The organism is Sporosarcina limicola (genome assembly GCF_014873855.1).
Classification (GTDB): Bacteria; Bacillota; Bacilli; order Bacillales_A; family Planococcaceae; genus Sporosarcina; species Sporosarcina limicola.
The window spans coordinates 1-46887 of record NZ_JADBEL010000026.1 but is presented as its reverse complement, the minus strand read 5'-3'; the positions used below and the strand labels follow the sequence as shown (position 1 = coordinate 46887).

At 38.1% G+C, this 46887-nt stretch carries 43 protein-coding genes and 1 pseudogene; 8 read left to right on the top strand and 36 right to left on the bottom strand.

Features of this window, described 5'->3' with window-relative positions; all coding sequences use genetic code 11:
• The 5 genes from H4683_RS17315 to H4683_RS17295 all read right to left on the bottom strand — a co-directional run.
• Window positions 1-483, bottom strand: a 483-nt coding sequence (locus tag H4683_RS17315) for a hypothetical protein (protein WP_192600085.1), incomplete at its 3' end; no start/stop codon positions are given.
• A 355-nt stretch (window positions 484-838) separates the two neighbouring features.
• On the bottom strand, window positions 839-1066 hold the full coding sequence (locus H4683_RS17310) for a hypothetical protein (RefSeq protein WP_192600088.1): 228 nt from the start codon (window positions 1064-1066) through the stop codon (window positions 839-841).
• Complete coding sequence (locus tag H4683_RS22480) at window positions 1041-1196, bottom strand: S-layer homology domain-containing protein (protein WP_192600084.1); 156 nt, start codon at window positions 1194-1196, stop codon at window positions 1041-1043. Before H4683_RS22480 ends, H4683_RS17310 begins: the two co-directional genes overlap by 26 nt.
• A gap of 238 nt (window positions 1197-1434) precedes the next feature.
• Window positions 1435-1590, bottom strand: coding sequence for an NAD(P)-dependent oxidoreductase (locus H4683_RS22475; RefSeq protein WP_192600083.1), 156 nt, complete (start codon window positions 1588-1590; stop codon window positions 1435-1437).
• Entirely contained in the window at window positions 1572-1787 is a 216-nt protein-coding gene (locus H4683_RS17295; RefSeq protein ID WP_192600082.1) for a hypothetical protein, read from the bottom strand. Before H4683_RS17295 ends, H4683_RS22475 begins: the two co-directional genes overlap by 19 nt.
• 398 nt (window positions 1788-2185) lie before the next feature.
• On the opposite strand from H4683_RS17295, the gene H4683_RS17290 reads away from it, so the two are divergent.
• Window positions 2186-3565: an alkaline phosphatase gene (locus H4683_RS17290; RefSeq protein WP_192600081.1), complete on the top strand. Its 1380-nt coding sequence runs from the start codon at window positions 2186-2188 to the stop codon at window positions 3563-3565.
• A 276-nt stretch (window positions 3566-3841) separates the two neighbouring features.
• Here the strand turns inward: H4683_RS17290 and H4683_RS17285 are convergent, their stop codons facing one another.
• The 5 genes from H4683_RS17285 to H4683_RS17265 all read right to left on the bottom strand — a co-directional run bounded on the left by H4683_RS17285 (window position 3842) and on the right by H4683_RS17265 (window position 10653).
• On the bottom strand, window positions 3842-4093 hold the full coding sequence (locus tag H4683_RS17285) for a hypothetical protein (protein ID WP_192600080.1): 252 nt from the start codon (window positions 4091-4093) through the stop codon (window positions 3842-3844).
• 594 nt (window positions 4094-4687) lie between these two features.
• Window positions 4688-7711, bottom strand: a complete 3024-nt coding sequence (locus H4683_RS17280; protein WP_192600079.1) for an S-layer homology domain-containing protein — start codon at window positions 7709-7711, stop codon at window positions 4688-4690.
• A gap of 1126 nt (window positions 7712-8837) precedes the next feature.
• Window positions 8838-9611, bottom strand: a complete 774-nt coding sequence (locus tag H4683_RS17275; protein ID WP_192600078.1) for a hypothetical protein — start codon at window positions 9609-9611, stop codon at window positions 8838-8840.
• Between the two features lie 6 nt (window positions 9612-9617).
• Window positions 9618-10031 (bottom strand): protein-export chaperone SecB, encoded by a 414-nt coding sequence (locus H4683_RS17270; protein ID WP_192600077.1) that lies wholly within the window; start codon window positions 10029-10031, stop codon window positions 9618-9620.
• 13 nt (window positions 10032-10044) lie between these two features.
• Window positions 10045-10653 carry a hypothetical protein gene (locus H4683_RS17265; protein ID WP_192600076.1) on the bottom strand — a complete coding sequence of 203 codons (609 nt, stop codon included), beginning with the start codon at window positions 10651-10653 and terminating at the stop codon, window positions 10045-10047.
• 1833 nt (window positions 10654-12486) lie between these two features.
• Between H4683_RS17265 and H4683_RS22630 the strand changes: the two genes are divergently transcribed.
• Entirely contained in the window at window positions 12487-12600 is a 114-nt protein-coding gene (locus H4683_RS22630) for a putative holin-like toxin (protein WP_476715145.1), read from the top strand.
• Window positions 12601-12861: 261 nt separating this feature from the next.
• On the opposite strand, the pseudogene H4683_RS17260 reads toward H4683_RS22630, so the two are convergent.
• From H4683_RS17260 to H4683_RS17185, 17 genes and pseudogenes are all read right to left on the bottom strand, one after another.
• A pseudogene (locus tag H4683_RS17260) lies at window positions 12862-13140 on the bottom strand (RNA-guided endonuclease TnpB family protein); the annotation flags it as partial.
• Window positions 13141-13398: 258 nt separating this feature from the next.
• A complete protein-coding gene (locus H4683_RS17255) occupies window positions 13399-13581 on the bottom strand; it encodes a hypothetical protein (protein ID WP_192600087.1) in 183 nt (60 codons plus the stop codon).
• Window positions 13582-13937: 356 nt separating this feature from the next.
• Window positions 13938-14057, bottom strand: a complete 120-nt coding sequence (locus H4683_RS22625) for a putative holin-like toxin (protein ID WP_476715144.1) — start codon at window positions 14055-14057, stop codon at window positions 13938-13940.
• A 356-nt stretch (window positions 14058-14413) separates the two neighbouring features.
• Entirely contained in the window at window positions 14414-15523 is a 1110-nt protein-coding gene (locus H4683_RS17250; RefSeq protein WP_275403095.1) for an aminotransferase class I/II-fold pyridoxal phosphate-dependent enzyme, read from the bottom strand.
• Window positions 15524-15556: 33 nt separating this feature from the next.
• Complete coding sequence (locus tag H4683_RS17245; RefSeq protein ID WP_192600074.1) at window positions 15557-16195, bottom strand: NeuD/PglB/VioB family sugar acetyltransferase; 639 nt, start codon at window positions 16193-16195, stop codon at window positions 15557-15559.
• Window positions 16192-16809 carry a sugar transferase gene (locus tag H4683_RS17240; protein ID WP_192600073.1) on the bottom strand — a complete coding sequence of 206 codons (618 nt, stop codon included), beginning with the start codon at window positions 16807-16809 and terminating at the stop codon, window positions 16192-16194. Before H4683_RS17240 ends, H4683_RS17245 begins: the two co-directional genes overlap by 4 nt.
• Window positions 16810-16927: 118 nt before the next feature.
• On the bottom strand, window positions 16928-18388 hold the full coding sequence (locus H4683_RS17235; protein ID WP_192600072.1) for a lipid II flippase MurJ: 1461 nt from the start codon (window positions 18386-18388) through the stop codon (window positions 16928-16930).
• A gap of 420 nt (window positions 18389-18808) precedes the next feature.
• Window positions 18809-20074, bottom strand: a complete 1266-nt coding sequence (locus H4683_RS17230) for a hypothetical protein (RefSeq protein ID WP_192600071.1) — start codon at window positions 20072-20074, stop codon at window positions 18809-18811.
• 219 nt (window positions 20075-20293) lie between these two features.
• Entirely contained in the window at window positions 20294-21430 is a 1137-nt protein-coding gene (gene wecB, locus H4683_RS17225) for a non-hydrolyzing UDP-N-acetylglucosamine 2-epimerase (RefSeq protein WP_192600070.1), read from the bottom strand.
• The gene (locus H4683_RS17220) at window positions 21427-22545 is read right to left on the bottom strand and encodes a polysaccharide biosynthesis C-terminal domain-containing protein (RefSeq protein ID WP_192600069.1); all 1119 of its coding nucleotides are present in this window, start codon (window positions 22543-22545) and stop codon (window positions 21427-21429) included. The genes wecB and H4683_RS17220 overlap by 4 nt, the downstream gene beginning before the upstream one ends.
• Window positions 22542-23564: a polysaccharide biosynthesis protein gene (locus H4683_RS17215; RefSeq protein WP_192600068.1), complete on the bottom strand. Its 1023-nt coding sequence runs from the start codon at window positions 23562-23564 to the stop codon at window positions 22542-22544. The genes H4683_RS17220 and H4683_RS17215 overlap by 4 nt, the downstream gene beginning before the upstream one ends.
• Window positions 23565-23575: 11 nt before the next feature.
• Complete coding sequence (locus H4683_RS17210; RefSeq protein ID WP_192600067.1) at window positions 23576-24781, bottom strand: glycosyltransferase family 4 protein; 1206 nt, start codon at window positions 24779-24781, stop codon at window positions 23576-23578.
• A gap of 188 nt (window positions 24782-24969) precedes the next feature.
• Window positions 24970-26799 carry a polysaccharide biosynthesis protein gene (locus H4683_RS17205; RefSeq protein WP_192600066.1) on the bottom strand — a complete coding sequence of 610 codons (1830 nt, stop codon included), beginning with the start codon at window positions 26797-26799 and terminating at the stop codon, window positions 24970-24972.
• Between the two features lie 24 nt (window positions 26800-26823).
• Complete coding sequence (locus H4683_RS17200; RefSeq protein ID WP_192600065.1) at window positions 26824-27744, bottom strand: Wzz/FepE/Etk N-terminal domain-containing protein; 921 nt, start codon at window positions 27742-27744, stop codon at window positions 26824-26826.
• Entirely contained in the window at window positions 27728-29302 is a 1575-nt protein-coding gene (locus H4683_RS17195; protein WP_192600064.1) for an O-antigen ligase family protein, read from the bottom strand. The genes H4683_RS17200 and H4683_RS17195 overlap by 17 nt, the downstream gene beginning before the upstream one ends.
• A gap of 18 nt (window positions 29303-29320) precedes the next feature.
• The gene (locus H4683_RS17190) at window positions 29321-29815 is read right to left on the bottom strand and encodes a tetratricopeptide repeat protein (protein ID WP_192600063.1); all 495 of its coding nucleotides are present in this window, start codon (window positions 29813-29815) and stop codon (window positions 29321-29323) included.
• A 145-nt stretch (window positions 29816-29960) separates the two neighbouring features.
• On the bottom strand, window positions 29961-30830 hold the full coding sequence (locus tag H4683_RS17185; RefSeq protein ID WP_192600062.1) for a LysR substrate-binding domain-containing protein: 870 nt from the start codon (window positions 30828-30830) through the stop codon (window positions 29961-29963).
• Window positions 30831-31001: 171 nt separating this feature from the next.
• Between H4683_RS17185 and H4683_RS17180 the strand changes: the two genes are divergently transcribed.
• Together H4683_RS17180 and H4683_RS17175 are read left to right on the top strand one after the other, a co-directional pair.
• Window positions 31002-31601: a nitroreductase family protein gene (locus H4683_RS17180; protein WP_192600061.1), complete on the top strand. Its 600-nt coding sequence runs from the start codon at window positions 31002-31004 to the stop codon at window positions 31599-31601.
• Between the two features lie 444 nt (window positions 31602-32045).
• Window positions 32046-33209 (top strand): acyl-CoA dehydrogenase family protein, encoded by a 1164-nt coding sequence (locus tag H4683_RS17175; RefSeq protein ID WP_192600060.1) that lies wholly within the window; start codon window positions 32046-32048, stop codon window positions 33207-33209.
• Between the two features lie 230 nt (window positions 33210-33439).
• Here the strand turns inward: H4683_RS17175 and H4683_RS17170 are convergent, their stop codons facing one another.
• The 6 genes from H4683_RS17170 to H4683_RS17145 all read right to left on the bottom strand — a co-directional run bounded on the left by H4683_RS17170 (window position 33440) and on the right by H4683_RS17145 (window position 40002).
• Entirely contained in the window at window positions 33440-34117 is a 678-nt protein-coding gene (locus H4683_RS17170) for an aquaporin (RefSeq protein ID WP_192600059.1), read from the bottom strand.
• A 357-nt stretch (window positions 34118-34474) separates the two neighbouring features.
• Window positions 34475-36406 carry a GldG family protein gene (locus H4683_RS22620; protein ID WP_239027736.1) on the bottom strand — a complete coding sequence of 644 codons (1932 nt, stop codon included), beginning with the start codon at window positions 36404-36406 and terminating at the stop codon, window positions 34475-34477.
• A 70-nt stretch (window positions 36407-36476) separates the two neighbouring features.
• A complete protein-coding gene (phnE, locus tag H4683_RS17160) occupies window positions 36477-37283 on the bottom strand; it encodes a phosphonate ABC transporter, permease protein PhnE (RefSeq protein ID WP_192600058.1) in 807 nt (268 codons plus the stop codon).
• A 10-nt stretch (window positions 37284-37293) separates the two neighbouring features.
• Window positions 37294-38109: a phosphonate ABC transporter, permease protein PhnE gene (phnE, locus tag H4683_RS17155; protein WP_192600057.1), complete on the bottom strand. Its 816-nt coding sequence runs from the start codon at window positions 38107-38109 to the stop codon at window positions 37294-37296.
• The gene (gene phnC, locus H4683_RS17150) at window positions 38087-38869 is read right to left on the bottom strand and encodes a phosphonate ABC transporter ATP-binding protein (protein WP_192600056.1); all 783 of its coding nucleotides are present in this window, start codon (window positions 38867-38869) and stop codon (window positions 38087-38089) included. Before phnC ends, phnE (H4683_RS17155) begins: the two co-directional genes overlap by 23 nt.
• Window positions 38870-38934: 65 nt before the next feature.
• A complete protein-coding gene (locus H4683_RS17145) occupies window positions 38935-40002 on the bottom strand; it encodes a phosphate/phosphite/phosphonate ABC transporter substrate-binding protein (protein WP_192600055.1) in 1068 nt (355 codons plus the stop codon).
• Between the two features lie 183 nt (window positions 40003-40185).
• On the opposite strand from H4683_RS17145, the gene H4683_RS17140 reads away from it, so the two are divergent.
• Window positions 40186-41748, top strand: a complete 1563-nt coding sequence (locus H4683_RS17140) for a bifunctional metallophosphatase/5'-nucleotidase (RefSeq protein ID WP_192600054.1) — start codon at window positions 40186-40188, stop codon at window positions 41746-41748.
• A 350-nt stretch (window positions 41749-42098) separates the two neighbouring features.
• Here H4683_RS17140 and H4683_RS17135 read toward each other — a convergent pair whose 3' ends face one another.
• Both H4683_RS17135 and H4683_RS17130 read right to left on the bottom strand, forming a co-directional pair.
• Window positions 42099-42596 (bottom strand): methylated-DNA--[protein]-cysteine S-methyltransferase, encoded by a 498-nt coding sequence (locus H4683_RS17135; protein WP_192600053.1) that lies wholly within the window; start codon window positions 42594-42596, stop codon window positions 42099-42101.
• 159 nt (window positions 42597-42755) lie between these two features.
• Window positions 42756-43007 (bottom strand): hypothetical protein, encoded by a 252-nt coding sequence (locus H4683_RS17130; RefSeq protein ID WP_192600052.1) that lies wholly within the window; start codon window positions 43005-43007, stop codon window positions 42756-42758.
• Window positions 43008-43256: 249 nt separating this feature from the next.
• On the opposite strand from H4683_RS17130, the gene H4683_RS17125 reads away from it, so the two are divergent.
• A complete protein-coding gene (locus H4683_RS17125; protein WP_192600051.1) occupies window positions 43257-43412 on the top strand; it encodes a hypothetical protein in 156 nt (51 codons plus the stop codon).
• Between the two features lie 206 nt (window positions 43413-43618).
• On the opposite strand, the gene H4683_RS17120 is transcribed toward H4683_RS17125, so the two are convergent.
• Window positions 43619-45352, bottom strand: coding sequence for an AAA family ATPase (locus tag H4683_RS17120; RefSeq protein ID WP_225942176.1), 1734 nt, complete (start codon window positions 45350-45352; stop codon window positions 43619-43621).
• A 189-nt stretch (window positions 45353-45541) separates the two neighbouring features.
• Between H4683_RS17120 and H4683_RS17115 the strand changes: the two genes are divergently transcribed.
• Together H4683_RS17115 and H4683_RS17110 are read left to right on the top strand one after the other, a co-directional pair.
• Window positions 45542-46378, top strand: coding sequence for a hypothetical protein (locus H4683_RS17115; protein ID WP_192600049.1), 837 nt, complete (start codon window positions 45542-45544; stop codon window positions 46376-46378).
• Between the two features lie 339 nt (window positions 46379-46717).
• Window positions 46718-46870 (top strand): hypothetical protein, encoded by a 153-nt coding sequence (locus tag H4683_RS17110; RefSeq protein ID WP_192600048.1) that lies wholly within the window; start codon window positions 46718-46720, stop codon window positions 46868-46870.
• Window positions 46871-46887 lie beyond the last annotated feature (17 nt).

The window sequence follows — 46887 nt, the reverse complement described above, 5'->3', positions numbered from 1 at the left end:
TGAATCTGCCTTGAAGTTTTTAGCATTTATAAAAATATTTTTAGTTTTCCCTATTGAGATACTATCTTCGGATAACGAAGTGATTTCAGGTGCAGGTGCTAGCCCAGGTTCTGTGTGGGTAAATCCTTTTGTCAATACCGCCATTTGTCCATCAGCGTTCAGAAGTTTGACATCCACACTACCTATAACTTTTGTAGCTTCTTTTGCTGCCGTAAGTCTGTTATCGGCACCCATACTGCCTGACTTATCAACGATTAAGAAAACGTCATTCGATTTTACAAAGGTTGAATCTTTCAGCGCCCCCTTCACAGTAAGCGTTACGTCCGTCGTCTCACCTTTCACAAGGCTGTTTTTACTTACAGTCTTTTTAATATTCATCAAATCGTTACTTATAGCAGTTGCAGCTTCTGTTGAATTTGGAATAGCTATGCCAATAATAAGGATAGCTATTAAAAATATTTGTAAACTTTTAAAAAATTTCATATAAATCAGTCCTTCCTACTCTATTATAGTTCTAGTACTATCATTATATCGACGAGAGGCAAGAATTGTTTAGGAGTTTACTTACAGCTTTTCAAATTCAGTTCCTTTGGTTCGTTTAGTACATTACTTCTCATAATAATTCCTAGATCTTGTGTACGTATTCTGTAATATAGAGTGATAGCTGATTTAACATATCTTCATTGAACGGTTCTTTATAATCTCTAATTATTTTTGTAGAAATATACAGCGTAACGTAAACTCCAGCAGGCAATTCACTAAATTCATATGCCCCTTAATTATCAGCCTTCTCATATTAAATTCCCTATTTTTAAAGGTTAAATTTACCAACTACAATTTATGCTATTTCTATCGATCTAGTTTTCTTTGCATCTAGAGGGAACAAAATAACGTCTGCTCCAACATCTAGTTTAGTTCCAATAAATTCATTATATTGCCACTTGAGATTTCCACTTAGAGAGGCTATGTCACTTTTCGGATCAGAATTTGGTTTTGAACTTGCTATTTGATATCCCATTGTATCAACAATAAATAAAGAATTATATGTACAGGTTAAATGTTCCATCTGGATATCTATTTATTATTCCTGCTTTAATCGCTGAATTAATATATCCAGATGATGATCTGATCTCGAGGACATCTTTAAATTTCGTTTTTGTACGCTTCGCGTCAAGCCCTACCGTTTTTGCTACCATTACCGCAACTTCTTCTCTGTTAACCTATTCATGAATCCCGAACTTTTCTTACAGTTGGATAATGCCCTTCTCCAAAAAAATTACTTCCTTACAATATGCATAGTTTACAGGCACATCTTTAAAACTTTCTTTGGAAGCCTTTGCCTATGGAACTAGTGAAAACGTTAAAACTAAAGTGAAGAGATTTCATAGGAGTTTCCTCATAACATTCCTTATTCTAATTCTCCTATTTTAATAGTTAGGGTTTGTTGTGATTAACATAAAATACATGCATATCTAACCCTTTCGCTCGACGCGCGACCGCTTCACCAATCCTCCCCATGCTAGTAAAGCCCGTCAGTGTCCAATGTGCGTCCAGTTTGATTTCCGCCTGAGTTATTGCGAGCTGCCGCAAAGAGAAGCGTAAAACGCAAGGTCTGCCGTCGTCTCTGTCAGAACACCTCGTGTATTCGTCACAATTATTCCACGTTCTTTCGCAACTTCAATATCAATATTGTTATACCTCACCGCCAGATTAAAAACGTCCTTCAACTTAGGTGCTACTTCCAATACTTTTCGATCCACTGAATCTGTCAAAACCGTCCAAAGCACATCTGTATTAGCCCCTTTCCTTCAATCAAATTTCGAGCTGAACCGATTCACTTTCCGACTCCCACATCCGTACATTGAACTTCTCTTGGAGTGGTTTAACGCTTGTTTATCTAACTTCCGTCTAATGAAGACCCTCAATTTCATCTGGATTTCTCCATTCGTATGATTATCAGTAATGTAGCATAAAAAAACCAAACAAATACACATAGCATTTACAGTAGAAAAGTAACAATTTCACTTCTTCAAGATGCTGGATAATTCTTAGTTGTGTGAGTGACTACGCGTGCTAGCCCAATTCTTCACACACTATTAATATAAATTTACATGTCCTTCATATGAGATTAACAATTCCACATTATAATTACCTTTGATGGAAGAAAAAAATAGGAGGTTTTACATTGGTGAAAAAGAGGTTTTTTAAGAAGGTTATCCCAGTCGCAGTTCTTTCCACTGTTCTGGTCGGAAGTTTAGTCAGTACAATCGCTAATCCAACCGTTCAAGCGAGTGAAACAGAAGAAAACAACAAAGCTGAAATCAAAAATGTGATTTTCCTCATTGGTGATGGAATGGGAGTTTCCTATACTTCGGCTTATCGTTATTTGAAAGACGATCTCACTACACCCTTTGTTGAACAAACAGCGTTTGACAAGTACCTTGTTGGTCAGCAAATGACTTATCCGGACGATCCAGAGCAAACGATAACAGATTCGGCTTCTGCAGCAACTGCAATGTCTGCAGGTGTAAAAACATATAACGCTGCAATCGCTGTAGATAAAAACAAATCTAACGTTAAAACTGTTTTAGAGGCTGCAAAAGAAACAGGGAAATCGACTGGGCTAGTTGCTACCTCAGAAATTACCCATGCAACGCCTGCTGCATTTGGTGCTCACAATGAAAGTCGGAAGAATATGGATGCCATTGCCGATGATTATTATAACGAATTGATCAATGGTAAACATAAAATTGACGTCCTTCTTGGCGGTGGAAAATCAAACTTTGAGCGTAAAGATGTGAATCTTACAGAATCCTTTAAACAAGATGGATTTAGCTATGTAACTACTACAGATGAACTACTAAAGGATAATAACGCTCAAATTCTTGGACTGTTTGCTACTGGCGGTCTTCCTAAAATGATTGATCGTTCAGAAGATATTCCATCACTTGAAGAAATGACTACTTCAGCAATCGATCGCTTAAGTAAAAACGAAAATGGTTTCTTCCTTATGATTGAAGGTAGCCAAATTGACTGGGCTGGCCACGACAATGACATTGTTGGTGCAATGAGCGAAATGGAGGACTTTGAAAAAGCTTTTAAAGTAGCGATTGAGTTTGCGAAAAAAGATAAGCATACACTAGTCGTGGCAACTGCTGACCATTCAACCGGCGGATTATCTATAGGCGCAGATGGTAATTATAACTGGTTCGGTGATGCAATCAAAGCTGCAAAACGTACACCTGCCTTTATGGCAAATGAAATTACAAATGGTGCAGATGTAGAGAAAACTTTAAAAAGCTATATCGATCAAGATTTATTACCACTGACAGAAGTTGAAATCGAATCTGTTAGAGCTGCTGGTGAAAAAGCTAGTGATATCAATAATAAAATCAAACTAATTTTTGACAAGCGTTCTTATACAGGCTGGACAACCAGCGGACATACTGGTGAAGACGTGCCCGTATATGCTTTTGGTCCAACTAAGGATCGTTTTGCAGGGTTATTAGATAATTCGGATCATGCGAAAATTATATTTGAAATTTTAGGTACAAGCAAAAAATAAAGAATAGATCTCGCAAAAAAAAATTAGAACCCGTCGCTCCAAAAAAAGCAACGGGTTCTTTTCTCGTGTGTCGGATGCCAAATTCTCATCCAGTTACTTCAAATCCTACACAAATTGTGGCTGTAAATAATACCGAATGAACTGTTGAGATCAACCTAAGCGTTTTTCCAGTTCTACCTTTAGTTTTTGTACTTGCGCTTTTATCATTACTACAAGCACTTCCTTTTATATATACTCCATTCAACTTCCATTACTGCATAATCTACAATGGCATTTTCACTGTGCCCTTCTTTTTCTCCATCGCTTGAACTCTTTGCCCTCGAATGTGCACGTGTAGACATAAATCTTCTCATGGAGATCCGCAACCTCTTTCACATAACTCATACAGACATACGTCACCCCGTCACCCCTTTTTATTCCCTTGTATTTCGGGTCAGCAATCACGATAATGCCATTGTCTTTCTCATTTAATCGATCCAAAAGTTGTTGCGTGTAGCGGTTATCCCCTATTACAACATGTAAATTCATAATTGCGCTCCCCCATAGTGTCATTTTTACCATACTATTTATTCTGTTTATTATAACAAAATAGTAGTATAATTGCACTATAAAAATAACCGCCCCCATTCCCTTCCTCTCTGCTTGACAGATGGGAAATGGATGGACGCTCCTCTTTTCTCACCAATATAATTCACTTAGCAAAACTGCAATAACTTTCTCCTGTTCCTCTGCCGTCATATTAGACCCCGATGAAAGGAAAATCCCTCTATAAATATACACTTGTAGGTAGTTCTTTTCTCAATCACACGCTTGTATTGCTAAAAAGTGTCTATGACTCAATGCATCACTGGAAACAAGAGGTTGGTACAAAAAAAGTCCCCTGACCAATTTTCAGTCAAGGGGCTTTTTCTGTCAATACCACAAGGCAGTCACTCACACAACGAAATTGAATGAACGATATAGAAAAAGCCCCCGGTTTAGGAGGATCTTCCATTCTATAAATTTTATAAAATCCAAGTGTTAGTGAACCAAATACTTTTTAAAAAAAGAGACGCCTTCCGTCTGATCAAACAGAAAGCGTCCCAATAAATATCACACTCTAAAAAATCCTGCATCCATTCTTTATCTCACTATGATTTCTCGATTAAATAAAGCATAGTTCCCTTGCAAACCTTGAACAGGTGAATGATTGTCTTGAACAAGTTTGACTCTTAAACTTGTTACATAATTGGCATTCAAATTGACTAGAACTGAATTCGTTGCATCATACCTATAAGTTGAAGAATCTACAACTTCAAGGAGTAAGTCTCCTGTATCATACCTTGAGTTACCATTCGTGTCCAAGTAAATGACATCTCTAGTTCTTCCATCAATCCAAACATCGTTACCGACAGAGGCGTTGATACTTGTGACAAATGTATTTGAATTTGTATTTGAATTTGTATTAGAACGGTAAATGGCAGCAATTGAACTTGTCTTTAGAAGGTGACCATTAAGTGTAATTTCGAAATCGCTTGCATCTAAAGAGTGAATTGCCTCACTGAAACCAAGTATGAGTGAAGTGTTGTCATAATCAATTTTAGCATAATTGAATTCTGGTTGGTTGTAGTTTTGGTAGTTGCTAACAAATGTAACCTCACCCGCTCCGGCAGATGCAATGGTGTTACCTGCGTTATCTCGAAGGTTATTGACAGTAAATGTCGCTGTTTTGGTAGTTGGTACACTAGCAGATGGTACATGTACGGTTACGGCAACAGATGTAGCTTTATCTGCGGATCCAGTGATAACTGTTGTTACATAAGACCCTAGAGGTAATGCTTTTCCATCCCAAGTATAGTTATTGATGTCTTGAACGGCAGCTAGGTTAACCCCACTATCAGCATCAGTCACTGTATAAATAGCCGTTTGTTCAACTCTTCCATTCGCTACAGGATAGTTTGTAACAGCACTAACTACAGGGCGTGTAGTATCCGATGATATTACATTTTGAACAATAAACGTTTGTGTTGCAATCGCATTTGGATTAGGCGTGCCTGCTTTATCAACGACGGTGTTAGCTGGTAGGCGCAATTGATAAGTGCCATTTGGCAAAGCGTGAGCGATTGTTAGTGTATTGTTAGCAATCACTGCATTCTGCGCACTGTAATAATTAAGGTAAACTGAAGTTGCAACACCTGTCGTTTGATCAATGACTGTAATTGCATTGTTTCCAGCCGTTGCAATATCTTCAGTGAAATTCGCTACAATTTTACCGTCTTTAAATTCAACAGTTGTTAATGCTGGAGCAATAGTATCCTTGTATAAAGTAACGCTAGATGAATATAGAGCTGCACTGTTTCCAACAGTATCTTTCACGTCAGCATCAACAAATAGAATGGCATTATAAGTATCATTGAAAAATAATCCTGCTCCTGTTAGGACAACGGTTTTCTCATTAGTACCGGCCGAAGCTGTAAGATGCGTCACAGTTCCATTCGCTTGTACTATACGAGCCTTTCCTGTGAATGACGCGATGTTCATATTTTTATCGTACGTCATTTCTACTCTGTTTTCTCCTATAACCTTTACATTTAACACAGTTGGAGCAACTGTATCAGCAGTAATTGTAAGTGTAGTTTCTACAGGATTTGGAGATGTGAAGTTGTTATTATAATCTTTTACATTCGTTAATTTAATTGTTGCGGTAGTGCCCGCTATAACTTGTGTGTTAGCAGTGACATCCAAACGATTAGGATTCGTAGAATTGTTAGAAACAGTCGCTGCCACATCATTTACATACGCGATAACTCCAGCAGCATTAACAGGCTCATCGAAAAGTAGGGCAAACGAATTAGTATATGTTTTCGCAGCAGCTGATCCTGAAACGAATTTTGGTGCAACTTTATCATTCGCCTTTACAATAGCTGTATACTCCTCGAACTTTTCACCTGTTACTGATTTAATTTCAGCCGTTGATTTGAAAGCATACTCGCCATCAAAGACCCCATTTGCAGTAATCGTTAACGTTTTACCATCTTCAGATAATGAGCCTTTAAGTTGACCTGGGTTTACAGTCGCACTAGTGACCATCGTAAATGTCATATTTTGAACTTCATTCGAAGCGTTTAGTACTGTTGTTTTAACAATAGGTGTTGCAAATTTAACTTCAACTTGTTTCGCATTAATCGCTTTCACTTCAGTAACAAAACGATCGCCCGCTGCAAAGTCAAATGTTACAGCAATCGTTTTATCTACTTTCGCTTCACCTTTTGTAAGTGTAATTATATAATTGCCAGCAGTAGTGCCTGTAGCGGCTTTTACGACAACACCTTTTTCAGTGACAAGTGAAGTGACATACGTTTGTACCGCAACAAGTTTGTTTTCATTAGTTGCATCGTTTCCGCGTGAAACAGTTACTGCACCAGCTTTTAGTTGGTTGGCTGCTGCTTCTACCGCTACCTTATCTTCATCAACTGGTTTTGGTTTTGGTTCTAGTTCTGGTTTTGGTTCTGGTTTCGGCACTTTTGTTATTGCTTCACTTCTAAAGACGAATGAAGCCATTTGTCCGCGCGTCACGAGCGCGTTAGGCGAGAATTTTGTAGGTGTCGTACCAGTTGTAATTTTTTTAGAATAAAGTGTCCGGACATATTCAACATGCCATTGCTTAGCATTGATATCGCTAAACGGAAGTTTTACAGATCCCTTTTCTACGAATTCAAAGCCGAGTACAATTATTTTCGCCATTTGTGCCCTTGACAGACTACCATCAGGCTTGAATGTATTATCTTCATAACCCGAAATGATTCCTGCTTCAACAAGGGCTGCAATATACCCGTAGTTTGGGCTCGTTTTGCTAACATCTTTAAATCCTGGATTCTTGACGTTTACCGTATCCAAGCCTAACGAAAGAGCTAAGAGTTTTGCAGCATCCTGGCGAGTAATGTTTTTATTTGGTTTGAATGATCCATCAGAATACCCACTAATCATGCCTCTTGCGGAAAAGTCCGTGACAGCTTCATAAAAATGCTGACCTGGGATATCCTTGACATCAGAAAATGTAGACTTCGCCGCCATCGTATTTACAGGTGCAGCGGCAACAAAAACCCCTGTCGCGACTGTTGTTGCCAACATAGCTTTGAATATTTTTTCATAGTTTGATTTTTTCATCTTCAATCCTCCATATAGTTTAGTAGAATCCCCAGTATACCCTCCAATGTTACACATTGTTAGTACTATAGTAGATGCTATCAATCAAAATCTACATTTCTTTCACCGATCACGAGACTTGAAAAATACAAATTATTACTACTAACAGTATAATTTAACTAGAATTTTAGTGCAACTATACCGCTAGTTCATATCGTAGTTCTGAGCGTGCCTGGTCCAATAGATTAGCATCATCGGAAACAAATAGCAGGAACTATTCCCCCTCTTTATATCATTTGGTATTATCCCCTACAATTAAGCTATCCTATGATTAATACCTCATAACGAGGTGATTGATAATGACAACAACACTACTAATGACAGTTTTACTACTTGTTTTAACATGGTTTTTGGAGATTTTAAAGGTTCTACTTATTTACTGGTTCAAAACGTTAATTGAATGATGGCATAAAAAGTAAATTTGGATGACTAGCGGGCGGTGCCGATTGGCAAATCGGTGCAGCTACTTAAATAAGAATGCAGAAAATGATTATCCATAATGAACCTAGATAATCGCTTTCTTTTCACCATATTCCGGGAGACTCTCTTAGGGCTGCGGGAAACATAATACTACGCTCAATGCCAGGAGAATTGCTTTAACAACCCAGTTACCAAGTACGCATTCCACTTTTCCAACATATTGTTTCAGCATAGGCATTCCCCCTTTAAGGACGCGACTCTTTGAAAAGTCACAAGATAATACAGCAGAAAGGAAATCAATTCTTGATACTATCACCAATAACAGTTCTCCCGCACTCCTAAAGAAGTCTCAATTTTAATACTTCGTTATATGCTTTACTTGCATATGGACGTATGCTATTTGGCTCGGAATTGTAATTCAAATTGCTTGCCCCTAAGATAAGCCCTGCCTCTGCAATGGGAATTAGGGCTTGATGATTGTAATCCGGGTTATACGATAGGGTTGAAGAAGTGATTGATAATTGAGATAGGGGAGGGCGACTAACCTCCATTTGTCCCTCTCACACCACCCTACGTATGGTGGATTTGGAGAGGTTTTTTCAATAAAAGCATACTTTTTGAACACGCTCAGTTAGACAGTTTAAATATTCTTAATCTCAGGGTGGGACTATCTTATCAATCGAAATATTTCTTTATTATTAAGTATTGTAACACAACTATACCCCTCTAAATTCACATGTTCTTGAACATCAGCTATGTGAGAATTAAGACAAGCAAGATAGATATTTGGTTCAATTCCTGCATTTTTCTTTAAACTTTCAAAAATACTTTTAGCATAATCCCACTTCTTTAACTTCCCAGGTTTTAAATCGCTCATTGGTACTCCGACCTGAACTGAACCATCTATAGTTGCTTTACATTCAATGTAATCAGGAATTGAAGATGTAATTCCATTACTGTCATGATAAGTGAAATCAAAGTCAGAGTTATTTATACCAAGTATATTATTTTCTGTTTCGTATGAGATAATCGCTTCTAAACACCTTACAGTATCAGCCGAGATTGCAAAATTTTTCGGGCCATATTTATAAATAATAGCCTCAAGTACTTTCCCTCTAATATCACCAATAGATTGACTACTCATAGAGTATAGACTGTTTAACAATTGAATAAGTTCTTTAGTTTTTTCAGTGTTATCCTTGATTTCTGGATACCGAATGACAATATCCTCCAGGTCTCTATTCCGTACATATTGACTTGACGAATCATTATCTGGATTTTTATAGCGTTCTAATATATTAGCAATAACGAGAAAGTATTGATTGCTTTTTTCTATAATTTCTAAAAGACCCACAATAAAATCATTAATTTCATAGTTATCCCATGTTATACCTTTTTTCGGCTTATACAATATGTACTGAGTATGTGTCGTTGTCGTCATTAATACTCACTTAACCCTTAATACTGGTAAAAGCAAAGGTGGTAATCCCATTCTCATTGTTAAATTACTTACTAATTCTCTAGCAAAAGGCCAAACGTTAACGGGGACATTATTCTGTGTAAATAAATCAAAATATTGATTTTCAAAGTTATACTGTTTATCTAATTTATAAACCACTTCTAAAGTAAAGTGAATCGAAAATATATCTTGACTACTTCCAGTCCCATTTACAACAAACTCCGTCAATACTTTAAATAAATCCCCTTCTCTTCTATAGTCAGAAATACTATGTTCTGTTGATATTTGAATGTTCTCTTGGAGTAATTCGGAAGGATTATTAACTGCAAGATTTCTAAGGATAATTTCATCTATATCTATATCATTTATTAGGTCTTGATATTTTTTCGAATTTAACTCCATAATACTCCCCTCCCTATGCACAAATTGGTTCTTTAATATCTAATTTGCATCCTTCCTTTTCTAATTCAACATGACTATAATCAATTCCAGTTGCTTTTGTTTGAGGTTTAGTACTTTTAATATTAAATAAATTATTTAATTCAAGTGTAAATTGCAAATCATCTAATAGTCCATGTATTCCAGTCACTATTCTTTCAACTTGGTAAAGTTGATTTTCCATTTCCGTTTTGTAACTTCTATTTATTACACTCATATATGATTCAACAATCTCAGTGAATCTTTCATAAGTTGACTCCGAAAAAAGTGTTCCATAGATTATTTCCTCAGTTTTTGTTTTGAATCTATTCTCAATATATAATTCACAATTATGCACCTTGAATTTAATCTCTTCATATTCACCTGTTCCGTCATCAGGTATAGTGATATGCAAATCAACAGCAAATTTAAAAGCTTCTTCAGCCTTAATAAAAAGATTTTTAAGTTCTACTTTAACATTTAGGGAAGTAAGAAGATACTTACTATATTCATTTTCAAATGTCTTTTCTGGTTCACTGACCCATTCATATCTTTTTTTAATTCTCGTATTGAAGCGATAACTCATCAAAATCACTCCTTTTAACATATATTTATCAACTCCTACTTTATCATAGTTTAGTCCTTAAAGTAATTATTTCGATTATCAACACTAAACTTATATTAACAGTCGCACCAACTATCACGGGAACATTTGGAATCTTATTCATAATCAACACACCTGAAGTGTTTTTAAATATTATCGGGAAAAACGGACTACTTTATACATTATTCTCACATTCCGCACCCTTAGACAACCCTTAGACAACCCTTAAAGGTATTTTAGCCCGGCCTATCGAATAGTAATTTATCCACTTATTCGAACGGAAGGAATGAACCACATGACCATAAAAATTGATTATATTTATTAAGAATGCTACTTAAATCCACTGGGCACAATTATCAAACAACCTCGAATTCCGTAGACGCTCAATGTCTAACACCCCCGGGCGATACTGTACATTTGATACTTTTAGGTATATTGGCAACACCAATTTGGAGGGTTGCTCACCTATAAACAGAAAAAGGTGCTTAGTTATTTAGGATTGGATGAATCTGCTTACCTGTAAAACGAGGAAATAATAGAGCAGTGGGTTCTGGCGAAAAACTAGGCGACCGATAGCTGTTTGTCTTGGATACGGATCCTAAAAAAAAATAAAGGGGTGAAATTCAACTTTGGGAGAGGGCGAAATGTGAGTTATTGACATACTGGATCCTAAAGCATTGTAGATACGACTGTGGATGTGATAACAGACTAATAGCGAAAACCTAGAACTATTTCCTCTATATCAAAGTGTGATAGGTTACGTGGTTTTAACAATATTTCAAGTGTCTAAAGGTTTATATTATTGGTATAATATGCGCCTACACTCGGAGAAATTACTTCTTTTCTAATAACCCACTTGTTCGTTTTAATGAGGAGAGCGAGGTTATTCAAACTTAACCAAATTATTTCTAGATTGCTAATGCTACTTTCAAAGGTCCGATTGTTGATGGCGTTACCTGTCCAAAGCTTGACGGATATACTTACCATAAGAGCCTATAGAAAGAAAAAATCCCCCTGACCAAGCAAATCGGTCAAGGGGCTTTTTCTGTATCAACTGTTTTTTCAATCATCAAGCCCCACTTCATCAATTGATGGACCTGAAAATCGACTATACATTCAAACAGTTATTCGGAAGTGAAAAGAAAAGTTCAAATTGACAGATGTCATGGAATTTCATTTTATCGAAATGGCGAAGCTCATACGGGATTGGAATGTCTGAGTTGCGTGAGTGACCGGCACGTGTTTGTAAGAAAGTAGCCATCGCTTTTCCATAATGAAAATGCTAAACTAAGAACAGCAGTTGCATAAAGCGGATGGCGGTTGACACTCCCTTGAGAAAGGGGGTGTTATATATTATGATAACTTATGAGGCTATGATGAGTATACTATTACAATTTGGTTTATTCCTTGCTACAGCGTTAACAACTGTTGTGGCAATTATAGTTGCGATTGTTATCATGAATAAAAAAGAGTAACCACCCATTACCTTTACCGAGGTCGTAAATTGGGGGGTACTCTTTTTCAACACCTTCAATACAATCGGTCAACCGCACTTCATGCGGTATGTTACTTGCTACTAGCTACTAGCTGGACGTTTCGTAGACGTTCAGCTTTTCTTATTATATGTTGATTATACCATATTCATACGAAAAGAATACTAAAAGTTCGATTCGTTATGATTGTTTAACTTTAGGCGAGTGGATAGCCCGACTGACTCAAAACTCTCCTAGAAAGTAGCCTTCGCTTTTCCGCAATGACAATGCTAAACTAAGAACAGCAGTTGCATAAAGCGTGTGGGCGGTTAACACTCCCTTTTAAGAAAGGGGGTGTTTATACATGATGGTAACTTATGAGGCAATGAATATGCTATTCCAAGCTTTTATAGCATTCGCAACAATGGCAACAGCTATTATTGCATTGATTGTTCTCCTTACCAACAAAAAGAAGTAACCGCCCATTCCTACCACAGGAACCAAATGGGGGTTACTCTTTTTTTAAACACTCTTTTGATACACTTGGTTAGCCGCACTTCAAGCGGAATGTTAATTGCTACTAGCTGGACGTTTCGTAGACGTTCAGCTTTTCTTATTATATGTTGATTATACCATATTCATACGAAAAGAATACCAAAAAATTTGGCTTGTTATGATTTGGTTTTAATCTTGCCGACTTTAAAAAGTATCGGTAATTGGCATGCGATGTTACCTTAATCGTTAGTTGTTCTAATCGAATGACAGAGATTGTATTGGCGGTTGCAAAATCCACAATTTCACGGCTTACTTTATGGTCTTGATTTTGCATCCATCTTTGTTCTTTATCATCAAGTTGGCGAATGGCATTTACTTTATTTTGTTTCCCTAACTTTTTTCGGATACTACGAAATTTACGTTTCATATAATTGTTTAGTCTCCAGTTCCCAAAGAAGCGAGCCTTGTCATCGTCTATGATGACCGCCGCAGGTACTTTTAAACCTAAATCCACATATACAACATCTTTTTCGGACGCATCGGGACAACGCCCAGATTCCAGCGTCCGATAAAGGTTTTTCCCCTGAAGGACGAGCCAAAAGATGAATTGAATGAGAATAAGCGCTGAGATACCTCTCTCCTACCGAATATTGGATTGGTGTAAAAAATCGAGATTTTGGGTGGTCATGTTGAATTGAATCTGGTAAAATGGAAGACATAGAAAACATCCTTTCTTTGGCTGGTGTCGAACCTTTATTTCACCAAAGAAATCGGATGTTTTCTATATTTCCCGTTCAACAACAGGTCGTAAACCTTGTTTTAATGCGTTTTCAATAGGGTTAATCAACTCCGAAAGTTGAGTGATAACCATTGCTACTATAATTGCCACAACAGCTGTTAATGCTGTAGCAAGGAATATACCGAATTGTAACAGTATATTCGTCATAGCTTCATAAGTTATCATTCTATAACACCCCCTTTCTCAAGGGAGTGTCAACCGCCCATCCGCTTTATGCAACTGCTGTTCTTAGTTTAGCGTTTTCATTATGGAAACGCGATGGCTACTTTCTAGACAACATTTTGGGACAGTCACGCCAAGCACCTACCTAATGTCAAACAATCATAACGAACCGACCTTTTTGGTATTCTTTTCGTATGAATATGGTATAATCAACATATAATAAGAAAAGCTGAACGTCTGAGAAACGTCCAGCTAGTAGCAAGTAACATACCGCTTGAAGTGCGATTGACCAGTTGTAACAAAAGAGTGTTCAAAAAAGAGTACCCCCCATTTGTATCCTGGTGAAAGGTAATGGGCGGTTACTCTTTTTTAGTCATGATAACAATCGCTACTATAATTGCCACAACAGCTGTTAATGCTGTAGCAAGGAATATACCGAATTGTAACAGTATATTCGTCATAGCTTCATAAGTTATCATTCTATAACACCCCCTTTCTCAAGGGAGTGTCAACCGCCCATCCGCTTTATGCAACTGCTGTTCTTAGTTTAGCATTTTCATTATGGAAAAGCGATGACTACTTTCTAATACCGCGTGCCAGTCTCTCACACAGTTTAATCCGTTGGTATATCTAGCTTCTTCCTCATTAACGGGATTAATAGTCCCATCAGAATTCAGCGAAACGGGAGTTTTCTAATCAAAAGCTGCCAATTTAAAGCTTTTTGTTCCATTTTATAACATATCTATTTCAAATATAAGAATAGTATGATTTCATCACAAAAAAACCACCCACTTCATGCCTGCATAACAGACTGAAAATGGGTGGACCTTCTTTTTCATCGATTCAATTCACTTAGCAAAACAGCAATAACTCTCTCCTGCTCCTCCACCGTCATATTCGAACCCGACGGCAAACAAATGCCCTGTTCAAACAACCGCTCACTAACAACTGACTCTTCATCATGCCCATAAAACCTACACCCTTCAAACAGCGGCTGCAGATGCAACGGCTTCCATACAGGTCTTGCCTCCATGTTCTCCGCTTCAAGGACATCCATCAGCTCATAAGGCGTTATCTTGACAATATTCGGATCCAATGTCAAAGTTGTAAGCCAACGGTTTGAAAACGTGCCCTCAAGCTCCGGCATGAAGTGAACGCCTTCGATCCCACCTAACGCCTCAACATATCTATCAAACACATCACGTTTTGCCTTCACTCGCTCATCCAACACCTCAAGTTGTGCACGTCCGACACCTGCAAGAATGTTACTCATGCGGTAGTTATAGCCGACCGTACTATGTTGATAATGGGGTGCTGCGTCCCGTGCTTGGGTTGCCAAGAACCGCGACCGTGCCAGTGCATCAACATCGTTCGAAACAAGCATACCGCCACCAGAAGTTGTAATAATTTTATTTCCGTTAAATGAATAAATACCATAGTGGCCCAACGAGCCGCTCTTCTTTCCTTTATAAAGAGAGCCAAGCGATTCTGCTGCATCCTCGATAACTGGAACGCCGTACCCATCGCAAATCGTCATCAGTTCATCCATCTTTGCACTTTGGCCATACAAATTCACTACGATAACAGCTTTCGGAAGTTTCCCGGTGGCCTTTGCTTCTTCCATAGCACGTGTCAAAGCAACCGGAGACATATTCCAGGTCTCTTCTTCCGAATCAATGAACACCGGATCCGCACCCAGATATAGAATCGGATTCGCACTTGCGACGAACGTTAGACTCGAACAAAAGACGGAGTCCCCTCGTTCAACCCCAAGGAGTTCCAGCGCTAAATGTATTGCAGCTGTACCAGATGAAGTAGCCGCCGCCCCCTGAGTCTCTGTATAAGTAGCTAGCTCTTCTTCAAACGCATTCACATTGGGTCCCAGTGGAGCAATCCAGTTTGTTTCGAATGCTTCATTTATGTATTTCTGTTCGTTCCCACTCATGTGAGGGGACGAGAGGAATATTCTTTTAGTCAATTATAACCCTTCTCTCTTAACTACTCTTGCTGGCATACCAACAACTGTCACATTATCTTCAATATCCGAGACAACGACAGCACCCGCACCGACAATCGACCAGGTACCGACTTTCTTTAAAGGTATTATTGAAGCCGATGCACCAATATGTGTCCCTTCACCGGTACTAACACCACCAGTCAAGACTGCATTAGGTGAAATATGACTGTAATCTCCGACGACACAATCATGCTCCACAACACTTCCACTATTCACAATAACGTGATTTCCAATCTTTGCATCCGCATTTACAACAGCACCAGGCATAACAACAGTACCATTACCAATTTCCGCACTCGGACTAACAATGGCATCACAATGGATTGCACTTACATACATCTCCGAAGGAAGCTTCAAGTTCGAAACAATTTTCTTTCGGACGATATTCGATCCTATTCCAATCACAATACGGATCTTAGAGTCACTTCCAATCAATTCAAACAGATGATTGACAGGGCCCTTCAAAAGTTCACCTTCTACGAAAACCTCTTGATACTTATCATCCAGTCTAGCATACACCATCATGTCATCGTTTGAATTCACAACATCAGCAATAACCTTAGCATGGCCACTATCCCCGATGATTACAATTTTCCTCACAGCACATCACCCTCACTTGAAGAAGCTGTATTCCCCTCAAACTTCGTCATTGTCGCCTGTCCATCCTGACTTATGCCTTCCGACTTGAACACCTTCAACACCGTCATGCATAAAATCTTGATATCCAACCAAAACGACCGATTCTCCACATACCATACATCCAACTCAAACCTTTCTTCCCACGAAATCGCATTCCGGCCATTCACCTGCGCCCAACCTGTAATGCCCGGACGCACATCATGCCGTCTTACTTGTCGCTCACTATACAATGGTAAGTACTCCATTAACAACGGTCTCGGCCCGACAAAACTCATTTCGCCCTTTAACACATTCCACAGCTGTGGCAGTTCGTCCAAACTCAATTTCCGGACCGCCTTACCAAACGAAGTCAACCGCATATCGTCGGACAACAACTCGCCAAACGTATCCCTCTCATCCGTCATGGATCGGAACTTATAGACATAGAAAGACATACCTCCAAGTCCAGGACGTTGTTGTTTGAATAAAACCGGTGAACCGATTTTCAAACGAATTAGTAAAGCTGTCACACCAACAACTAGAGATAAAAGAACAATGGCTAGTAAACTCACAATAAAATCGAATAATCTTTTCATAACGATGACCGCTTTTCTAAACTATATTTGATAACCAGGAGCTTTCACTTCATACTTCTTTATGAGTTATGGGATTTTCAACAAATTCTATTAAGACGCTCTTGATTTTACTCTTTCATTATTTAGGATTTTGACTAATCATTTTAATAGAAAACAGATAAGTTAATAACACTACTAGCAGCACAAGTATACCGTCTGCAAATAAAGATATTATATTTTCATCAAAATCTGTTAGATAAATCATGCATACCCTTAACCAGTAATAAACTACTATCCCACTTCCTAAAATAATTATAGAGGTAAGGAAAAACCTATTTACTAACAACTTAGAACCTACCATTATAGTCATTAGAAAAAAGCTTATGGTAATAGACATATCAAACAAAAGTTCGCTTTTCATTACAATTGATACTGTCTGTGTTATAACTAATGTCAGCACTCCGAGAAATATTGCTAACCATATTTCTTTGTTTTTCTTTTCAACTAATCTAACCCTTACTATAATAGATATCAGACCTACAAGAGGTATAACCAAATAAATAGATTTAAGTAGTAATGAAGTCTGATTCACGCTACGGTAAGTAAACTCCCCCCTGAAAAATAAAGTTTCAACAATGTTATGGGCATTTAAATAAGTGAATATAGAAATTAAACCTAGGGAAATCAGTAAAAAATGTGTCAATCGATTAGTAAGTTTATATAATTCCTTTATTTTTTTCCCTTTTTCCATCTTTGAGAACTCAGGAAAAACCACAGTTAAAAGTGTCAATAATACAATCGACAATGGGAAATTCATTATTTTATATGCATAATTTATAGAGCTAACTTTTCCATCAACTCCTAAGAAATATGCCATTAGTTTGGTGATTGAGAAAATAATTTCAACTATCCCTAAGGAAATAACCGCGACAAAAAGATTTTTCGAATAATTATTTTCAACTTTCTTAACCCTTACAAATTTGATTTTTTGTTTTGAAAAATATATTGATATAAATAATACTTCAAATATTAATGCAAGACATAATGATACTAACAACAAAATACTACTACTAATAACCCCAAAACCAAATATAATTATTGTAATAGAAAGAATGAATTGAATCGCCGAACCATAATAGCCTATATAAAACTCTTTGGTAGATTGAAAGATATACGTAAAAGCAACTTGAATAAAATATAAAACCGAAATAGAAGTCAATAATATATATTTAAATATTATTTGATTTCCGTTACCAACTATAGCCATTATAAAAACATTCATTAAAAGTATTGTAGTTAAAATAAAACTAATAAACTTTATATCTGAATTTGATATAGGAAAGTGAAAAGTTTTTTTTCCTTTTATTTGTTGAAAATTATCATCATTAAAATTAATCATTTTCGTAATTATTAGAATTCCGAGTCCCGGCATTAAAACATTAAGAATAAAATTAGGTATCGTCATTAATAATAAATATTCATCCAAGACTTTACTTGTTCCATAATACTTTGCTATTAAAATTTCTTTAAAGAATCCCATTACTTTTGTTATTATAGAGAGTAGTCCAAGAATTATTGTAGTAATAATAATTTTTTTCATTCAATTAGTTCCAATCCAGTAAATAGTTTTATATATTGTATAATTAATCCTTGAAAAAGTTGTTCCCCCTAAAAACGATCTTAAAAATCACATCATATAGTGATCCAATTAACCATATACGTACCATAAGTAGCCATTGGAATTCTTTTGGGGCGAATTATTGTATAAGTTAAAAAGGGATATCTACCTCTTATTCATGTATATTTGAAACTAATAAATCAAATATACCTGTTGGATAACTATAAAAGATTTAAAATTCTGCTTATACACTATCATAAGTTGAGTTTAAGTTCTCACTTTCTAGAATACTCTACACACGTGTTTTACTTATTCGATTCAAGTGTACAGTTACAATTGGACAGGAATTCTTCGTTCAACTTATATAGATGAAAAAGACCAATACATTTTTTCACCACCCTTTCAAATACCTCTATCATTTTTATCCATCGCTAAGCTTGGTTTTCCTTTTTTATTTAGATGGTAAATTACAAAAACTGAATTCAAATAAAACCAATAAAAGATTGACGGATTAGTATTACTCATCGGTACATTCACATTAAAATCTATTATCCATTGAACTATTAATATAAGGATATAGTAAAGCAAGTTTGGATTTCTATTTCTGATTGCTTTACTTTTTATAGTTTTTAATAATAAATAAAATACATTTAATAAAACTGCCAGCAGCGATAATAATAGTAATATACCACCCATGTCCAATAATTCTATATACTGATTGTGTGCTGTAACACCATCTTGATCAAAATAAAGGTTTCCGAATATAAGTTTTAAGGTATTGAAGTCTGTAAAAACAGACAACCAAATATCCGTTCTCCCACTAAAGTTTTTAACCCCTTCAATATTAGAAAATCTACCTAGGACTAGCTCGGGGTCAAAATAATAAACTAGTGCTATAAGGAATAAAAATAAAAATACAGTAATTCCTATTTTTTGTATTAGTTTAAACTTAAAAACAATCGCAATTACTATCATAACTGCAAAAGATAAAATTGCTCCTCGAACTTGCCAACTCAATAAATACAATAAATACACACCTATATATATATAAAATAAATACTTATACCTTTTCATTATATATGGCAGACTCATGAAGAGAATCGTGTTGATGATAAATGGATAATAAACATGGGTTTGGTAAATATCTATTATGCCCAAAGAAGGTTGTAATCCTCGTCCAAAACTCGCTAAGCCCACTTGGCTAAAGGAATACAAGTAATTCAAGATTATTATGATAAAATACAAAATTCCTAATTTACCGAAAAACTTTTCAACATTTAAACGCTTATACTCAAATAGATACCAAGAAATAAATAAGCCTACAAATCCTGTTAGCATTTGGATATATCTAATGTATACTGATATATCAGAATGAACTATTACCCCTGCTGAAGAGATAAAAAGTCCTACCATGGCTAATATAAGTAGATTGAACTTGATTTCGGAAGAAATTATTCTTAAAGAACCATTTAAAATAAATGACTTCAATAAAAGAAAAAAAATAAATATGCCTATAAAAAAGTATATCGGGAATACAAAACCACTATCTCCTAAATGCAAATAGTCGGCAGTAACAAAACTTTGATACAAACCTCTAGGCGTGAAAAAAAGGGGTAAAAAGAACAATGTATACCAATACTTTTCTTTATCTTTCTCAATATAATTCATCGATTACCTTCCTAATATCATAATATAATTAACCTAATCTAAGCAGAGTATATTAAATACCTTTAAGTTTTACTTGACCATAATATCTATTATCGCAGTTCTGTTTAAGAATAGATATGGTCACGATACAATAATCTTAAAATATAAAACTTACAATTTTATAAGTAAAATTTCATTAATAAAGAGTAGCTTATATATTTCAGACACTTTAATTTAGACCTACTCTTTTTTATCTTTGTTCCATATAACATTATTCACAATTTCTGTGTAACTCTGCACAATTTTAACAACCTTAATCGAAACATTTTCATCCTTATAATCAGTAGCAATATACTTCTTCTCTTCATTCTCCCACATAGCCCGGCTCAAATCGACCGCCTGTACAATCTCTTTCTCCGTAATGCCGCCAATCACAACAGTACCTTTATCAAGCACTTCTGGCCTTTCCGTAGATGTCCTAATCAGCACCCCCGGAAAATCAAGGATAGCCGACTCTTCCGATAATGTTCCGCTATCAGACAATACAACAAACGAATTTAACTGAAGATGGTTATAATCAACAAAACCGAAAGGCTTCAGCTGTCTAACCAGCGAATGGAATTTGAATCCTCTTTTTTCAATTATATTCCAACTTCGTGGATGTGTAGAATAAATGACAGGTATTTGGTATTGTTTAGCAATGTTGTTAATAGCTTTCATGAGTGAAAGGAAATTCTCTTCATTATCTATGTTCTCCTCACGATGTGCAGAAACAAGAATATATTTTCCTTTTTCTAGTTCTAATTCTTCAAGAATCTTACTATTGTTTATTTTAACCATATTCTTATTCAATACTTCTGTCATAGGAGAGCCCGTCACAAAGATATGCTCTTTACGAATTCCTTCTGATAAGAGGTATCTGCGGCTGTGTTCAGTGTAAGGTAAATTAATATCTGAAATATGATCTACGATTTTACGATTGATTTCTTCTGGAACGTTTTGATCGAAGCAACGATTTCCTGCTTCCATGTGGAAAATAGGTATTTTAAGACGTTTTGCAGGTATAGCTGCTAGACAACTATTTGTATCTCCCAATATCAGTAATGCATCCGGCTTCTCTTTTACCAGTACTTCATATGCTTTTGAGACAATGTTCCCCATCGTTTCCCCAAGATTACCACCCGCTGCATTTAAATAATGATTTGGCTCACGCAATCCAAGTTCTTCAAAAAAGATTTGGTTCAGTGTGTAATCATAATTCTGTCCAGTATGAACTAATACTTGTTCAAAATAGCGATCGCATGCTTTTATTGTTTCTGATAACCTAATTATTTCAGGTCTTGTCCCTACAATTGTCATTATTTTCAACTTACTCATTTTGTTAATACCTCCAAAAATATTGTGTCTGGTTTGTCGGGATTAAAGCATTCATTTACCCACATCACTGTTACTAAATCAGTTTCACCAACATTTACAATACTATGGGTGTAACCCGTAGGTATATCCACGACTGTAAGGTTGTTCCCATTCACTTTATATTCAATAATATCCTCAGTATCAATTTTCCTAAACCTGATAAGACCTTCTCCACTAACTACTAAAAATTTTTCATTTTTAGTGTGGTGCCAGTGGTTCCCTTTTGTAATTCCTGGTTTAGATACATTAACTGATACTTGTCCTCTTTCAGGTGTTCGAATAAACTCCGTGAAAGATCCCCTGTTGTCCACATTCATCTTTAAATCATACGAAAACTGATCTTCTGGTAAAAAACTTAAATAAGTACTATATAATTTTTTAGTTAAAGCATCTTCCATATTCGGGATACTCAAAGTGCTTCTGCTATCTTTAAAGCCTTTGATTAATTCTGCCAATTTACCTAGCTTAATTGAATATAACGTTTGAACAGTACAGTAATTATCTGATTTAGTTGGAGATCCCTTTAGTGCATTCACGAATTCTTCTAAAACATCGTCTATATAACATAAAGTAAGTTCTGCCTCTGGATTAGTAACCTGAATATCTAAATCTCTTGCAATACTATGACAATACGTTGCAACAACCGTATTATAGTTAGGTTTACTCCACTTTCCAAATAAATTTGGCAGTCTATATACGTATACCTTTACACCTGTTTCCTTTGAATAATCTAATATTAGGTCTTCTCCAGCTTTTTTGCTTTTTCCGTATAGATTGTCTCTTTCAGCCTGGATAGAAGAAGTAATAAGTATAGGTGATTCATTATTATGTTTTTTTAATAGGTTCAATAATTCAGATGTAAAACCATAGTTTCCGTCCATGAACTCTTCTTTATTTCTTGGCCTATTCACTCCAGCTAAGTGATATACAAAGTCGCATTTCTTTGTGTACTCTTCTAAATCTTTTAAAGTTTGGCTTCTTGTATACAAAAGTAAATCTTCATACCCTTGATTTTTTAGCTCTGCAACTAAGTTTTTACCAAGGAATCCTCCTGCACCTGTTACCAGAATCTTCACTGATGATTCCATCCTTTCAATTCATGCTGGATGTAAGGAAGTTCTAAAAGCTTTGCTTTGATTTGTTCTATTGTTAGTCGCTCTGTGTTATGCGAGTTATATTCGTCGTCATTCGAAAGCTTTTTATCGCCTTCTTCAAAATACTTCCCGTAATTAAGGTCTCGATTATCTGCTGGTACTCTGTAAAAGCCTTCTAGGTCATCTGCAACGATGTGTTCCTCTCTAGTAAGGAGAGTCTCGAATAACTTCTCCCCATGCCGTGTGCCTATAAGTTTCACTTCATTATCAGCATTGAAAACTTCTTTTACTGCTTGTGCTAAATCTGCGATTGTAGAAGCAGGGGATTTTTGAACCATAATATCTCCAGCTTCAGCATTTTTAAATGCAAAGACTACAAGCTCGACAGCTTCTTCAAGACTCATTAAGAATCGTGTCATATTCGGATTTGTAATTGTGAGCGGCTTTCCTGCTTTAATTTGCTCCACGAAAAGTGGAATCACTGACCCACGAGAAGCCATAACGTTTCCGTATCTTGTCCCACAAACAAGTGTTTTGTCTGGAGAGACTGTTTTTGCTTTAGCAACGAATACTTTTTCCATCATCGCTTTAGAAATCCCCATTGCATTGATTGGATAAGCTGCTTTATCTGTTGAAAGACAAATGACTTTTTTTACACTATATTCAATAGAGGCATTTAATACGTTTTCAGTACCAATGACATTTGTCTTGACTGCTTCCATCGGAAAGAATTCACATGATGGAACCTGTTTAAGCGCAGCTGCATGAAATACATAATCCACATCATTCATAGCATACTTCACACTGGCCAGATCACGTACGTCACCGATGTAAAACTTTAGCTTATCATTATTATAAACTTTACGCATATCGTCTTGTTTCTTCTCATCGCGTGAAAAGATACGGACTTCTTTAATGTCTGTATGTAAGAATCTCTCCATAACTGCATTTCCAAATGATCCGGTTCCTCCGGTTATAAGCAATGTTTTATTTTTAAACATATAATCTCATCCTATCTATCAAAATGCTTCATTATTATCTCATATGATATGGAGACATGAAAATTACTTTCTAAATATTTACGTCCATTATCCCCCAGATTAAGTAGATTACTTCTTTCCTTTTTTATAATTTCAACTGTTTTTTTAAATAATTGTTCATCTCCAGCTGGAGTGTAATATCCACAATTCGCTTCTTTTATAATTTCCTTCAAATCTGTATTTACATCCGTTACCGCTAACACTGGTTTTGAGTTATTCATATAAGCTGTTAATCTTGAAGGGATGTTTGGTATAGTGAATCGTTTATCCAGATAAATCATCCCAATATCTGCCGCCCTTACTAATTCATCATATTGATCTTTTGGCATATAACTTTCTAGTCGAATATTAGTTGGTTTATTTGAACCTATATACTGTTGGATTCTATTGTATTCAGTTCCAGAACCGACAATTAAAAAATAAACATCGTCTTGATTTTTATATAGATTCAGTGATTTAATGAGGAAATCAATCCCTTGGGGTTTACCCAAATTTCCACCATAAATGAAGAGAAGGGCCTCGTGAGGTATATTTAAGGATTCTCTTATATCCCCTTTACTTGTATCAGTTATTATCACTGTAGGAACTATCGTATTTGGATTCACTTCAACTTTTCGCTCATCGATTTCAGGATGATGTTTGAGTAAATACTGTTTATTCGCTTCTGACATACAACCAATAAAATCGCTAATATCATAAAGGGACTTTTCTTTTTTCTCAAAATACTTATGGATTATACTATTTTCTTTTACTAGACCGATATCAACAGCATTCTGGGGAAATATATCTTTCAATAATAAATAGGTTGTAACATTTTGTGTGTCTTTAAAATACTTAATCACTTTCTCAAAAGTAATAGGTGGTGTGGAATATAATACAAGATCAAACTTTTTGTTGACAAAGTGTTTTTTAATTGCTTTAAGAAACTTATATTCCAATTGAAGTGTACTAATACCTTTTTCAATCCTATTTGTTTTTGTCACATTTCCAGTCCGAACTCTTAAAACAGGTATTGAGCAGTGTGAAATTAGTTCTGTCGGTTTGTTATTCCTTTTTTCTCTTTGACATACTACTGTCACATCATGCCCGTTCTTCTTGAACTCTGACATTAAATCAGTATATAAATTTGTTTGAGCTTCATTTTCTGGATATGCTAATGTGACTAATAGAATGTTCATAATAAAAAAGTCTCACCTCGTTTCGCGTATAATACGATAATATCCTCTTTTTCTACACACTCTTCCGGCTCCATCATCTGAAAAATAATCATCAACTCTTTGCCAACAATCTCCCACAGATTACTAATTACACTCTCAAGCATAGCTTTTTCAATGTAAAAACTTCTTATTATAAACTTAAAAAAATATCAAACAGGCGTCATCCCACTTTTCCCTTCAGGCACTTTCCGATTAGCAAATCCAATCAAGGTTGTTTTCACTTCATCGATTGGCATTGTAGTCAATTGCCCCAACGTGTAGTCCATTTCCATTTTCGAAATAGGCGTCGCTTTTCCAATATGTATTTTTGGGAAGACATGGCTACTTTGAATTTCATTTTCATTAAGCAGTTCCTCAAATAATTTCTCTCCTGGACGGATGCCACTAAATTCGATTCGAATTTCATCTTCCGTGTAACCGGATAATTTGATGAGGTTTTTGGCAAGATCAACAATCTTCACAGGCTCTCCCATGTCGAGGACAAACACTTCACCGCCAGCTGCCAATGTCCCGGCTTGGATAACCAGTCGTGAGGCTTCTGGAATGGTCATGAAATACCTTGTCATTTCTGGATCAGTCACCGTAATAGGTCCACCATTGGCGATTTGTTGTTTGAATAGGGGGACCACGCTACCTCGCGAACCAAGGACGTTGCCAAATCGGACTGCCGCGAATTTAGTTTTACTTTCTTTTGCTAGATTCTGGACAATCATTTCAGCAAAACGTTTGGTCGCACCCATGACGTTGGGTGGGTTGACAGCTTTATCGGTTGATATCATCACGAAATGTGGAACACCAAATGTATCTGCGGCTTCTGCAATGTTTTTAGTGCCATAGATGTTATTCTTTACGGCTTCCATTGGGTTCGCTTCCATAAGCGGGACATGCTTATGGGCTGCAGCATGGTAGATAACGTCAGGTTTCGTTGCACTTACAATGTCAAAGATACGTTCGCGATCTTTGACATCTGCGATGATGGGAATAATTTCAATATCCTTTAAGTTTCTTTGTTTCAGTTCCATATCTATCGTGTATATCGAACTTTCCCCATGTCCTAACAAGAGCAATCGTTTTGGCCTGAATTCGCTTACTTGTCGGCAAATTTCAGAGCCTATTGAACCACCGGCACCCGTGACAAGGATTGTTTTTCCAGTAAGTTTGTCTGCAATGGCTTTTAAATCCAGCACGACTGTTTCACGGCCAAGAAGGTCTTCAATGTTCACTTCACGCATATCATTGACGGATATTTCCCCCGTCATGACGTCTTCGATACTCGGCATGATTTTCACTCTCGCCCCGGTTTTCGCACACCTTTCATAAATATTGCGAATTCCTATTCTTCCTAGCGAAGGAATTGCGATGATGATATCGTCAATTCCTTTGGATTCGACAAGTCGTTGAATGTCCTTTGTCTTTCCTTGTACAGTGAGATTCATGATTTTCAAATGTTGTTTCCGAGGATCGTCATCGATAAAAGCAACAGGAAGTAATTCAGGGCTGGTCGCACGCTGTAGATTACGAGCAAGCATCGTACCTGCTTGCCCAGCACCTATGATGAGTACCCGTCTCATGTTCGCCGGATTTACGAAAGATTCACGGTCTTTAATCAGACGTAACAGGAAGCGAGATCCGCCGATCATAATGATGTGCAGCATCCAGGTAATCGCCATAATACGGAAATAGATATCCTGTTTGACGACATATTGGAGGGCACTTGCAGAAGCAACCGATATCGTCACTGCGATACCTATCGTCAGCAATTCTCTTACGGATGCAACACTCCAAACACGGTCGTACAAATGGAAGAAATAAGCGACAATATGATGACTGATAAGTAGCGTTATAGCACTCAGGATAATCATCTTATCCGAATAGCCATTGATTGTTGGGTGCAATAGATAATAACTCATAAAGATCGCGGAAAGTACGATTGCCGAGTCAAGTATGAAAAATGTAATGTAGCGCAATCTGTAGCTCATATCCCGGACCTTCCTTCACTAATTTTACTTTGTAGATGCTGAATTTTTCCAGTACTGACGGAAAAATATGAATCCGAGACCCGCCATAAGACCGATGATCATTGCAATAGCAACATTCAACACTTTATTTGGTGCAACTGGTTTTTCGGGAATTGTTGGTTCGATAATTGTCCGGATGAATGGATCTGGACGAAAACTGTCAAGACCTGTTTTGACCGATTGATACTTATCCAGTACGCGTTGATATTCTGCTGACTTCGACGTAATTTGTGCTTTCATCTGCATTAGTTCGTTATGGAGTGCCCCGTTCACTTTTGCAAGTGCTGTGAGTTGATCGTCACTTACGGTCAAAATGATTTGCGAGTTGACCAACGTTTGCATAATTAGAATTTCAGGTAATTTGTTAAACACGACTACATTATTATATTGCTCAATTAGCGTTTCGATTTCAGCTGATAGCTGACTAGATTCTGATGTATAGGTTTTTTCAAGTTCATTCAACGTACTTTTAACAGATGTATTCATGCGTTCTTTCGTTTTGTCAATGAAGAGCGTGAGGTGTTCATTGGCCACTTTAGCACTTGTGCTCTTGTATGAGAGATCAACAAGGTCTGTGCCTACTTGGATAGACGTTGAAAGATTCTTAGGGTTGAACTTCTTAGCAACACCCACTTCTTGTAATGCTTCGTTCATATGCACTTCATTTTTGAAGCGTTGGGAGAATACAATCGGTGTAAACTCCGCCGCAACATAACTCGACATAATCCCCGTATCTTGCACTTCACTCGCGACTTGCACAGTCGCTTTCGATTCATATTGCTCAGGCAAGACGAACCAACTGAGGATTGCAGCTGCAAACATGAACAATGCTGTCAATCCAGCGATGATCCACTTCCCTTTCCATACCGTTTCAATTAGCTCACGTAATTCAATTGTTTCTTCCATCAGTAATCTCCTCACCTTCTTTATTTCTCACCATAAATGCCATCAGCATCCCTGCAAGAACCCACATCGGTGCTGCAGTTCCTGGAAGCGTGTCGTTAAATAGTGCTTGGATAAGGAAAGCTAGCCACCCTACGGCAAATACTACAGCGATAGCCTGTTTTCTCGTAAAGATTGCTCCGAACGCTACTAACGCTGTAATGATTGCTAATCCCATAAAACCGATAAAACCAATGATACCCGTCCCATAGAAGATACCAACGTACATACTATGGGGTTTATCCACAATTGTATCTTCCGACCACATGCCTGCACGTGACTCGATATTATTATGTGGGAAATAATACATCAGCGTATCCAGTCCGAACCCGAATAACGGGCGATCCATTGTCAGGTCAATGGTTTTCAACCAGATGTATGCTCGTCCAGAACCTGCCGCAATTTTGCGTTCAGGTAGTACCGGTAACTCGAACTTATTCTCTGCGGCATACGCTTTGTTTTCAAGTGATATCTTGAAGTCCGTTGGCATCAGTGCCGCAGGTTGTTCATGTATATATGGATTTTTCTTGATGAAGAACCCGATTGATTCATTCCACACACGCGGGTCTTTGTCCGCAAGTATATGCAGCACTGGTACACTTAGTATGAAAAATACAACAAGTGCTAGTATCGCCTTTTTCCGGTCAAGTGATTTGAATGCTAAAAAGATAAGGAATGGTGTGATTAGGATAATTGTCAAGAAACCACTCGTTGAGATGGACATAAGCATAATTGCTAGCGATACGAGGGCCACAATTATGTTACTATAGCCTCTAATTTTATGTGTATCGATAATCGCCCATGCAAGGTACATAGCCGTCATGATTGCGAACATCCCACTCATGAAATTCCACTGGTTGAGCGTCCCGAGTAGGAACGATCCTTCTCCGAGTGAAGCTCCTTGAGGTAGGAATACTGACATCATCTTTTGGACTATGGGATACGTCATCGCGTCCCGTCCATAGAAATTCATGATAATAAGGATGAAGTTGATGAGTATGAAGGGATAAAGTGAATACATCACATAATGTAATGCTCTTTTCGGGTAGTCAATATTCATGGCTACGAAGAATAAAGCAAGATAACATATGTATGAAATTGCACCATCTGATCTGTCATATTGACCCCAAAGTGCAATTGAAATGCTTGGAGATAGGATTGTAGAGAGTACGATAGCAAAAGTAAAAATACCGACAAACAAATTCAGTTTTGTCTTTCGGATTTTCCCTTCCATAAATAATACTTTAGCGAGGAATAGGACAACCACAATGACTGTAATGATCAAAAGTGCAATTGCTTTATAATGGGTGAAAATATCTCCTTTGGCTCCCGAAGAAATAAGATCGAGGTTCGTAATGTGCGGACTAACAACCTCTTTTACATATCCTCCGACGAGAAGTGGCACGAATGCAACCGCTAGTAACAAGAGTCCGAATAGCCATCTGTCTGCCTTTTCTCGTGACAGCCGATCTTCAGCTTCATCTCTATGAATCGTTGTTTTTGCATTGTAATATGAAGTCATTTATTTGAACCTTCCTTTTTAAGATTGAGTAGCAAGTTGTTGTTGGAGTTGAGCAACTCTTTCTTGATATTCCGGATAATCTTCCGGGATTGGTAATGTAGCACATCTATCCAATACCAGCACTGCCTCATCTTTTTGTTCTGCCATAACAAAAAACTCTGCATATTGAAGCATGAACATGGCGTCCTCAACTCTATGCGGATTACGATCCAGTGTTCTTTGCATATGCTTCAAGCTTTTTTCAATTTCGCCTGAATTCGCCGCTGCGAGCGCAATAAGGTAGTTCACTTGTTCTGAGGAGCCTTGACGGGTTTCTAATGCGCTGGATGCTTCAAGTGCACCTGCGTAATTCCCTTCTTGTAATTGTTGGACGGCATGGCTGTACTCAGTATCATCTAATTGAAAAGCTGTATTCTGTTTCTTCCCCATGATGGATGCAGTAATCAGTCCAATCATAACAAACAAAGATAGTCCAATCACGATATACTTTCTTGATGAATCACTTAAATTCATATTCTACTTCAGCCCTTCTACTATATCATTATATAAATCTACATTCTTATGTAGTATACACCATATATCAGCAAAAGTCATAGTCGTATTGGTTGCGATTTACAGTATCAAGCAACAAAAGCAGAAGTCTTCTTTCGAATGAGTACTAAAACATCTCCACCATTCGTTTCATGAAGGCTTTCGCCGCTTTGCTTAGGTATCTATCATTGCGGTAGACGATATCCAGTTCACGTGTTGGCGCGTTTTCAATTGGAATGGAACGGATGCCGAGCGAATGAAAGTTTTCAATGAGCTGGCTCGGTTGGATGGTGGCCCCAATATCTTCTCGGACGAGCTGAAACAGTGAGGTAGCTGAGCCGGTTTCCATCACACTATCGATTGTGATACCTTGCTTTACACACCATTTATCAATTAAGTCGCGACCGCATTTCCCTTGTGGGTACATGACGAGTGGAATTTCTGCCAACTCGGCCGCTGTGATACATTTCTTTTGAGCGTAGTCATGCTGTTCATGCACAAATAAGCTATATGTTTCCGTGTAGAATGGAATACGTTCCAAACGGCTATCCGCCTCCACTTTTAAACCCACGCCAATATCTACATCATTGTCCAACACCCTCGTCAAACTTTCAATGGTCGGGAATACCTGCACTTTCGTATTGGGGAATTCCTTCCGAAAATCGATTAAAATCTCCGTTAAGCGATAATCGAGATCGGAGGGCAATACCGCGATGCGTAAACGTCCAGTGTGCAAATCGTTCAAATCAGCAATTGCTTTCTTGGCATTATCCAGTTGCTGAACGACTTGCAATGCATAGCATTCAAGTAGCTCGCCCGCCTCTGTTTTCGCAGTCTTTTTACCCATTCGATCAAATAGAGGAACGCCTAATTCATCCTCCAGTACGCGTATCTGTTGACTTAACGTCGGTTGTGAAATTCCGATTTTAAAAGCTGCTTCAGAAAAGTGTAATTCTTTACAGAGCATAAGAAAATAATGCAGTTGTCTAATTTCCATTTCAGCTTACCTCTTATCTATAGCCTGTAGCTATTATCGTAATAGAAAAAACGGTATTGAACTATCATATAGTTGATTCTACAATGAAAGTAACGATAAAGATAGGAATTATATACAGAATTTCTGGAGAAACTTATCGTATAATCATCCATTTGAAAAGGGGTTTATAATATGAGGAACAATTATATTGAAATGATGGAAAAGCGACGTTCAATTTACGCCCTCGGTAATACTATAGAACACACGGAAAAGGCACTACAGGAAACGATTATGGCGGCCGTTAAGCATAGTCCAAGCGCTTTCAATTCACAAACTTCGCGAGTAGTGATTTTATTTAACGAACACCATCCTAAATTATGGGACATCGTCGAAGAGAAATTACGCGCAATTGTACCAGCTGAACATTTCACGTCAACTGAAGAGAAACTAGCGTCTTTCCGCGCTGGATTTGCTTCCATTCTATTTTTTGAAGATCAGAACATCGTTAAACAGTTACAAGATCAATTCTCTTTATACGCAGAACAATTTCCTACTTGGTCTGAACAAGCAACTGGTATTGCGCAACATTCTGTATGGACAGCCTTAGCACAAGAGGGAATCGGTGCGTCACTGCAGCACTATAATCCGCTCATCGATCAAGCCGTGAGAGACGAATGGCAATTGCCTGATGCATGGAAGTTGACTGCTCAAATGCCTTTCGGAAGTATCGAAGTAGCCCCAGGAGAAAAAGAATTTATGGCAGATGAAGATCGCTTTAAAGTGTTCCACTGATTGTCCTGATAGCCGCATTAAAATTCCCAACTATTGACAGCAATTACGCATGCTTATTTCACAGCGCTATTATATGTGCTCATCATCGGCTTTTCGTTCATATTTAAAAAATAAAGCCTCATCGTCGCCACTCCGTTTGACACTCTGGCATATCGTTTTACGATTGCTTTGATCATTGCCAATGCGATAAAGTTAAAACACCTTTATCCAATCCCCAGTGGGTGGATAAAGGTGTTTTAGGTTTTCATTTATTTCCCCTACTGGCAACTATTCATCTGTATTCGTCTTTGAAAACCTTAAAGAAAACTACTCTTGTACGGGACAAATCTTGCATGGACTACTGATACTCACACAACAAGATGACCTCTCTTGACAAGCTAATCATCCTTCTTTAGTATTAAACCCACTATGCACATATGAATTATATAAAAAAGGAGTGATACTATGATTGATTTATTTATAAAGACAGAACGCCAAAAAAAATGGCTGTCTGAATTACAATTACTCGAAACAAAGTTCAAAGATTCCTCAGCTGAAACAGACGAACAGGCCCTCTTCCCTGCTGAAAACATCCGTGACCTACAAAGAATCGGCTATACAAGCATCACACTTTCGGAAACTTACGGCGGGGAAGGATTGGGCATCTACGATATGATTCTCCTTCAAGAAACACTCGCTAGTTACGATAGCAATACCGCCCTGTCCGTTGGGTGGAATCTCGGAGTTGTCGGTGAACTCTACGATAAGAAACCTTGGACCAATGAAGCCCTAAAAACATTCGCCAAGGAAGTACTGGACGGTACTTTGGTCAATCGATCGGTGAGTGAAGCACAAACAGGTAGTCCGACAAGGGGCGGGCGTCCAGGAACCAATGCATTTAACCAGGACGGATTATGGATTTTGAATGGTCGTAAAACATTCACAACCGGGTCTCCAGTGTTAACTTATTTCCTGACATCTGCATGGATTGAGGATAAACAACAAGTGGGATTCTTCCTTCTCCACAAAGACTTGAAGGGCCTACACATCGAAGAGACATGGGATGTCATTTCCATGCGGGGCACCGCAAGCCATGACCTAGTTCTTCTAGATGTCAAAGTCGAGAACTCTAAACTTGTTGAGCTTCCAGAAAAACGAAACGGTGCTCTATTCAGCGGTTGGTTACTGCATATTCCTGCTTGCTACCTTGGAATTGCACAAGCGGCCCGTGACTATGCCGTTCATTTCGCCAACAATCACAAACCGAACAGTTTAAACGGACCCATCAACCAATTACCGAATATCCAACAATTGATAGGTGAAATCGATTTGGCATTAATTCAGGCAAGACATCTGATTTATAGTGTAGCGGAAGCCTGTGATGACAAAGTGCGGCGGGATCAGCTAACAAATGAAGTCGCCGTTGCAAAACATACTGTCACCAATTCTGCCATCACGATTGTTGATAAAGCGATGCGAATCGTAGGGGCGAAAAGTCTCCAGCGCAGTAATCCATTGCAACGCCATTACCGCGATGTCCGAGCAGGGTTGCATAATCCACCGATGGACGATATGACAATAAAAAGATTAGCTATATCAGCGATTGAAGAACAACAAAAAAAAAACTGACCATAAAAAGCTGGTAACTCAAACATCATTAATTCAATTAACTCAAGTCTCTCTACATATAGTCTCATTCACTACCATCCCTGAGTTGCCGACTATTGAAATGGGAGACTTCTGCTGAATGAAGTTAAAATACAATACAAAGAAGCATCCCACTCATTTAAAATCAATGTTTGAGATGCTTCTTTTATTATATCATTCCCCAGCAAATCCAGTAGTTACATTTGCAATATCTAAGCTGATTTCGATTCTTTCTCTGTTTCGAAAATACACTTTCCAACGATTGCCGCTAATGCACCACCGATAATAGGAGCTACTATAAATAACCAAAGTTGGCTAAGTGCTTCTCCTCCTGCAAATAACGCGGGTCCAAAGCTACGCGCCGGGTTGACAGAAGTCCCTGTAAGTGGGATTCCTAATAAGTGAATGAGTACGAGTGTGAAACCGATAACAAGGCCTGCAAATTGAACATTCCCTTTTTTTCCTGTAACTATGATAATAACTAAAATAAATACAAATGTTAAAATTAATTCTACTAAAAATGCGCCTGTAACTGTTAATGCACCGAATCCGTTTTGGCCTAAATTAGTAATCGCCAAATTGGAACTGGTCAAAATGTACTTTAATACCAGCGTTCCAAGAGTCGCTCCCGCAAATTGGCCGACTAAATAATGTACAAGCTCAGCTGCAGTAATTCGTTTGTTCACAAACATTGCAATTGATACTGCTGGGTTAACATGACTACCTGAAACAGTTCCGATGGTATAAGCCATTGCGATAATCGACAAACCAAATGCCATGGCAATCCCTAATGCCCCAATTCCTTCAATCCCATTACCTAGCACGGCAGTCCCTGTTCCAAATAGGACTAAGACAAATGTCCCAATGGCTTCTGCAATTCCTTTTTTCATTTCTCATTCCTCCTTCTATGGTTTTAAACTATACTTTTAGTATACTATTCAACAATATACTTGGATTATTCATAGATGCGTCACTATTTTTGTATAAATGTAGAAGCTCCCTCTAATCCAGCATATAAAGCGATAAAAGCTTCATACACTTCTCCTTACAACAATTCTAATAATCTTGTATGGATATTGCACAAAAAGCAATCCTGCATTATGCAGAATCGCACTCGAGTAAAGTGTAGATAATAGCCCATTCATTACCTGTTGCTAACATAGCGTAACTTGTACAATGCGAAACTCTCCCGCAGATTTAGGAAAATGCGGGAGGGTTTTTCTGATATGCTATTTTATGATTTTACATTATCGCAGCTGAATAGAAGCTGTCAGCACGTTATTACCAGAGCCTAGGCGTAATCTTATATTTGCTTGTGAAGCAGTAATAGCAGGATTGAGGCGCATCATCACCTGTTTGCTTGCGACACCGCTTGCATCAGCAGTGAGTGTTCCGATATTGAAGTATCCGTAGCTTGATGGCCAACTTTTATCAGCATTTTGGATTTGAGAGACACTTGTACCGCCAGCTAAATAAATTTGTATTTGCGCATTCATAACGGTTGCACCCGCAGCTAATCCACCGATTTGAACTTTAACAGGGAATGCTTCCCCCAGCGATGGAAGAGCTTGTGGGAGGCTTATCTGATACTGTCCATTTTCAACTATCTGCATGGCTTCCTCTGGCTCCGCCACGACTTCACCAAGGACAACAGCTTTTGTAATTAAGTTATTCCCGTTGCTATCCTTTAGGCGAATAGAAGCTGACGTTGCAGTAACTGAAGGATTTAAGCTCATCGTAATCGTCTTTTGTGCTACACCATTGTTGTCTGCCGTTAACGCACCGATGTCTTGATAACCGTATGAGGATGGCCAGGAACCATTGCTATTTTGAATTTGTGAAATCGCTGTGCCACCATCAAGGTATACCTGCATTTTTAAGCCACTAATAGATTGGTTTGGTTGTAAGTTCTCCACTTTAAGCGTTACCGTAAAGGGATTACCACTATGGTCTAAAACTGGTGGTGTTTGTAGCGTATACATAAATGTTGCAGGAGGTGATACAGTTGAACCGTATGAGCCTGCTGCAAATGTTGATTGGTCGTACCATAGATAGCCTGCATTTGGAGTTCGCCATGGTTCACCAAGAATTTCTGTGGAGTTTTGTGGAAGCTCCATTGATAGAAGTGGTGTCACACTATCGAGCGTAATACTAGTTTCAGTAAATTTATCGTAATTTTCTTCCGTAGCTAACCAATTAATAATGTTAACTAGCAGCTCTCCGTTGAAATCAGCAGTAAAGCCATCATACGTGCGTTTTTTCGAACCCGTTTCTTCGTTTAAATACTTTGGTGTAGCATCTTCTACAGGAGAAGAGTCACCTATAAACGCTGCTTTACCATCTAATTTTTTACTAATAGCTACAAAAGGGCCTTCATCAATACCGCCCCCAGCATACACACCTTGATCGACAGAATTGCTCCATTTATTTGCAACTGCTGTTAAACCAGTAGGAAGGTATACAATGCCTTTAGCAACTTCTGGGTTAGTAATTGCTAGAGTTGATCCTGCATGGATAGAAACTTTATTAACATTTTCTGTAATACCGAATGATTCATTAAGAGAAACAATTTGGTTTGCGACAGTATTATCAAGTGCATTATAGCGGAATTGTACGCCGAACTCATTACTTAACCAATTCGAACTAACGACACCAGTTAAAGCAAGTGCTTCGGTAGTAGACATACCTAACGTAGGATTGTTATACGCACCACGACGCCAACCATTCATGATTTCGTTGGAATCCCAACGGTTTAAATTGCGATCAGCATTATAATGATCGGCAATAAAGAACACACCACCACCTTGTTCAGCAAAAGAAGCAATCACATTTTGCTCTGTTGCTTTAAAAGGAATTTGAGCTTCTGGAATAACGAAAACATCATAACCTATTAAATCGGCTGAGGTTAAAGGGCTATGGCTTCGAAATTCCTCAACACTATAACCTTCCGCAACAAGTGCTTCAGCAAAATCAGAAAAGGCACCATCGATAACCCAGTCAGATTGGCCAGCAGTTTGCCCATGACTGTTATCAAATAATACTTTTTTCCCATTCGGATTACTTGGATGATAAATCGGAGCCGAATCGTTTGGTCCTTCCGCTAAAGATACATTGACATGAGTGAAAGAAAAACTAATAACAGTAGCGAGTAAAACGAATAGTAGTTTAATATTTCTCATGTGTTACCTCCAATTAGTTTTTTCCATTGGCGAAGGGTTAGTGACAGGGCAAGTGTACTTTTTTCTATAATTACCCCCTTACATGCTTTGTACGAATTTTGTTGGATATATATTCAACCATTAAAATGAGCACAATGAGCCCAATTAAAATGGAACCAACCTCAGACCATTTATATGCATTCATTGCGAAAATAAGTGGGGCACCAATACCTCCAGCCCCTACTAAGCCAAGTACAGCGGCATCACGCAGATTCATGTCAAATCGATAGATGACGATGGATAAAAACATTGCAGAGAGTTGTGGGAAAATACCGAAGCGGATTTTCTCTACTGTTGTACAGCCAATAGATTCCATGGACTCTAATACCTTCGTATCTAAATCTTCAATGACATCTACATACAGCTTTGAAAGCATGCCAATCGACGTGAGTGACATCGTGAGCACACCAGCAAACGGACCAGGCCCTGTTACACGAATAAACATGAGTCCGTACACGATCGCTGGAATCGTACGAACAAGAATTAACAGCAATCGCACGATAAACGCGATCGGCTTTGGCACGATAGTAGAGGCTGACAAGAAAGCGAGTGGAATCGCTAAAAAAGCCCCGACGATGGTTCCTAAAAAGGCGATTGCCATCGTTTCTACTAATAAGTAGGGCACGCCTCCCGTTGTGAAGTTAATCAGTAGATTCCAATCCGGATTGACTAGTCCTAGTAAAATGTTTTTCGCAATCGTCAGACCGTTTGCAGTTAGATTGTCTAAGCTAAACGCAGAAATAGACCAAAGTAGAAGAACAATGATTACCATTCCTGTAAAAATATTTACTAGACGGTGGTTCGGCTCTAGTTGTATTTGTTTTTCGATCGCATTCATAGCATCTCTCCTACATTAATTTCTTTCGGAAATGTTCACTGATTATCTCTATGATAAAAACAGTACATGCTAAGAGTAATAAAATGATGCCGACATTCGCATAATTGCGCCAGCCGAGACTTTCATTTAGCAGTAAACCAATACCACCCGCACCGACATAGCCTAAAATCGATGCATAACGGACATTTCCTTCAAAGCAGAAGAGCGTAGTAGATAAATAGTTAGGTAACACCTGTGGGAAAATAGCATACCGAAATGATTGCATAGTAGAGAGCCCAATGGAGTGCATGGCTTCATAAGCTCCCATATCTGCATTTTCGATTTGCTCATAGAGCAGCTTCCCTACATAGGCAATCGTAAATAGAAAGATTGCCATTGTACCTGCCATCGTGCCAAGTCCAAAGATAAAAGTCGCAACCAGTGCAACGATTAAGGTTGGTAATGTGCGTAGTAAGCTTAAAACGAGTTTACTAACAGCTGTGAGAAATCGATTTTTCGTAATATTCGATGCTGCAAGTATAGCAAGTGGAAGGGCGCAAATTGCCCCTAGGATTGAGCCAAGTAGCGACATTTTGATGGTGTCCAATAATGGATCCCATAGCTTTGAGGAGTAGCTCCAATTTGGCGGAATCATATTCTGCAAAATAACGAAAAACTGATGCATTCGTTCGAAAATAATCGTTAAGCTAAACCCCGTTACACGGACAGACAGATAGGTAAAAATAAGTCCAGCAAACAATATAAATGGCGTGTTTGAGCGTTTTACAATGACTTCCTTACCATTAGATAGAGTGATTTTGCTTTCAGGCAGAGGATTCATTCGCATTCGCTTCCTGCTCCTTTCCTTGCTTTTGACCACTGTAAATTAAATCTAGCACCTGCCCGTCTACATCTGCTACGTTCCCATCAAAGACAATTACGCCACTGCGTATGCCAATAATGCGTGTTGCATACGCTAAGGCAAGCTCCACATGGTGAATATTCATGATGATAGTCATATTCAAATCATGATTAATACGCTGGAAATCCTCCATGACCAGCTTTGCTGTGACAGGATCAAGGGAGGCAACTGGTTCGTCTGCTAATATTATTTCTGGCTTCTGTGCAAGTGTTCGCGCTAGTGCAACACGCTGCTGCTGTCCACCAGATAATTGATCTACGCGTACGAAGGCTTTGTCTAAAATACCGACTTGGTCTAACGCCGTTAGTGTTATTCGCTTTTCCTCTTTTGTAAAAATGCCCAAGACCTTACGCCAAAAAGGCATTTCCGGCACAAATGAAACAAGGACATTTTTTAGTACGGTTACACGCGTGACGAGATTATAGGATTGGAAAATCATCCCGATATTTCGGCGTAGCTTGCGTATGCCACTTCCTTTTAGCTTGTGCACTTCTACCCCATTTACTTGCAATGAACCGTCTGTAATATCATGCATACGGTTAATACAGCGAAGTAATGTCGATTTACCCGCGCCAGATAGACCGATGATGGCGACATATTCTCCCTGTTCAATTTGTAAGTTAATATTGTTTAACGCTAAAAATCCATTTGGATATTGTTTTTGAACGTTTTTGAATTCAATCATACGGACGCTCCCATCATTTTAAAAAATGAGAACATCAATAGTGCGTTCTCATTTTCCACCTCTATTTAGTTAGAGCTAACTTCTTGAACTAGCTGTTGTGCCTTACGTTCCTCGTCGTAATCAGAGTCCTTCGCATCTTGGTAGCCTTCATGGCTATAAATCGCAATGACCTCTTTACCTTTATCTGACTGACCAATATTAATAAAGGCTTTTTTAAGAGCTACTTTTAAATCATCGTCCATAATTTTAGCGTTTTTGCTTACACTGATTGTGTCATTGTAAATAGTAGACATAACACCGATTAAGTCGGTCTCCTCCCAAATAGAAGTTGAGCGACCAAATTCAGTTGTCCAGCGTTCCTCGTAATCACGACGTGCATCGGCATACGTAACTAGTAAGTCTGTTTGTCCAGCAGCTAGGCGAGCGAATGCACTACCATATGAATCAGCTTGTACGACCTTAGATAATTCAGGGATCGTTTTACCGTATTTTTCGTTTAACCAAAGTGCAGGATAGATATAACCTGCTGGTGAAGAAGGGGACATAACATTCCAATTTGCACCGTTTAAATCCTCAAATGTAAGCTTCTCACCGTCATTAACTTTTTTAGCTAAGGCCTTTCCTTTTTCAGATGGACCTGCAACTAAAATGGCACGATAAGAAGTTGTTTGTTCTGTTGTTGCTTCCGTAGGTTCATTTTTATTCCAATCAATTGGGTTATCAGAATTGTTGCTTAAGCCGGACCGAGTCGCTGTTAAAATAACCTCTGCACCGTCATCATAGAGGACATATGTACCGCCAGGAATTAGTCCGATATCTATCGTGCCAGCTGATAGGGCTTCACCGACAGCTTCAAAGTTCGTGCCAACTGTAATTTCGACATTTTCTACATCATAGCCAAGACCTGCAAGCTCTTCCTTCAGTAACACCTTCAGTGGCTCCGTTGCTGTAATAATTTCACCTGGATCACGTGAAGGTACAAAGCCTATGGATAGCTTTTCTACCTTTTTGTTCGTTTCCGTATTCTCATTTCCTATTTTTGCTCCCGTTGATGTGTCAGAATCGTCCTTGCCACAAGCAAATAAAACAACTGAGAGCAATAAGGTCATTACAAATAGTACAATCTTCTTCATACAATAAAGCCTCCTTTAATTTGTCGTGCATTTCCATTGTAAACCAATAAACTGTCAATAATGTTAATTTACTGTTAACATTTTGTAAACTCTTTGTATATTCCGTTTTATTTTTGTGAAGTTGTCTTGATGCGCAGTCATTTTTTGTATAATAGAAGGAAAGTTCGATAGGGGGCAGCTATTATGAACAAAAAGCACATACACGTTTTAGCGACAAGTGATATTCACGGATATGTGATGCCGACAAAATTTGCTCCGCAGACAAACGAGGCACTTGGCTTAGCAAAAGTCGCCACACTTATTAAAAAAAAGCGATTGCAAGCACCAATGATTTTAATAGATAATGGTGACTTTATTCAAGGTAGCCCTATGACGTACTATCAGCAGAAATACGCAAAGAAAGAGAAAAACACCATGATTGAGACGGCCAATGCACTGCACTATGACGCGCTCGTTTTTGGTAATCATGAATTCAATTATGGAATGGAAGTGTTACAGCAGGCTATACAACAATCGAAATTTCCGTGGCTTGCGGCGAATATACAAAATGAGCAGGGAGAAGTGTTTACAAAACCTTATCTAATCAAAGAGATTGAAGGTATTCGTTTGGCTATTTTAGGTGTGACAACACACTTTGTACCTATTTGGGAGGTGCCTAAGCACATTGAAGGTATTCATTTTCAAGACGCCTTTGAGGCAACTCGTCGATGGACAAATTATATTCGTCAGTATGAAAAAGTGGATATACTCATCGTTTCCTATCACGGTGGGTTTGAACGAGATTTTGAAACAGGTGAATTAGTAGAGGAAGATACAGGTGAGAACCAGGGCTACCGTATATGTAAAGAAATTGACGGTATTGATGTTTTCATTTCTGGTCATCAACATAGAGAAATTGCAACAAAGTTATTTGGAAAATCTATCGTTCAGTCAGGTACGAAGGGTGTTTGCTTAGCTTCTGTTGAACTTACGATAGAGCTAAACGATCAACAGCAAATTACTTCTATTACTCATGAGCCTTCCCTAATATATGTAGAAGAAGAAACAGCTGTCGACGCGACAATTGCTCGATTGACTGCCCCTATCTATCATCGAACAGAGAAGTGGCTAGATGAAACGATGGGGACAATAAAGGGTGATATTCGTTTGGAGAATGCCTTTGATGCCCGTGTTCATGAACACCCCTATGTCGAATTCATCAATCGAATTCAAATGGACGTATCGGGTGCTCCTATATCGACTACGTCACTCTTCCATGATGAGGGTGGAGGGCTGCCAAATGAAGTGACAATGCGCGATATTGTGACGAACTATATTTATCCGAATACGTTAAAAGTGCTAAGAGTAAGCGGATATGATATTTTGCAGGCACTTGAGCAATGTGCATCATACTTTACAATAGAGGACGAACAGCTTGCTGTATCGTCATCCTTTAAATATCCGAAGGCACAGCCATATAACTACGATATGTGGGAGGGCATCGAATATACCTATAACATTTCGATGCCAGTAGGCGAGCGTGTAACGAGATTAACGAGAAATGGTCAGCCAATCGATCTACAGGCGAAGTTTGACGTTGTGATGAACAGCTATCGCGCAACAGGGGCAGGTCACTTTGATATGTTTAAGAACCGTCCAGTTATAAAGGATATTCAAACAGATATGACGGAGATTATTGCCGACTACTTCCAGCAGCATCCTGTGATTGAGGCGACGTGTAATCATAATTGGGAAGTGATTTACTAGGGACCTGCCTCAGAGAGAGAGAAAGTATCGGATCTATTTTGTTATGCAAAATTACCCAATCGTGCATAGCGTGATATGAAGTTCGTATTACTCAGACCGGAGTTTTGCCGCTTGCTTCCTTTAATATATTCAAATTATTCAAATAATCACATTTATCATTTTGTGCTTTCAGTTTCTCGTCTTCTTCCACGCTAGTTATCACCCTCTCTTATAGATAACAATTGAGCAGCTTAAAAGGAATTAAAAAATGAAAATTTAATTAAGCGGGTACCCGCATACACAAGAAAACCATCCTAAGCCGTAGCTAAAGGATGGTTTTCTTGTGTAAATGAGCATGAACTTAGAATCGTTCACCTGCTGTGTAGCTGACTTCCCTGCATAGATTTTTCATGACAAAGTAACCATTCTTTTCTCCATACTCCACCTGCATAGCCAGTCAATGTTCCATTTGACCCGATTACCCTATGACAAGGAATAACAATACTCAACTTATTTTTTCCGTTCGCACTTCCTATTGCCCTACTTGCTTTTTCATTCCCTATTACTTTTCCAATATCTTTATACGAGCAAGTATCCGCATAATTGATTGTTGTTAAGGCATTCCAAACTGTTTTTTGAAAGTCAGTGCCATCAAAAATAAAAGGAAAAGTGAATTCCTGGCATATGCCCTTAAAATAATCATCTATTTGATTAAAACAATCCTTCAAAACCATCGGCGTATCCTCCTGGACATGGTTCTCCGGCTCCTCTCGATCACTAAACAGAATGGAATAGACCGCTTCATTTGTAGCAATTATCTCTATAACGCCGATTGGTGAATCATAATCAATTTGATAGAACTTATTCATACAAACATCCTTTCGAATACTAATTTGTGAAATCCTTTATATTAATCCATCCTCTTACGGAAATGAATTCACTCTATCAAAAAAAGAACCGGCAACACCGTCAGTATTTGGCCATGTCGGGTATGAAACCAGCACCTATTTCTTCAACAAAGGGAGTCATTAATCCCCGCCATTATTCTTCTTTTCTATTATATTTTTACTACCACTGTATAATCCCGATGCTGATAGTCCCAACATCAATCCAATAATTATGCCCTCTTTTATGCTTCCTGGCAAATAAAAAATACTGAAAAGCAGGCCGCAAGCAACGGCAACAAATGACGAATATTTGGCTGGCACCCCCCCTCTCTTAAACACCTCAACGACTCCAATAATCAATGGAATAATCGCAACATCATACAATGCAAACATATTTTCACCCCCTGGTGTATAGTACGCATTGACTTGTCCCCCAACAACGGCGGATTAACTAACTTGCATAGTATGATTCTAATTATTGTGGCAAATTAGTTATTTTTAAAAGAAAAAAGACCTCGAAAGGTCTTTTTTCTATATTTTCCAATTAACGGAATTGAATTGTGGTAAAATAGAATTGCAACTAGATATTGTGAGGGTGATAGGTTGTCATGCTTCTTTCTTTAGGGAAAGGAGGTGATAATCATGGAAACATTTCTTGAATTTCTACGTGAAATCATGAAAGGGATTGTGCGTGAAACTAGCGCCTTTCACTTTCGAAAAAACGTTTTAGAAAACAAGAAAACCACCCCTCGCGTTCGAAAGCTTAAGGGTGGTTCTCAAAAAAGAAAAAGTAATTGACAACTGCCACCCTTACGGTAAAAGTTGCACGGAGAAGCGCACTAACGCTTCTCCCTTTTTAATATACTCTCATTATACACGATTTAGACGTTGGGATAAAGAGAAGACCTATCATATGGCAAACAGTTCTTTTCAAAACACCTATTTTTACTTCATTTTTCGAATTCTATCATACGGTTTCAGTATCTTTTATATAAAGAAGTTTTTCACTCTAAACACATTTCCAATTCAGCAACATTCCCACTGACAATCTCTTGAATTTCCGAACCATCCAGTGTTTCCTGTTGAAATAATGCCTCCACCAATTGCTCAAATTCCGATGCATGCTCGGTAATGAGACTTTCTGTTTTATGAAGCGCTTCTTCAAAAAGAACTTGCATTTTCGCTTCTTTTTCTGCTTTATTAAAAGTAAGTGTGAAGCCGTCTTGAAGCAATCCTGTATCGACCATTCTCTCGATAATTTCCTTCGCTTGTTGCACATCCCCACTTACGCCGATGCTATGCTCGCCAAGGTATAGGCGTTCCGCGACTCCACCCGCAAGAATCATACTGACTTGGTCCAGTAATTCACTTGCTGTTTGCAAATGAAGCTCCTTCTGAATCGGCGCGACATAACCCAGTGCTTGCCCACGAGGAATAATCGTTGCTTTTCTTATCGAATTCGGTTTTGTCAGTGCAGCGATAAGCGCATGGCCAGATTCATGAATGGTTACTCTTCGCTTCGTCTCCGGATCATTTAGCGCACGGGAAGTATTTCCAAGTATTGTCCGGTCAATCGCAAAATCAAGATCGCTTTTATCAATTTGTTTACGTCCATCTCGAATCGCCCTTCTGCTAGCCGTTTCGAAAAGTGAACTTAACTCAGCACCGGAAAAACCTGAAGTACTTTCAGCTAAGACATCCAAGGAGGCCACAACATCAGCTGCCATCAACTTGCCCCTCGTATGGATGTCAATAATTTCTCTTCTTCCAGTCGTATCAGGCAAAGGTACTTGGAAGGAAAAATCGATACGGCCTGGGCGGAGGAAAGCATCATCTAACATATCTTTCCGATTCGTTGCTGCAATGAAAAGCACACCCTCGTTATCATTCCCGCCATCTAACTGCACAAGCAATTCCGTTAATGTTTTTTCCGCTTCTTCACCACCATGTGCTTTCCGTTTACCCGCCAGTGCATCCACTTCATCAATAAAAATGACTGCTGGCTGATGCTTTCTTGCATTTTGAAATAGTGAACGTACGCGGGAAGCTCCCACACCCACAAAGAGTTCAGTGAATGCAGCACCGCTCAATGAAAAGAAAGTTGCACCAATTTCATGTGCAATGGCCTGTGCAAGTAACGTCTTCCCTGTTCCAGGTGGTCCATATAATAAAATCCCATTCGGTGGTTTAATGCCGATTTGCGCCGAGTTCTTCGGATTTTTTACAATGGATAACGTCTGATAAATCTCTTCCTTCATTTCATCCGGAAGCCCGCCGATATCCTTTAACGTTATATTTGGTAAAGGTGTCGCTATGGACGCACTATTTTTCATGGAAGAAACTCCGATGCCAATCTTCCCCTTTTTATGAAGTACAAACAATGTAATCACTAGCAAGATCAACAACCCACCAATAAACAAACCACCTACTAGGCCTTGATCGGAATAGCTATATGAAATAGTATATTTTTTGACCAATTGTTCAACTAACTGACTTTGCGGTCGGACTTGCGTCACGTAAAGCTCGGTATTCGTCTTCAAATACAATGTCCCATTAGACGTTTCTTTGAGAGACATGGATTGACCGTTTTGGGTTTGAATCGTTTTTTCCAGTTCGGAAAACGAAACTTCAATTCCTTTATTTGCATCAAAGAAGTACCATCCGACACTTGCTGCTGTTCCAATGACTAAGAGGACTAGAACGACAATCTTTGTTGCAAACTTCGAAATAGGCTTCAAGCCATCCCCAACTCCTTTTAGAATATACATCTATTATAGAGAATTAGAGGCTATATTGATATGTAATATGAATGGATTAATTAACACATCCATCCATCCATCCATCCATTCATTCAACTGGTTATCGACTTTTAATCATGAAACTTTTATAATTAAATGATAAGCTACTTTTCGAAAGGAGAATCTAAAGTGAAGGTTACTGAATTACGAAAGATAGTTAAAGAGCAATCGAGGGAGGAATTAGAAACACTTCTCGTTGAAATCTACAAATTAATTCCGAAAAAAGTTCGAGAGGAAAAAGATATTGATGCATTAATTGAGAACCCACAGCACTATAAAATCAGTCAAATGAGGGGAGGTAAAAAAGAAAAAGTACTCATTGATTTTGAAGTCGTGAAATGTGAAACAATAGATTTTATTAAATATGCGTACGCTCACTATTATATTGCGCCTAACCAAACAATTCCAAAGAAAGAACGTGCAAAATGGCGCTTCACTGCTAAAAAACTTTATGATCAATTATCTACTTCTGCCAATCAGCCAGAGCACACACGGGAAGCTGTTAATCTATTAGAACAGCTTTACAAACTACTTTGTTATGCATCAGGGCATTACGTTTTCGCAAGTGAAGAACCATTTTATACAATTAAAGTTTCTCAACCTGATTTTTTAAGTCATATTATTTCCTTGAAAAAGCATATAGATGAACCCGAAAAATGGATTCGTGAATCGCTGTTACTCATTTTAATAAATGATCGTGATCAGGATGTACTCCATAGTGAATTGCGGGTAATTCTTCTTGACCATCTCAATGCTGCTTCACTAAAGAATGAGGCCATTCACATTTGCGAAGAATTACTTAGCGAAAAGATCAGTGCACAGGCTATTATAAAATCCAATAAAAGCGCCTTTAATTCATCATCTAATTACGAAAAAGAACGGTATAGGAATAATCTCGTTGGTATGCTATTTATTTGCCAAAGTTCTTTAAATGAGTATGAAAAGGCTGTTCAAACCTTTAAATAGTACCATGTTGAATCCACAGAAGAGGTTAGCTTATATGTGTTGTTGTCATGGATACTGTCTTATCAACGCGTTCAGGACTGGATAAAAGAATATGAGTCGGCCGTTCAAAATGGAGTCCAACCGAGAGAACGTCTTCAAAAAATATATAAGGGTATTTGCCGAACAGGGGAACTTCCATCCAATATGTATTAAGGAAACACATTATATTGCGGCCTTTAGGTGTGTAATGAAAGTGATTAACTATTCAATACTTTCATATGGTAAAATAAAGTAGCAACCAGATATTGTGAGGGTGGTGGGTGTCATGCTTCTTTCCTTTTGGGAAAGGAGGTGATAATCATGGAAACATTTCTTGATTTTCTACGTGAAATCATGAAAGGGATTGTCCGTGAAACAAGCGCATATCACTTTCGGAAAAACGTTTTAGAAAACAAGAAAACCACCCCGCGCCGTAGGAAGCAAAAGGGTGGTTCTCAAAAACCAAATAAATAAATGACAACCACCACTCT

Bases quoted from the DNA above. Each gene is read 5' to 3' on its own strand.
- H4683_RS17270 (WP_192600077.1), bottom strand. From the start codon at position 10,031: ATGGAGTTAAATTCGAAAAAATATCAAGACCTAATAAATGATATAGAT.
- H4683_RS17185 (WP_192600062.1), bottom strand. From the start codon at position 30,830: ATGGAAATTAGACAACTGCATTATTTTCTTATGCTCTGTAAAGAATTA.
- H4683_RS17265 (WP_192600076.1), bottom strand. From the start codon at position 10,653: ATGTTAAAAGGAGTGATTTTGATGAGTTATCGCTTCAATACGAGAATT.
- H4683_RS22620 (WP_239027736.1), bottom strand. From the start codon at position 36,406: ATGAGAAATATTAAACTACTATTCGTTTTACTCGCTACTGTTATTAGT.
- H4683_RS17250 (WP_275403095.1), bottom strand. From the start codon at position 15,523: ATGAGTGGGAACGAACAGAAATACATAAATGAAGCATTCGAAACAAAC.
- H4683_RS17140 (WP_192600054.1), top strand. From the start codon at position 40,186: ATGAACAAAAAGCACATACACGTTTTAGCGACAAGTGATATTCACGGA.
- H4683_RS17170 (WP_192600059.1), bottom strand. From the start codon at position 34,117: ATGAAAAAAGGAATTGCAGAAGCCATTGGGACATTTGTCTTAGTCCTA.
- H4683_RS17215 (WP_192600068.1), bottom strand. From the start codon at position 23,564: ATGTTTAAAAATAAAACATTGCTTATAACCGGAGGAACCGGATCATTT.
- H4683_RS17190 (WP_192600063.1), bottom strand. From the start codon at position 29,815: ATGAATTTAAGTGATTCATCAAGAAAGTATATCGTGATTGGACTATCT.
- H4683_RS17180 (WP_192600061.1), top strand. From the start codon at position 31,002: ATGAGGAACAATTATATTGAAATGATGGAAAAGCGACGTTCAATTTAC.
- H4683_RS17175 (WP_192600060.1), top strand. From the start codon at position 32,046: ATGATTGATTTATTTATAAAGACAGAACGCCAAAAAAAATGGCTGTCT.
- wecB (WP_192600070.1), bottom strand. From the start codon at position 21,430: ATGAGTAAGTTGAAAATAATGACAATTGTAGGGACAAGACCTGAAATA.
- H4683_RS17240 (WP_192600073.1), bottom strand. From the start codon at position 16,809: ATGAAAAGATTATTCGATTTTATTGTGAGTTTACTAGCCATTGTTCTT.
- H4683_RS17205 (WP_192600066.1), bottom strand. From the start codon at position 26,799: ATGAGCTACAGATTGCGCTACATTACATTTTTCATACTTGACTCGGCA.
- H4683_RS17235 (WP_192600072.1), bottom strand. From the start codon at position 18,388: ATGAAAAAAATTATTATTACTACAATAATTCTTGGACTACTCTCTATA.
- H4683_RS17210 (WP_192600067.1), bottom strand. From the start codon at position 24,781: ATGAACATTCTATTAGTCACATTAGCATATCCAGAAAATGAAGCTCAA.
- H4683_RS17230 (WP_192600071.1), bottom strand. From the start codon at position 20,074: ATGAATTATATTGAGAAAGATAAAGAAAAGTATTGGTATACATTGTTC.
- H4683_RS17200 (WP_192600065.1), bottom strand. From the start codon at position 27,744: ATGGAAGAAACAATTGAATTACGTGAGCTAATTGAAACGGTATGGAAA.
- phnC (WP_192600056.1), bottom strand. From the start codon at position 38,869: ATGATTGAATTCAAAAACGTTCAAAAACAATATCCAAATGGATTTTTA.
- H4683_RS17130 (WP_192600052.1), bottom strand. From the start codon at position 43,007: ATGTTTGCATTGTATGATGTTGCGATTATTCCATTGATTATTGGAGTC.
- H4683_RS22630 (WP_476715145.1), top strand. From the start codon at position 12,487: ATGATGGTAACTTATGAGGCAATGAATATGCTATTCCAAGCTTTTATA.
- H4683_RS17310 (WP_192600088.1), bottom strand. From the start codon at position 1,066: ATGGAACATTTAACCTGTACATATAATTCTTTATTTATTGTTGATACA.
- H4683_RS22625 (WP_476715144.1), bottom strand. From the start codon at position 14,057: ATGATAACTTATGAAGCTATGACGAATATACTGTTACAATTCGGTATA.
- H4683_RS22480 (WP_192600084.1), bottom strand. From the start codon at position 1,196: ATGGTAGCAAAAACGGTAGGGCTTGACGCGAAGCGTACAAAAACGAAA.
- H4683_RS17125 (WP_192600051.1), top strand. From the start codon at position 43,257: ATGGAAACATTTCTTGAATTTCTACGTGAAATCATGAAAGGGATTGTG.
- H4683_RS17275 (WP_192600078.1), bottom strand. From the start codon at position 9,611: ATGACGACAACGACACATACTCAGTACATATTGTATAAGCCGAAAAAA.
- phnE (WP_192600058.1), bottom strand. From the start codon at position 37,283: ATGAATGCGATCGAAAAACAAATACAACTAGAGCCGAACCACCGTCTA.
- H4683_RS17195 (WP_192600064.1), bottom strand. From the start codon at position 29,302: ATGACTTCATATTACAATGCAAAAACAACGATTCATAGAGATGAAGCT.
- H4683_RS17145 (WP_192600055.1), bottom strand. From the start codon at position 40,002: ATGAAGAAGATTGTACTATTTGTAATGACCTTATTGCTCTCAGTTGTT.
- H4683_RS17255 (WP_192600087.1), bottom strand. From the start codon at position 13,581: ATGATAACTTATGAAGCTATGACGAATATACTGTTACAATTCGGTATA.
- H4683_RS17110 (WP_192600048.1), top strand. From the start codon at position 46,718: ATGGAAACATTTCTTGATTTTCTACGTGAAATCATGAAAGGGATTGTC.
- H4683_RS17135 (WP_192600053.1), bottom strand. From the start codon at position 42,596: ATGAATAAGTTCTATCAAATTGATTATGATTCACCAATCGGCGTTATA.
- H4683_RS17280 (WP_192600079.1), bottom strand. From the start codon at position 7,711: ATGAAAAAATCAAACTATGAAAAAATATTCAAAGCTATGTTGGCAACA.
- phnE (WP_192600057.1), bottom strand. From the start codon at position 38,109: ATGCGAATGAATCCTCTGCCTGAAAGCAAAATCACTCTATCTAATGGT.
- H4683_RS17285 (WP_192600080.1), bottom strand. From the start codon at position 4,093: ATGAATTTACATGTTGTAATAGGGGATAACCGCTACACGCAACAACTT.